A 57,193-nucleotide genomic window follows, 5' to 3' on the forward strand; every position below is an offset into this window, starting at 1 on the left:
TCCTAATCATCTACGCGGCAGGCAGTCTGGTTATGCCACTGGACCGTCTTCACCTCATCGAGCCGTTCGTCCACCACGAAAACGCGCTTTTGCCTACTTTTACCGCTCGGGTAAAAGTAGGTCGCCGGCTACGCCGGCGAAACAGCAGCGCCCGCCAAGCACGACAACCCAAATCCTCCCCACAAACCCCAGTAATTCGGCAAAGCACCTCATTTCATGCCGTCACGCACCAACTGCAGGACCTCATCGAATTCGTCGACGCGAATCAGACCCAGACGCGGAAACTCCAGGTCGACGATAACGTAAAGCGTCATCGCCAACGTTACCGAGAAAAAGAGTTCGTGCAGCCAGTTGCGCGGGCCACGCCCGGCCATGCCGTAGCCTGCAAAGAGCGCCCCGATCCAGCTCAGCGAAAGCAGCAGGGCGTAGATGACGCCAGGCGGGTGCTCCCTGGTCGAAGCGAGCCGCGTGGATGCCGTATCGAATGCGGCGTTGAGCGCTGGCAGCAGCAGCATCGTCGCAGCCGCGACCGGCGCACGCTGGGACTCCGCGACGGATCTCGCCCAAAGGCGATCACGAAGCTCGTCGGCTCGCGCCAGGGCTTGCGCCACACGCTCGCGGTCCGGAACCGCGCGATACGCCTCGAGCCGAGCATCCAGATACTGCCGGAATGTCTCGCGCAGCTCGTCGCGCGCGGGCGCCGCCAGCAAATCGAGGCGCAGGTAAGCCGTGCCGATATCGTTGGCTTCCTGGACGATCAGGGTGCGCCGTGCATCAAAGCGGCCGGCCGCTCCCGAAAAGGTGAAAGCGATCAGCAGGCCGAGCAGTGCGAAGATGGCGCTTGCCACCACGCCCACCCCTGTGGTTTCGGGATCGCGGCCAGCATTGACCTGCCATTGCCAGACCAGCCGCCCCAGCCCCATGGCAACCAGAATGCTGGCGAACAAGCCAAACGCCAGGGCAATGCCTCCGATCCAGCCGGTGCCATAGAGCAGTGATCCCATTGCTGCCTCCCAAGCAGAAAGGCACGGCGTTGTTCGTCCTGGCAAGCAGGCAGATCCGATCGCTGGAACCGCGGGGCCGCGCCTGAGGTAAAGATTAGGCGAAAAGCCAGGCACTTTGCTGGTGAACCGGACGTAGGGCGCGGCTCCCGCCGTTGCGATGGCAGCCGCGCAACGCTGGTAGACACTGACGTCCGGCCTGTGCGGCCTCTCGCGTGTTGCACGCAAGCGATACCACCATGTCTGCCACCACCGGAATCTTCCTATTCTGGCGGCGCCTTTGACCTGTCTTCAAGTTCTGCCGCAGCCCTCTCCCTACGATCGGTCGGCTTTAACCAGACCATCCATCAAGGAGATTTCGATGCGAGCCATCCCATCACAGATCGCAATCGCCGCGCTGGCGGCATGCACGTTGCTGAGCGCCTGCGGAGGCGGAGACGACAACGGCACGGGCAGCACACCCTCGCCATCCCCGGCACCGTCGCCCGCACCTGCCCCTGCACCTTCGCCCGCACCTTCGCCGGCTCCCTCGCCCGCCCCATCGCCTGCGCCCACGCCGGTGCCTACCGGCGAGCCACTGCCGAGCCTCTCCGCTCCCCAGCCTGGCTCCACCGCGGCAGTCGGCAACGGCAGCGAAGGCATCTGGTCCGAATCCATGGGTGTAACGTTCATCGACAGCGCAGGGCGCTTTATCCGCGCCGAGCTTGTTGGTGCGGTGAGCGGGGGCTTTCAGTTCTCAGGGTCGGCCTGGAACTTCACGCCGGATACGGTCTCCGAGTTCAGCTTCATCAATCCTGTCACCGGCTCGGGCACCATCACGCTGAACAGCAAGCTTGACGGCTCGTATCAGGTCACCGGGTCGGACACCCCCTGGACCGTCCATGCCGCATACGATCCGGCAAACGCGCTGGCGGTGGATCAGGCGAGCATCGAGGGAAGCTGGAAGCAGGACGGCTTCGAGATGTCGGTTGACGACCAGGGCAATGTCAACGGCACCTACACGAGCGGCACGCGAATCTGCGCACTGACGGGAACCGCCGTGCTTGCCGAGCCAGGCTCAAGGAAGAATCTCTATCGCGTCAACATGACCGCTTCCGTGGCGACACAGGCCGCAAGCACTGGCTGCGCCATGTCCGTGGGCGTCCCGCATCAGGGCTACGCCGCGATTCGCTTCGTACCGTCCGATGGACGCATCATCATCACCGGCAACACGCTGTACAGCCGCTCGCTGGCCATGGTCGCGAGCACCGGCACCGGCGGCTACTTCAAGACTCAAATGCTCAAGCAATAACGGGGCAGGCGCAGAGCGGGAGGGGGGGCGCTCCTCCTCATTCGTTGCCTCTGCGCCATCAACATCAGAACTGGCTGCCCGAAGCTTCCTGTCTCATGAGGTAGCGATGCGGTAGTGCATGCACCTGGCACGCCCTAACGCCTACTCGCCCGTCCACTCCGGCGGCCGCCGGCTGACGAAAGCCTCGACGCCTTCACGGAAGTCACGGCTCCCATAGCACAGCCGCACGAGATCATCCGTATCGGCCACCGCCTCCACCGTCTGCCGCCGCAACGCCTCCTTCACGACGGTCTGCGTGACAGGCGCCAGCGCGGCGAGGCGCTCGCACAGGGCATCGACCTCGCCCTCCAGGGCCTCCGGCGCATACACGCCTTCCAGGAAGCCGCAGGCCAGCGCAGCGTCGGCATCGAGTATCTGCGCGAGCAGCAGCATGCGGCGCACCGGCTGCAGCCCCCAGGCCGCACGCAGCTTGGCGAGATTCTGTGCCGACAGCGTATTGCCCAGCGTCCTGGCAATCGGCACGCCGAAGCGCGCTTTGGGCGTCGCCACCCGGAAATCGCACGCCGTGGCGATGGCCAGGCCACCGCCCACCGCCCAGCCTTCGACCACCGCCACCGTGGGCATCGGCAATTGCTCGACCAGCCGGACACCTTCGTCGATGCGCGCCTCGTAGGCAACCCCGTCGTCACCGCTCGTGAACTGCCGGAACTGCGCGATGTCGGTGCCCGCAACAAAGGCCTCGCCGCCCGCGCCGCGCAGCACCACCACACGCGCGCCTGCGTTGCCCTTGGCGGAGAGCTTGCGGCAGTGCATGGCGAGCTGCTCGTACATGGCCCACGTCATCGCATTGCGCGCGGCCGGGCGGTCAAAGGTCAGCGTGGCGACCTGCCCTTGCATCGTGAGCGTGACCTGCGCTTCGCCGGGCTGAGCCCCCGCCGGGGACTGCGGGGCACTCATGCGCCGAATGCGCCGGCCGCCGCCAGCGACTGCTGTTGATCCTCCGAGAGCCCCAGCTCGGCCAGCACTTCCTCCGTATGCTGGCCCAGCAGCGGCGGCGGGCGCCGCACCTGCTGGGGCGTGCCGCCCATCTTCACGGCGAAGCCGATGTTGGGCACCTTGCCCTCGATCGGATGGTCGATCTCGATGCGCATCTGGCGGTGCTTGCCGTGCTCGCTGTCGAAGGCCTGCGGATAGGTCAGGATCGGCCCCGCCGGGATGCCGACCTCGAGCAGATGCTCGATCCAGTAGTCGCAGCCGTGTTTCGCGAAGCTTTCCTCCAGGGCGGGAATCAGTGCCTTGCGGTTATTCAGCCGCAGTGCCACGGTGGCAAAGCGCTCATCGGCCAGCAGATCCGGCCGGTCGATGGTCTTGCACAGCAGCTGCCACAGCTTCTGGTTGGTCGCCCCCATGACGAAGTAGCCGTCTGCGGCCTTCATCGCCTGGTACGGCGCGCTCATGCGGTTGGCCGTGCCCAGCGGCTCGGGTTCACGGCCGGTGCCCCAGTATTCGCAGGTGTCCCATACCGAGAAGGCGAGCGCGGAGTCGAACAGCGACGCATCGACGTACTGGCCCTTGCCCGTCGCCGTGGCGCCGATATACGCGGACAGCATGCCGTAGGTCGCGAAGAGCGCGCAGCCGATATCGGCCACCGGCACACCCGCCTTCACCGGCGCACCGCCCGGATACCCGGTCACGCTCATCACGCCCGACATGGCCTGCGCCATCAGGTCGAAGCCGGGCCGCGTGGCCCACGGGCCGCTCTGGCCGAAGCCGGAGATGCTGCAGTAGACGAGCCTCGGGTTGATCTTGCTGAGCGTCTCGTAGTCGATGCCGAGGCGTTTCATTACGCCAGGGCGGTAGTTCTCAACGAGAATGTCGGCGGTTTCCGCCAGGCGGTAAAGCACCTCGCGGCCTGACTCGGTCTTCAGATCCAGCGTGACGCTGCGCTTGTTGCGGTTCATGTTGAGGAAGCCCATGCTATCTGGGCCCTTCATCTTGAACCCCATCGAGCCGCGCGTCTGGTCGCCGCCCTCGGGCGGCTCGATCTTGATCACGTCGGCGCCAAGGTCGGCCAGCAGCATGCAGGCGTAGGGGCCGGCCATGACCTGGCTGACATCGAGCACGCGCACGCCGGCCAGCGGCAAAGGGCGGTCGGACGTCTGGTCGCGGGTATCGCTGAAATCTGTCATCGGGTACTTCCTGGATATAGGGATGGGGTGGCGTGCGCGGGTGCGGCGGCGCCCAGCCATCAGGCTTCCGCCTTCACACCGGCGTCCTTCACGACCTTGGCCCACTTGCTGGACTCGGACACGATGAAGGCGCCGAACTGCTGGCTCGATCCGCCGGAGTCCTCGGCGCCGAAGCTCTTGAGCCGCTCCACGACGTCGGGCATGGCGAGCACGCGGTTGACGTCCTCGTTCATGCGCTGCACCAGCGCCGGCGGCATGCCCTTCGGGCCCACCAGGCCGTACCACGATGCCGCGTCCAGGCCGGGAAAGCCAGACTCCGCCAGCGTCGGCACATTCGGGTGGCTGGCCGCGCGCTTCAGGCGGGTCTGCGCGATGGCGATCACCTTGCCCTGCTGGATGAACGGCGTGGCAGCGGTCATGGTGTCGAAGGCATAGTCGATCTGGCCGCCGAGCAAGTCCGCCACCAGCGGGCCCGAGCCTTTGTACGGCACGTGCACCACGTCGATCCTGGCCTGCATCCGGAACATCTCCAGCGCCAGATGCTGCGCCGAGCCGATGCCCGACGAGCCGAAGGAAATTTTGCCCGGGTTCTTGCGGCACAGCGCCACGACGTCGGACACGGTCCGCACCTTCTGCTCCGGACGGCAGGTCAGCATATTGGGCGTGACGCCCACCATCGAGATCGGCGTGAAATCCGTGCGCGGGTCGTACTTGACGTCCAGCAGCGCCGGGGCGATGGCATGGCTGTTGACGTGCGCCATCAGCAGCGTGGTGCCATCGGGCGGCTGCTTGGCCACATAGGCTGCCGCAATCGCGCCGGTCGCGCCCGGCTTGTTCTCCACGACCACGCTGGTGTTCCACATGACGCCGAGCTTCTGCCCGATTACACGCGCCAGCACGTCCGTGCCGCCGCCCGGGGCAAAGCCGACCACGATGCGCACCGGCCCATGGATCTCTGTCGCGGCGCGCACGAGGCTGGGCACCGCCAATCCGGCCGCAGACGCGAGAATGAATTGTCTGCGCTGCATTGCGTGTCTCCGTCCTATGTCTGGTAGTTATGGAGCCATGATGCGCAATGCGCCCGGCGCGGGCTATCGCTATTTGGGGGATTCAGGTTTCGCGTTTTGCGCAAGCACCGCCAGCACGCCCTGTGCGGCCGACGACAGCGCGCCATGGGGCCGATGGCACAGCACGAACCGCCGCTCCGCCCAGGGCCCGGCGATGGGCAGCCGCACGAACCGGCTGCCGCCCGCCACCTCGCGCGCAATCGTCTCCGGCATCACGCCGCCGCCGAGGTTCTGCGCCACCAGCGCGGCGATGCTGTCGAAGCCGCCCACGCGCATGCGCATCCGAAGGACACGGCCCGCCTCCTCCGCCAGCCGCTCCAGCCCGATCGAGATCGCCGAACTCTCGCCCAGCACAATCAGGTCGCAGTCCAGCACGTCCTCCGTCGTGACCTGCTTGCGCCGCGCCAGCGCGTGGCCGCGCGCCACTACCAGCACCAGCCGGTCGCTCCGGTACGGCTCGGTCGGCATGTCGATCCCACCCAGGCTGCCCTCGTAGATGCCGATGTCCACGGTGCCGCGGCGCAGCGATTGCTGGACCTCCTGGCTGTTCATCTCCTGCAGGTCGATGCGGACGCCGGGGCAGGCGGCGGCGCAGCGCTGGATGTCGAACGGCAGGAACTGGATGACCGCGGACTTCGGCGCCGCCACCCGCACCACGCCCAGGTCGCCGCCGACGAAGGAACTGGCGTCGTCCTGCATGCGCTGGACCGTGTGGGTGATGCCTCGGGCGTGAGCCAGCAGCGCGCGGCCGGCTTCGGTCAGGGCCATGCCGTGTGGGAGGCGTTCGAACAAGGAAACGCCAAGTTGGGATTCCAGCTCGAGGATGCGGCGAGAGGCGGCGGCTGCGGCCAGGTGAAGGCGCTCCGCGCCGCGGGTGATGCTGCCCTGGTCGGCTACGGCGATGAAGAGCTGGATGGTGGTGAGGTCGAAATGCAGCCGGGGGTTGCGTGAGGGGGCGGAGGGCGTCACGGTGGTCTGCGCGCGGTGGGGCGCCGTTATGGGAGCGAGCTACGGGTGAATGTCGGTGAAACCCACGAGCACCCTTGGGAAGCGCTGCGTGTGCCCGCCGATTGTCCGCTCACGTACCATCATCGGCAATTGCGGGTTTCCCGCGCCCCGGACCTCTCCCTCCAGATCTTTCCGGCGTCTGTCACAGGCGCCTAAACGAGAGACAGGCGACCACCACACGGTGGGATTAGCAGAAGTCGCGCTTGGGAGGTCAGATCATCAGGCTGGCGCGGTTGATCAGCAGTGCGATCGGCGCCTGTGGATCCAGCGTGCCATAGGCAAGGCCAGACTCTCCCGCCAGGCGGGCACGGCAGAAGGCATTGGCAATCTCGTCATTCCCGGAAGTCAACAGCAGCGCCGCCTGAAGGGCCATTGCGGTCCGCTCTACCACCAACCGGCTGCGCGCCTCCAGCACGGCCGGGTCTTCGAAGGCTTTTTGCAGCCACGCCACATGCCGGTCGTAGGCTTCATGCAACCCTCGCGCCGTCTGGAGCTCCCTGAACAAGGCGTCGCGAGCCCCAGGCTCCTTCTGCAAAGCACGCAGGACGTCCAGACACTGCACGTTGCCGCTGCCCTCCCAGATCGAGTTCAGGGGCGCCTGCCGATAGAGCCGCGGCAGGATGTTTTCCTCGACGTATCCAATCCCGCCCAGGCATTCCTGCGCTTCGTTGATATGGGCAGGCGTGCGCTTGCACACCCAGTATTTCCCGATGGCGGTCCCGATGCGGGCGAGTGCGGCCTCATGGGGATCGCGCGGCGACGCATCCACAGCGGAAGCGATACGCATCGCGAGCGCGATGGCGGCCTCGCTCTCCAGTGCCAGGTCGGCCAGGACATTGCGCATCAGAGGCTGGTCAATCAGCAAACGTCCGAATGCCTTGCGCTGACTCGTGTGGTGAAGCGCCTGGACAATTGCCTGCCGCATCTGCGCGGCTGAACCGAGAATGCAATCCAACCGGGTCAGGGCGACCATCTCGATAATCGTCGCGACGCCACGGCCCTCCTCGCCAACCAGAGTCGCCATCGCGCCCTGAAATTCGACCTCGGAAGATGCATTGCTCCAGTCGCCCAACTTGTCCTTCAACCGCTGGATCCGGACCGCATTGAGTGATCCGTCGGGGAGAACACGTGGCATCAGAAAGCAACTCAGACCGCCCTCCGCCTGAGCCAGGACCAGATGCGCATCGCACATCGGCGCTGAAAAGAAAAACTTGTGGCCGACGATCTCGTACGTGCCATCACTTTGAAGATGTGCCCGCGTCGTGTTGCTTCGGACATCCGAACCGCCCTGCTTTTCCGTCATGCCCATGCCGATCGTGCACGCGGTCTTCTCATGAGCAGGTAGTGTGCGCGAGTCGTACGCGCTGGCTGTTACGCGAGGGATCCATGCGTCGGCCACCGCCGGAGACTTGCGGAGCGCCGGAATGGCGGCATGTGTCATCGTCAGCGGGCAGCTTGTGCCGGCGTCCGGTTGGCTGTTCAGATACACCAGGGCTGCGCGCGCAACATGCGCGCCAACCCGGCCCTCGTGCCGCCAGGAAAAACTGTGAACCTGGCCCTGCATCGCGTGGCCCATCAGTTGATGGTAGGCCGGGTGAAACTCGACCATGTCAATGCGGCGGCCATACCTGTCAAAGCTGTGCAGTACCGGCTTATGACGGTTGGCCAGCTCGCCGTACTCCATCATTACGCCGCCCGTGACTTCGCCATGGGCTGCAAGGTGGTCGCTCGCCCATGCTCCGCCATGCCGCGCTACGGCTTCCTGCAATACTCGATCCGTTGACCAGGCGTTATACGCCGGCAGGGGCAACGGCTGGTTCTGGACATCGTGAGTGCTGAACTGTGCCTTGGCTGACATGGGTAGACTCTCATCCGTGGAATCGATATGAATATTACACAGTATTGCATGTGTTGCAAAACAAGGTAATATCAGGAAGAACCCTACCCTATGGCTGAGACATCAAAGACTGCATTGGATGAAAGTGCTCCCGGGCCGGCAGCGCGCCGCCTGATTCTCAAGCTCCTGGTGGCATCAGAAACGGAAACGCTCGACGCCTCTGACGCGATACGCGCCTGCGCGCTTTTCGGGATCTCGGACAACAATGCGCGGGTTGCGCTCACCCGCCTGGCGAACGCCAATCTGATTGAGACCGCGGGAAGAGGCACGTATCGGCTTGGCTCCGAAGGCCGGGCGCTGGGGGAAGACATCTCCGCATGGCGAAGCGCAGAGCAGCGGGTGCGTCCTTGGGATGGCACATGGGTAGCCGTCTTGATTGCCGGCCTGGGACGCAGCGATCGTACGGCGCTGCGTGTACGTGAGCGCGCCCTTGCGCTCGTCGGAATGCGGCAGCTGGAGGAAGGCCTGTATGTTCGGCCGGATAACCTTGTCGGCGGCGTCGCCCATGCGCGCGAACGGCTCTACGGCCTGGGCGTCGAGACCAGTGCACCGGTCTTTACGGTACGAGACCTCGACACTGGGCTGGAATCGAAGGCTCGCGGCCTGTGGAACGGGAAGGAGCTTGTGAAAGGCTATCGCGACAGCAGGCGTCTGCTTGAGAAATCGAATGCCAGACTCGGCACGCTGCCAGTGGAGTTGGCCGCCAAGGAAGCTTATCTGCTCGGCGATGAGGCGATCCGGCAATTGGTGTTCGATCCGCTGTTGCCTGAGCCGCTTGTGACGGTGGCGGATCGTGTCGCGTTTGGCAGTGAAGTCAGACGCTATGACGAGGCCGGCCGGTCGATTTGGCAGCGGTTTTTGGCGGCGCGGGGTTGATGTGCAAGGAGCGTCTGAAGCAATCCGGAATTGATAAAGTCTGCCTGTCAGCCTTCACTCGCGGCTATCTGAGGGGACGGCTGGGAAGGGCAATTGGCGGGCCTGCCGTGCCAGCGTGATGCCCTGTCAGAAAACGGGCACGCGCTGATCTTCAGGATTATGAGAAAGCAGCATGTGGCGCGCTGGCGCGTGTTCAGTGCCACCCATCAGGTTGCCGGTGTTCAGGATCTGGCCACCGGAGCTCACCGACAGCGTATTACCCGCCTGGATGCCCGATTCGAGGTTGCCGCGCACCGCCACGCCAAACGTGTCAAGAGAGCATCGAAAACGAAGAGAAAATAGCGATTCATTCAGGTAGCCGTTCGATAGATCGCGAAGTACTTAGCTGTCCCCGTAGGAATCGCGCCGAGGCGCAGGCTCATGTGTACTTGCATTCTGCGTTCAACGATGAGATTTCCGCCGGAATCCAGGTACAAAGTGATGACAGAATCGGAATGATTTGGTCCAAACTCAGATTGGCCCTCCCCACGAAACGACTCCATTCGCACCAGTGCAAACAAATCTCGCCTTGTCCTCAAAGGAGGAAACATACTCAATCGATTTTCCGTTCTCATAACGCAGATCGAGTGTCGCAAGACGCTCTGTCATCCTCACTTTTACGCAAGTAGGGGGGAGGTACCTACCGTCGCTTGCCTGGGATGCATTTAGCACCTCTTGAGCTTGACGAGTGTCTTGAAAGGGAAAGACGTTTGATAGACGCCGCTTCCTCGCCGCTTGTCGTGCTGTTGCATCCCCTTCAATAAGCTCACCTATTCCTTCATATCGCCCACTGAAATTCGGGCAGAGTGCAGCCGTGTACTCTGCGGATTGAGATTGTCGCTCCCAGCACCTGGGTAGTTCGGCGGGGAATGGAGACAAGCCGTACAACCTAGAGCGAGTCCCACAGCATATAACTCAGCTCGCGTCATTTTTACCCCTTGCTTGCTGTGCCTGGGTACGGAAGATCGACCAATCGATGCCATATTGATTCAGCAATGTTACCGTAGCGAAAGGTGCTGCCAACGGGATGTCAATGTCCGTTTGGATTTCGAACGTCATGCGCTGAAATGAGATCATACCCTCCTTCAGGGAAATCTGAGGAGGTTAAGGGCTATTCAAGGCAGATCGACACCAAGCCATTTGCAGAATGTTGTATAGACAAATTCAAACGCGTCTTCGACAGCACTAAAAGCTCCCAGCTCACGTGGCTTGTCACGCTCGACATAATAAACAAACCACTTTCCATTTTCAGCTACCACACATACACAATCACTGTGCCGAATACCGTCAAGTGAATAGCTATTTTGATGGATACCGATTGTAGCTAGCTTCCTCTCTAATTCATCTCGCGTCATTTCAGCTTCTTCCCTAGATATCCGTTGTCAAGGTACCACTGCACAGGATTCGGCAATTGAAACTGCGTGCCCTTTCCGGGTTGGCCAAACCAAGGGAGGATTTTTGCCTCCGTAACACCCGTAATCGGCTGCAACACTTGATATTCGAAGTATGGCTTCGTCGTCAGATACGAAGACGGAAGTGCTCTCGAATCAAACGATGCTCCAAGGGGTGACACAAACGATCCTCCCGGATACCCATAGCGATCCACCCAAGTACCAACTCCAAGGGTCGTGTTATACACCGGCGCGTAACCTCCGCTGTTTGGCGGCCAGATACCTAGCGCTTCTTGACGCTTCCCCTCCGTTGCAATGTACTCACTAAAGTTCGAACTGGCACGAGCCGCTTGGCTAGCGGCGATGTTGTCCAGAACGTTGGTCTTGACTCCGGACAGCTCAAAATTCTCGGTTATCGACCTCGTTATGCTAGTAAGGCCAACGCCTTTCAAAGTGCCTGTCAAAAGGCCCTTGATCAGACCAGTACCAATCAGGTCATCCGGCGAAAAGGTTGGCAGCTCAAGTCCCTGTGCCTTCGCCTGCGCTATCTGCCAGCTCTTGTCCAATACCTGACAGTCAGTAGAGCCACTGCCGGCTCCACAACCCAGGGATGTCTTCTGATCCTGAATCCAGTTCGCAAGGGACTGACAGCTACTTCCCACACATCTGGTCAGGCCATCAGCCAAGATATCGTTGCTCTTTTGATCCCGTTCTGCATAGATGTTGGCAGCAGCACACGATGACCAAACGCCGTTCGCGCACTCCCGCTTGGCCTTCTCGAACGCCAGTCGATCCTTGGGGCTTAGGTAATTGTTCAGCGCCTCGTTCTGCGCCGCACCGGCTGCAGCTGTCGCGTTCTGACCCAGCGCCACCGCAAGTCCACCGCCCGCCAGCATAGCTATAGCGGTTACCAGCGCCTGGTTCATCGGGTCCGCACGGTCGGCATCCGTCTGAATACCCAGCGCACCAGCCACCAACGGCGCCACGATCGCGCTCGTCGCCCCCCCCAACGGCACCTCCCGCACATCCCGTTCCCAATGCCGCACTCGAAGCACAGCCGAGCGCCGCGTGCGCAAGCACATTGGCCAGCGAGCCTTCCGACGTCAGCCCACTACCGCCGATCCAATTGGCACCAACCGCCGCAAGATCAGTCGTCACGCTGGTGATCAGCGCCTGGCCGAAGCTGCCACCATTGAAGGCTATGTTGGTCCCCGCGCTGATCAGCCCGCGCTCTCCGATCTTCAGCGCCGTGCTTCCATAGTCGGCCAGCGTGGCGGAAGGTATCCCTTCTGTCACTGCCCCGTAGGTATTGAGTCCACTGCTACCAACGAGGCCATCAATCAGGCCTGCCGCTACCGTCGCCGTCGCAGCCGTTTTCAGGCCTGCCTTTACGTCGTACTGACCCGTGGCAATCAGCTGGCTCGCTGCATTGGCCGCAAAGCCGGTCGCTCCCGCTGTGAGGCCGTAGGACGCTGCACTGGCGAATTCCATCAGCCCCGGGCTGATGGCTGCGAATGCAATCGGATCAATAACAGCATCGAGTGCAGCCAGGATTTCCGGGCCAACAACGATCGACAAGGCGACCGCCGCGACCACGGCCACCACCGCCCCAATGGCACCCAGCCCCTTCTCTTCCTTGATGAAATGCGTGTGGATGTCGTCGCTGACCGTACCCTCGGTATAGGCCGCCCCGAGGTTGTCTTTCAGCTGCGCGATCAGCGCATTCGTCGCCGCCTCATCCACCATGCCATCGGCACGCAGCACCCGCAGCGCATCGTTGACCGCATGGATGCTGTCCGCCTTCACATTCATGTGCATCGCGCCCATGAACCCGCCAGGCTGCACCTGGGTGCCGGTGTACTCCATCCAGCCGCCGCTCACGCGGTACGCCGAGGTGCCGATGTCCACCACGTTCGGACTGAGATCCAGGCTTCCGGCCTTCACATCCAACGTGTCACTGGCCAACACCGTACCGCTGTTGCTCAGCAACCCGGCAATGTCCAGCTTGACGTTCTCGCCGGTGATCGTGCCGCCCGTGGGCTTGGCCAGTGCCTGCGCGTAGCCTTCCGGCAGGTACACCTGCGGCACCAGCGCAAGCACGCCCGGACACACCGCGCTGCTCACGGTGTTGCAGTTCGGGTCCGGCACCGCCTGCTCCACGTACCAGAGCATCGGCTTGTCCAGCGCCAGGACCTGCTCTGGTGTCAGCGCCGTGCCCAGGGCCAGGTTGTGCTCTTTGGCATAGTCCGCAGCGTTCTTGTACAGGACCAGCTTCTCCTGGTCGGTCACGGAGAGTTGGTGCTGGCTGTCATAGGTCAGGCCATTGATGAAGCTGGCCTGTCCCGTCTGCTGCAACGCTGCCTGCTGCAGCTTCTGACCTTCGGTGTATGGGTCGTAGTAGAAGCTCACGTTGCCCGGGCGCAACTCGCTCGGCAATTGGTCGAGCAGCCTGTCCGGCGTGATGCCGCCCAACACCGACGTGGCAGCCGATGGATTGACGTACCGTGCGCAATCGCCGTTGAGGGTCGGCACAGATAACGGGTTGCCGCCCAGATCGGCCGTGAAGTGCCAGTCGAGGGTCGAGGCGCCGCCAGTCGTGGGCGCCGTCGGCGTGACCACGATGGCCGGCTTGAACTGCCATGGTTGGGTCGGATCGGTCGCCGGCGTGCCCGGCGGCAAGGAGCCATCCGGCATGGGCGCCGGACCGAGCGAGATCACCTGCCGGGGCGCCGTTGACGGTGGCGTAGGCTGCTTCGGGCTGGTGTAGCCGTTCACCAGCGCGGCGCCCGTGACGTCTACCATGCCACCCATCAGGTTGCCGGTGTTCAGGATCTGGCCACCCGAACTCACCGACAGTGTGTTGCCGGCCTGGATGCCCGATTCAAGACTGCCGAGCACCGCCACGCCTGCGGTGTCGTGACGTTTGTCCGAGCTGAAAGGCCCGGTCTTCTCGACCCAGCGGCCGACCCAGCTTGCATTCAGTGCAATGCTGCTGTTGTCCACCGGGCCACTCATGGCGACGGTGACGTCGTGCCCGCCGGAGATCAACGCGCCGTGGTTGGTCAGCGTCGTGCCCGACAGGTTGACGTCGCGCGCGGCCTGGATCACGCCGGCCGGCCCGCCGGCCACCATCTCGTTCGCGGCGCAGTTGCTTTCCTTGTATGTGCCGCCAGCATTGCAGCCGCTGGCATAGCTCGGGTTCAGGTTGCCGTAGTTCTTGTGGAGGGCCACCGGATCAGCGGCCTGGTTGACCAGCGTCGGCGCATTAATCGATACATCGCCGCTCAACGACTGGATGGCACCGCCAACGTTCGTCACACTGCTGGTCGCCTTCAGGCTCACATCACCCAGAGCCGCCAGCGTGCCGCTGCGATTCTGGATATTGCCCGCTTCGATGCTCAGCTTTTGCCCTGCGGATACGGTGTTCGGGTTCTGCTGCCAGGCGAGCGTATCGACGTGCGGATTGTCATTGCCGTTACAGGTCGCAGAGCCCGCCGCACAGCCCGGCGTGCTGGTGACCTTGGCATCGTAGAAGCCCTGATTGGTAAAGGTGCCCGGCGTGGTAATCCGGATGTTGCCCAGCGCTGCCAGGTCACCCGCATTGGTCAGGTCGCCGGTGCCGTTCAGGGCCAGGTTGCGGCCAGCGATGATCTGGCCTGCCTTGCCCAGGCGCTCGGTCACGCTTGCCTGAACCGGCCCCGTGACTGCCGAGCCGTCCACCGCCTTGCCGATCACGAGAGGCGTGTCGACCGGCACGGGGATGGAGCAGCCATTGTCCCCGCCGTTGCACACGGGAATCGTCAGCGGCCCATACATCAACGTGTTGCCAGGTGCCGACAGCCCGTCCATGGTGGTGCCGCCAATGGCCTGCAGTTGCGCCAGGAACGCGGACAGACTGGCCTGGTTGACCGTGTCGGTCACACCGTCGAGCAGCGATGCCGAATGCCCGTTGTCGAGCGTGCCGACGTTGAGCGTGACATCATGCGCGGCCGAGATCACGCCGCCCCTGTTCGAGAGCGATGCTACGGTCATGTCCAGGCTGCCGCTACAGCGAACGCCAGACCTACGTGTGGACGATCACCGCACAGAACATCAGTTGGCGTATCGTCCCGGTATCCCTGGATGACTTGTCGCGCGACGTGGCACGGCTACGCAAGACACTGGATCTTGAAAGCGGCCGGGCAAAGCCGTTCGATGCAGCGGCAGCGCAAAGGCTTTACCAGCGCTTGCTCGCGCCGGATGCCAATCATTGGGCGGATGCCGCTGTGCTCAACGTCACCCCGTATCACGCGCTGGGTGAACTGCCATTCGGCGTGTTGCTGACGTCGCCCGAGGGGCCGGCGGCACCGGCAAACGGCAAGGACTATGTGAACATGCCTTGGCTGATCAACAAGGTCGCCATCGTGCAGCAGTCTTCGGCGACCGCGTTTTTTGGCACAGCGCAATGCCCGCACGGCCCAGGGACAGCGAAAAGCGTTCGTCGGCTCTGGAGATCCACAGTTCAGGAAGACCTCAGAAAAATCTGCTCCGTGGCAAAGCGACGCGCCGCAGCCGCCGACCGACGAGGCGAAGCAATCCCGCCTCTCGGATCTGCCAAGACTTCCAACCATACGGCAGGCCTTCGACGTCATGCCCCCCTTGTTGGATACCGCAGCGGAGCGGAAGGAAATCGCACGCATACTTGGCGCCAACCCTGAACGAGATCTCTTTTTCGGGGTACGCGCGAGCAAGGCCAACGTCAAGCGGACCGATCGATCCCTGGAGCGCCCGCAGCGCTCGCGGCCTTTCCACGTCAGTAATCGCGCAGCCCGGCCCAGCGCGCAGCGTGATGATGGGTGTCGCCCATCGACTCCTGCGCAGCGCGCGCGCGCTTCATGTAGAGGCCCATGTCGAATTCGTCGGTCATCCCGATGCCGCCATGCATCTGCACACCTTCCTGTACCGCGAGCGTGGCCGTGGCGCCGGCGCGGGCCTTGGCGGCCGACACGATTGCCGGAGCGTCCGTGGCGCCGGCGTCGAGTTGCTGTTGCGCGTGCAGCACGAGCGCCCGGGTCAGTTCGATCTCGGTGTAGAGATGCGCGGCTCGGTGCTGCAAGGCCTGGTATTCGCCGATGAGCTTGCCGAACTGGCGGCGCTCCTTCAGGTAGGTCAGGGTGCGGGAGAACGCCTCGTCGGCGATCCCGGTCAGCTCGGCGGCGAGCGTGGCGCGTGCTACGTCCAGCGTCTGTTCGAGCAGGCTCCAGCCCGAGCCGGCCTTGCCGATCACCGCATCGGCGCCGACGCAGACATTATCGAAGGTGGCGCGCGCGGCGTTGCGCGAGTCGACCATGACCGTGCGCTCCACGCGCATACCCCCGGCATCGCGCGGCACCAGGCACAGGACGATGCCGGCTTTGCCCTGCGTGCCAGGGAGTCGGCCCGCCACGATCAGCGTGTCGGCCACGTGGCCGTCTAGCACGAAGGTCTTGCTGCCCTCCAGAATAAAGCCGCCGTCCGCAGGTGTGGCGCGCAGCGCCAGCCGTTCGGGACGATGGCGCGATTGCTCGTCGACAGCCAGCGCGAGCAGACGCGTGCCCGCAGCGATCTCGGCAAGGATCGACCGCCGCTGCGCCTCGCTGCCATGCCGCGCGATCAGGGAAGCGGCCATTACCGACGTGGCGAGGAACGGCGCCGCCGCCAGCGTGCGGCCGATCGACTCCATGATGATGCCCGCCTCGACCACGCCCAGGCCGCTGCCTCCGTAGGACTCGGGCACCAGCACGCCCGCGAAGCCAAGCTCTGCGAATTTCCGCCACAGATCGCGCGAGAACCCCACCTCATCGTGCGTGTCGCGCAGCGCGCGCAGTTGCGTGGTCGGCGCCTGCGCGCGCATGAACTCAAGCGCGCTGCCGTGCAGCATCCGCTGTTCGTCGTTCAAGACAAGTGTCATGGGAATGCTCCTTTCCGCTCCCGCGCACTCAGGCGCCGGGCATGCCAAGCAGGCGCTTGGCGATGATATTGAGTTGCACCTCGCTGGTCCCGCCTTCGATCGAGTTGGCTTTCGTGCGCAGCCAGCCGCGCGCGAGCTTGCCGTCTTCGCTGCGCGCGCCTTCCCATTCGAGTGCTTCGCTGCCGCCTGCGCTCATCAGCAGTTCGTAGCGGCGCTTGTTGAGCTCGGCGCCGTAGTATTTGAGCACCGAGGAGAACGCGGGGTGTCCTTCGCCCTGCCCCGCCAGGTCCGAGGCGCGGCGGCGCAGGGCGGCGAACGCCAGGTCGTCGATCTCGAACGTGGCGATCTGGGCGCGCAGCATGGGCTCGTCCAGTTCACCCAGCGGGTTCAGCCCGATTGTCTCGGCCGCGGCAGCCCCGAGCGGGCGATCGACCCCGATCGCACCCGCCGCGCCGCCGCTGATCATCTCTCGCTCGTGGCTCAGGAGGTACTTCGCGATCTCCCAGCCCCCGTTCATCTCGCCCACAAGGTTCGACTTTTCCACGCGCACGTTGTCAAAGAACGTCTCGCAGAACGGCGACTTGCCCGAGATCAGCGTGATCGGGCGCGTCTGCACGCCGGGCGTAGTCATGTCGAAAAGCAGAAAGCTTATGCCGGATTGCTTGCGCGCCGCGAAGTCGGTACGTACCAGGCAGAAGATCCAGTCGGCCTTGTCGGCGTACGAGGTCCACACCTTCTGGCCGTTGACGAGAAAATGGTCGCCCATATCCTCGGCACGAGTCTGGAGCGAAGCGAGATCGGATCCGGCATTCGGCTCCGAATAGCCCTGGCACCAGCGGATCTCCCCCCGCGCGATGCGCGGCAGGTGTTCACGCTTCTGCGCTTCGGTCCCGTACCCGAGCAGCGCCGGGCCAAGCATCGAGACGCCGAAGCTCTTGATCGGCGGCCGGCAGCCAAGCGCCGCCATTTCCTCGGCCAGCACTTGCGCCTCGTCGCGGGTCAGGCCGCCGCCGCCATATTCGCGCGGCCACTCGGGCACGGTCCAGCCGCGCTCGCCCATGCGCTCGAGCCACTGGCGCTGCGCGCTGGATGTAAAATTGAACTTGCGGCCGCCCCAGCACAGGTCCGCGTCGCTGTACATCGGTTCGCGCATTTCCGGCGGGCAGTTCGCCTCGAGCCAGGCACGGGTCTGCCGGCGGAATTCGTTCCGTTCTTCCAAGATGCCTCCTTCTTGCTAATGCTAAGTTCGAGAGCTGGTTAGCGCGGATCAGGACAGGCCGGCCCCCCATATGTCCTTCCACGTCTTCGTGCGACTGCCGCGAGCACCAAAGCTCATGGGCGCCGCGCATGCCTGCGGCAGATCGACCGGACCGAGGACGACGTCCGGAGTCGAAGCCAGAAACTGCGGCGACCCAACGACTGGAACAGCAAGGCGGCCTTGAAGGAGCGCCGGAAGGACCATGATGTGTCTCGGGATTGGAGTATCGAATGGAAGGGACCGTTCAGGCAGCTTTGCTGCAAGCCTTTGCCAGCGATGCAATAACCGACGCCGTGTGCTCGCCCAGCGCCGGCAGTGCGCCGCCCTGCCTCGGCATCTGATCGATGCTGATCGGCAACGCGGGAAAGCACAGCTCGCGCTCGTCGGGCGTCGTCGCGGTGACGAGGCGTTCTGGCATGTTCGCGCGGGCGTGCTCCAGCGCGCCGTCGACGTCGCGCACCACGCCGCAAACCACGCCGGCCCTGGTGAGCTTCGCGCACGCGGCGTCGGCACTCATGCCGGCGAGCGCCTCGGTCAGCGCCGCACGCAGCGCCGACCGGTTGGCCACTCGCGCCGTGTTGTCGCAAAAGCGCGGATCGGCCGGCATGTCGGGGCGGTCCAGGCAATTGCAGAGCCGGGCGAAGTGATCCTGGACATAGGCCGACACCACGAGCTTGCCGTCCCCGGTGTCGAGCACGTCGGCGGCCGGCGCCATCGTGGCCTGCCCGTTGCCGCAGCGCGACGGCACCTCCCCCGTGAGCTGGTACTCGGCCCAGGGGTGGGCGAGCATATCCAGCGCAACGTCAATCAGCGAGATCCGGATGTGCGCACCGTTTCCGCCGATGCCGCGCTGCACGAGCGCCGCCAGCGCTGCGGTGGACAGCGTGCGCGCCGCCATCATGTCGACCACCGTGAAGCCAACGCGCGTCGGGTCCGCGTGCGCGTCGCCGTTCAGGGCCATGATGCCGCTCTCTGCCTGCGCCGCGACGTCCAGCCCCGGGCGCGTGGCATCCGCGCCGGCATCGCCGAAGCCGTTGACCGACGCGTAGATCAGTCGCGGCTGAACGGCGCGCAACTGTTCGGCGCCAAGGCCGAATTTCTCCATGACGCCGGGACGCGCGTTCTGCAGCACGATGTCGGCCGACAGCGCCAGTTCGCGCGCGGCTGCTACGTCGGCCGCATTGCGCAGGTCGAGTACAACCGATTGCTTGCCACGGTTGAACGCGCAGAACATCGGGCCGCAGTCGTCGGCCGACCAGCCGGCATGACGACTCGCGTCGCCGCCCGGCGGCTCGACCTTGATCACGTCGGCGCCGAGGTCGGCGAGCACCTGGGCAGCCGCAGGGACTGCGATGTACTGCCCGAATTCGACAACGCGCAATCCGTGCAGGGGACGGGAAGTGGACATGTTCATGGCGAAATCAGGATGCGCGGCGACGATGTGCTTACTCGAAGTCGGGCTCGCCACGCCAGTCGAAGAAGTCGGGCATTTCGTCCGACACGCGGTTCGGGAAGCGCGCCGGACGCTTGTCAAAGAAGCTTGCGATACCTTCCTTCGCGTCGGCGGACTTGCCGCGCGACTGAATAGCGCGGCTGTCGAGCTGATGCGCCTCCATGGGGTGCGGGGCGCCGGCCATGCGCCAGATCATCTGGCGCGTCAGGGCGATCGAGACCGGCGCGGCGCTATCGGCAATCTCGCGCGCAATGGCGTAAGCAGCGGGAAGCAGGTCTTCGGGCGCATGCAGGGATCGCACGAGGCCTCGATCCAGCGCCTCCTGCGCGCCGAACACGCGCCCGGAGTAGCACCATTCGAGCGCCGTCGAGATGCCCACCGCTCGCGGCAGAAACCACGACGAGGCGGCCTCGGGCGTGATGCCACGGCGCGTGAACACAAAGCCGAACCTGGCATCGGTGGAAGCCATGCGGATATCCATCGGCAACTGCATCGTGGCGCCGATGCCGACCGCCGCACCGTTCACGGCAGCAATCACCGGCTTCAGGCAGCGGAAAATACGCAGCGTGACTCGGCCGCCGTTGTCGCGCTTGACGGTATCGCGCGCGGTGCTGTAGCGCGTCTCGTAGTCGAACGTGGCACCGCCGGAAGAAAGGTCGGCGCCCGCGCAGAATGCCCGGCCATCGCCGGTCACGATCACGGCACGCACATTGTCGTCGGCGTCCACCGCGTCGAAGGCAGCAATCAGTTCGTCGGCCATTTGCGGATTGAACGCATTCATCTTCTCCGGCCGATACAGCGTGATGGTGGCAATGCCGTCGTCTACGGCGAATCGAAGCGTCTCGAAGAGAGGAAGGGTGTTGTGGGTCACGGTCATGTCTTTCATCGCTTTGAGAGGGATTGCCGGGCTTATCACGACCGGCGTGGCTGCGCGCCTTGTCGAGCCGCCGTCACTCGTTCACGGACAAACCGGCCGTCTGCACCAGTTGCTTTTCCACCGGCGTGCGCGCCTGCGCCCACTGGCGGTAGTCCGAACCCGACCGGTAGAGCACATACATCCCAAGGCGGCTAGTCAGCGCCTCGTATTCGGGGCTCTGCATCGCCTTGCGGAAGGCGCTGTGGATCCGCTCGACAACTGCGGGGTCCATGCCCTTTGGTCCGACAATGCCGATATAGGACGGCGCGGTGACCTGGTATCCGGCTTCGATGGCAGTCGGTACGCTCGGATCAAGCTTCATGCGCTGCGTGCCGAGTACGCTCAGGATACGGGCCTTGCCGCCGAGCTTGGCGGCTTCCGAATACGGCATACAGGCAGCGTCGATGCCGCCCGTATTGAGCAGGCTGACGGTGGCATCCGGCGCGCCCTTGAACGGCACGTGCACCATACGCACGCCGGCCTGGCGGGTGAGTTCGGTCATCGCCAGATGCGCGGTACCGCCCATGCCGGTCGACCCGTACGAAAACGCGCCCGGCTTCGCTCGCGCCGCGTCGATCATGTCCTTGAGCGAATGCCACGGCGAGGTGGCTGGCACGGCGATCACATGCTCTGCGTCCGCCAGTCCGACAACGTAAGTGAAATCGCCGACCGGATCGAGCTTGGCCTTCATCAGGTACGGCACGCGCAACAGATTCTGGCTCGCCTGCAGCAGCGTGTAGCCGTCCGGCGCCGCATTCGCCACCGCCCGCGCGCCGATCATCGACATGCCGCCGGGCCGGTTGTCGACGACGATCGATTGTCCCAGCTCCTTCTCCGCGAGCCGCGCCGTGCCGCGCATGTGCGCATCAAGCAAGCCGCCAGCCTGGAAGGTCACGACGATGGTGATGGGCCGCGACGGATACGTCTCCGCATGCGCACCCAGGACAGCAAGCGCCAGCGTCATGCCGGCCATGAACTTCTTTGCCACGCTTCCAGACATGCCTTGTCTCCTTCCTTGTGTTTTTCTTTCCCGCCCGGCAGACCTGCCCGGGTCAGACCACGCCGGCTTGCGAGAGCCGCGCCGGCTCCTCCTCGTCGATCGCGAGTTCCGCGTAGAAATCGGCGTTGTGCTCGCCGGCTGCCGGGCCCCTGCGCGGCGCGGGCGGTTCGTATCCGGAGAATTCGCCGGTCAGGCGCAGTACGGTCAGCCGCGCGAGGCTGCGCAGCGGATCGCTGCCGTCCGGCAGTTCGAGCTTGACGACTTCCGCACTCATGGCGCCACACCGCACAGCGTCGCGAAGAAAGGTCCGGCGACGACACTCGCCATGTCGAGGATGCGGACACCCGCGAGCGGGCCGCGGCATGCCGTCGTGCTCGGATAGGGATTCGGGGAATTGCCGGGCTGGTCGAGTGGGGGTGCCATGTCGGAAGTGCCGTTGCGTGTCGACTGGCTCTAACAGTGTCACCGTCTGACGAATCCGACAATTCCGGTTTCGCACAGCGGAACTGTCGTGAAACGACATTGACATCCCTGGTTGCGCCGACGAGCGTCGCTCGCAACGTCCGGCTGAGGCACCGCGTACCGACGTGAGCATGCCTTCGCCCGTTTGCGGGAACACTTGCTTCCCTTAATCGTGATCCCCGGAGGAAGCGCTGAGTGATTCGCCGTTCTTGGTCGCCCCTCGCCCACTTTGGCTATCGAACACTCGATTGCCTTCCAGCGTGTAGTTGCTATGCCACCAGTACCCGCAACTCACGCGCCATGGCAGGCACCACCTGACTGGCGCCACGGGCAAGATTGGCCCGAAAGTTGTATTAGATTTCGGAGCAAGACAAAAAAAGAGGCCTCATTCGGCCTCCCCTTCGTCAAAACTCGGAATTGACACAAAAACCACAACCACCACCCATCAATCCCAGCTCAACGCCCCACCCGTCTGATACTCAATAACCCGAGTCTCAAAGAAGTTCCGCTCCTTCTTCAGATCAATCATCTCGCTCATCCACGGGAACGGATTCTCCTCATTCGGGAACAGCTGATCCAACCCAATCTGCTGGCACCGACGATTGCAGATAAACCGCAAATACGACTTAAACATCGGCGCATTCAGTCCCAGCACGCCACGCGGCATCGTGTCCTCAGCGTAGCGATATTCAAGATCAACAGCCTTCTTGAACAACTCCGTAATCTCAGCCTTGAACTCCGCCGTCCAAAGATGCGGATTCTCCAGCTTGATCTGATTAATCAAATCAATCCCAAAATTGCAGTGCAGCGACTCATCCCGCAGGATGTACTGATACTGCTCCGCCGCCCCAGTCATCTTGTTCTGCCGCCCCATCGCCAGGATCTGCGTGAAGCCCACATAGAAGAACAGACCTTCCATGATGCAAGCAAACACGATCAGCGACTTCAGCAGCTTCTGGTCGTTTTCCGGCGTGCCGGTCTTGAACGACGGGTCGGTCAGCGTGTCGATGAACGGGATCAGGAACTCGTCCTTGTCGCGGATCGACTGCACCTCGTGGTACGCGTTGAAGATCTCGGCTTCGTTCAGGCCCAGCGATTCAACGATGTACTGGTAGGCGTGCGTGTGGATGGCCTCTTCAAAGGCCTGGCGCAGCAGGTACTGGCGGCATTCCGGCGCGGTGATCTGGCGGTAGGTGCCCAGCACGATGTTGTTGGCGGCCAGCGAGTCGGCGGTGACGAAGAAGCCCAGGTTGCGCTTGATGATGCGGCGCTCGTCCTCGGTCAGGCCGTTGGGGTCTTTCCACAGGGCGATGTCGCGGGACATGTTGATTTCCTGCGGCATCCAGTGGTTGGCGCAGCCGGCCAGGTACTTTTCCCACGCCCACTTGTACTTGAACGGGACGAGCTGGTTGACGTCGGTCGAGCCGTTGATGACGCGCTTGTCGGCGGCGTTGACGCGGCGGTTGCTTTGCGCGGCGGCGGCGTTGGGGTTGTTGCCCAGGATGCCGGCTTGCGTGGCGCTCGACGGCAGGACGCCTTGCTGGTCAGCGGTGGCAGCCGATGCAGCGGGTTGCAGAGCAGGCTGCGGTGCGGCCTGCGGGGTGGCTTGAACGTCGTCGTCCCAGCTCAGCATGATGTTGTTCTCCGTGGAATTCTCAATGTTGTCGCTCCCGCGCAGGCGGGAGCCCAGTGACTTTTTAAAGACGCTGGGTTCCCGCCTGCGCGGGAACGACGGAGTGGAAGGGTTACGGCCTTCGCACTCCTCAGTCGCGTGTTACTGGCAAGCCTCGCACTCTTCAAACCCAGGATCACCCGGGCGCATCGTGCAAACCGCGCCTTCCGCTTCCGGCATGGCCGGAGCCGAAGCCGCCGCGGCATCCAGTGCCGAACCACCATCACTGCCCGACGACACCGCGTTCAGCGAACCACGCGACACGGTGGACTTCTCCACGTGCGTGGCAGCCATCGTGCGCAGGTAATACGTGGTCTTCAGACCGCGCAGCCAGGCTTGCTTGTAGGTGTCGTCCAGCTTCTTGCCAGAGGCGCCGGCCATGTAGATGTTCAGGGACTGGGCCTGGTCGATCCACTTCTGGCGGCGGCTGGCGGCTTCCACCAGCCAGGTCGGCTCGACTTCGAACGCCGTGGCGTAGATGTCGCGCAAGTCTTGCGGAATGCGGTCGATGCGCGATAGCGAGCCATCGAAGTACTTCAGGTCGGCAACCATCACTTCGTCCCACAGGCCGCGTTCCTTCAGGTCGCGCACCAGGTAGTCATTGACCACGGTGAACTCGCCCGACAGGTTCGACTTGACGTACAGGTTCTGGAACGTCGGCTCGATGCACGCAGACACGCCGATGATGTTCGAGATCGTGGCGGTCGGCGCGATCGCGATGCAGTTCGAGTTGCGCATGCCGTGCTGCTTGATGCGGGCACGCAGGCCGCTCCAGTCCATGCTGCTGGACATGTCCACGTCCAGGTAGCCGCCGCGCTCTTCGGCCAGCAGCTTGAGCGAGTCCTGCGGCAGGATGCCGCGGTCCCACAGCGAGCCGGTGTAGGTCTCGTAGCGGCCACGCTCTTCGGCCAGCTCGGTGGAGGCCTGGTAGGCGTAGTAGCACACGGCTTCCATCGAGGTGTCGGCGAACTTCACCGCGGCGTCGCTGGCGTACGGCGTGCGCAGCACGTGCAGGCAGTCCTGGAAGCCCATGATGCCCATGCCGACCGGACGGTGGCGCAGGTTGGAGTTGCGGGCCTTCTCGACAGCGTAGTAGTTGATGTCGATGACGTTATCCAGCATCCGCATGGCGGTGCGGATGGTCTTCTGCAGCTTGGCGTGGTCGAGCACGTACGAGCCGTCAGCCTGCTTGGCCAGGTGGGCCACCAGGTTCACCGAACCCAGGTTGCACACGGCGATTTCGCTGTCGTTGGTGTTCAGCGTGATTTCCGTGCACAGATTGGAGCTGTGGACGACGCCGACGTGCTGCTGCGGGCTGCGGATGTTGCAAGGATCCTTGAAGGTGATCCACGGGTGGCCGGTTTCGAACAGCATGCCCAGCATCTTGCGCCAGAGCTGCATGGCCGGGACCTTCTTGAACAGCTTCAGTTCGCCGTTGGCGGCCTTGGCTTCGTAGCCCAGGTAGGCCTGCTCGAACGCCTTGCCGACCTTGTCGTGCAGGTCCGGGCAGGTGGACGGCGAGAACAGCGTCCATTCGCCGTTTTCCATCACGCGCTTCATGAACAGGTCCGGAATCCAGTTGGCCGTGTTCATGTCGTGGGTGCGGCGGCGGTCGTCGCCGGTGTTCTTGCGCAGTTCCAGGAATTCTTCGATGTCCAGGTGCCACGTTTCCAGGTAGGCGCAGACGGCGCCCTTGCGCTTGCCACCCTGGTTCACGGCCACGGCGGTGTCGTTCACCACCTTCAGGAACGGGACCACGCCCTGCGACTTGCCGTTGGTGCCCTTGATGTGCGAGCCGAGCGCGCGCACGTTGGTCCAGTCATTGCCCAGGCCGCCGGCGAACTTGGACAGCAGCGCGTTTTCCTTGAGCGCTTCGTAGATGCCTTCCAGGTCGTCCGAGACGGTGGTCAGGTAGCACGACGACAGCTGCGAGCGCTGGGTGCCCGAGTTGAACAGGGTCGGCGTGGACGACATGAAGTCGAACGACGACAGCAGCTGGTAAAACTCGATGGCGCGCGCTTCGCGGTCGGTTTCGTTGAGGGCCAGGCCCATGGCGACGCGCATGAAGAATGCCTGCGGCATCTCGATGCGAGTCTCGTCGATGTGCAGGAAGTAGCGGTCATACAGCGTCTGCAGGCCCAGGTAGTTGAACTGGAAGTCGCGGCCGGCGTCCAGCGCGGCGCCCAGGCGGGCCAGGTCGAAGGTGGCCAGCTTTTCGTCCAGCAGCTCGGCGGCGATACCGCGGGCGATGAACTTGGGGAAGTACTCGGCGTAACGCGTGGTCATCTCGGCCTGCGTCACTTCGGCACCCAGGATTTCCTTGCGGATGGTGTGCAGCAGGATACGGGCGGTGACCTGGCTGTAGTCCGGGTCCTTTTCGATCAGGGTACGCGCGGCCAGGATGGCGGAGTCGTACACCTGCGTCATCGGCACGCCTTCGTACAGGTTCTTGAGCGTTTCCTTCAGGATCGGCTCGGCGCTCACGGTCTTGCCCAGGCCGGCGCAGGCGGTGTCGAGCAGGTCGTGCAGCGCGACGATATCCAGCGGCTTGGTCACGCCGCCGTCGGTCACGTTGAACTGGATGCCGGCTTCCTGCACGCGGGCTACGGCCTGCGCGCTCGCGCTGGCGCGCTCCTGGGCGCGCTTCTCGCGGTACAGCACGTAGGAACGGGCCACTTCATGCTCGCCCGAGCGCATCAGGGCCAGCTCGACGTGGTCCTGCACGTCCTCGATATGGATGGCGCCACCGCTCGGGCGGCTGCGCACCAGCGCGCGCACGACGGCATGCGTCAGTTGCTCGACGATCTCGCGCACGCGTGCGGAAGCGGCGCCCTGCCCGCCGTTCACCGCGAGGAAGGCCTTGGTCATGGCGACGTTGATCTTGGTCGGCTCGAACGCCACCACGGCGCCGTTACGGCGGATGATCTTGTAATCCTGGTAGTTCGTCGTGCCGGCTTGGGCGGCGGGGGCCTGTTGCGCGGTACCTGCAATACCGGCGGCGCCCGCTGCGCCCGTGGTGATTTCGTTCTGGGCCGTCTGCATAAGAACTCCTGTCTTTTTAGCCTGTTTTAAGAGACAAAAGAGTCCCTGGCGAAATGGGCTGCGAAAGTGTCCTGCCACGCTTGGGAGGCGGCGGGACTGACTGCCTTTTGCTAAACATTTCGCCAGGGACTCTTGTGATGCGCCGGCCCCACATCAGGGTTTCAACCACTATCGCCACGTCTGCGACAGCACCCCTCACTGCTTGACCAGCTCCCCGGTTGAACTACTAGATATAGTGGTCACTGCGGAAAACTTGGCTAAGTATAGTGAAAGAATTCCGGATGACCAGTCTTGACAAGCGTGGTTGCGACACCCGGATGACATGTGCGGCAGCGCCACATTCCCGGGAACCGCGCTACGACAAGGGATCGCGCCAAGTCGTTCGCAAACGCACATTTTTTGGAAATTTTTTTTATCCGAGCGGCGCGTCCGATAGCCCCACACGAGCGTGGGGAATTGGCATGTGACATCGCGCCGACATGGTGCCGTGGCAGCCGCTTGGCAGCCCCGACAGGCACCTCAACTGTGCGAGGGGCGGTAGGGTAACAGGTTTTGCGGAACGTCGGCGAGACGCGCGAAACGGTCCCAGTCGAAGTGCGGTCCGGGGTCGGTCTTGCGGCCCGGCGCGATGTCGCTGTGGCCGGCAATCGCCTGCACCGGCAAAGTGGCGCGCAGTGCCTTTACCAGCGTGGCGGTGGTGGCGTACTGGGCGGCGGTGAACGGCTGGTCGTCGGCGCCTTCGATCTCGATGCCGACCGAGAAGTCGTTGCAGCGGCCGCGGCCGAAGAAGTCGGACAGGCCCGCGTGCCAGGCGCGCTTGCCGCACGGGACGAACTGCACGAGTTCGCCATCGCGCCGGACCAGGAAGTGGGCGGATACCTGCACCTGGTGGATCGTGGCGAAGAATGGGTGGCGGTCGGGATCGAGCCGGTTCTGGAAGAAGGCCTCAATGTCACCGCTGCCGAACTGGCCCGGCGGCAGGCTGATGTTGTGCAGCACCACCAGGTCGACCGGCATGCCTGCGGGCCGCTCGTCGAAGTTGGGTGATGGCACGCGGCGCGCGGCCGGCACCCAGCCTTCGGCGTCAGGCAGGAAGCTGGCAGGGACGGGGGCGGAAGCCCGGGCCGTCATGCCGCGCCCTCCCCTTCATCGCGTTCGTCACGCCCGTCACGGATACCGAGTTGCTGGATACGGTAGCGAAGCTGGCGCAGGTTCAGGCCCAGCAGCGGTGCCGCGGCGGTACGGTTGAAGCCGGTCTGGGCAAGCGCCTGCAGGATGATCTCGCGCTCCACGTCTTCGAGCCTGGCGGGCAGATCGACGGGGAACACCACGCCGCGGCACGCGCGCTCGGCGGGATCAGGCAGGTCGGCTGCCACGGCAACGGCTTCCGGTTCCGGTGCGGCCGCCGTCAGCGGCGCGGATACGGGAATCGGCGCGGGTTCGGCGGGCATCATGCCGGCCCACGGCGTGTATGGGGTCAGCGGCGACGGCGCCGGGCGGATCGCCGCCCGTTCCATATTGGTGTCGAGCGGGCCCAGGTCGGCCAGCTGGATGTCCTCCGCCTCGGCAAACGCATAGGCGCGTTCGAGCAGGTTTTCCAGCTCGCGCACATTGCCCGGGAACGGATAGGCCACCAGCCGCTCCAGCGCGGCCTGCGACAGGCGGCGCGGGCGCGGGTCGCCGTAGCGCACGGCCAGGTGTTCGAGGATGGCGCGGGCCAGTACGGGGATATCTTCGGCGCGCTCGCGCAGCGTCGGCATGCGCAGTTCCAGCACGTTGAGCCGATAGTACAAGTCCTGGCGGAACTGGCCCGCGGAGACCATGGCGGCCAGGTCCTTGTGGCTGGCACACATCACGCGTACATCGACGGCATCTTCGCGGCTGGCGCCGATCTTGCGCACGCGGCGTTCCTGCAGCGCGCGCAGCAGCTTGACCTGCATGGCCAGCGGCAGGTCAGCCACCTCGTCGAGCAGCAGCGTGCCGCCGTTGGCGGCCTGGAAGAAGCCACCGCGCTCGGCGTCGGCGCCGGTGAACGCGCCTTTGACGTGGCCGAAGAACTCGGACTCCATCAGGTTTTCGGGGATGGCACCGCAGTTCACCGCCACGAACGGATGCGCGGCACGCGTGCTGGTGGCGTGGATGGCGCGCGCGGCGCGCTCCTTGCCGCTGCCCGATTCGCCGCTGATCACCACCGGTGCCATGCTGCGCGCCAGCCGCGAGAGCGAGCGGCGCACTTCCTGCATGGCCGGCGAGTGCCCGGGCAGTAGCGCGGCGGCGCGGTCGGCGGCCTGCGCGGCTTCGGCACTGGCGGCGTTGTCCTGGTCTTCACGCTGCTGCCGGCCCAGCGCATTCAGCACCAGGCTGCGCAACTGGTCGAGCGACACCGGCTTGGCGATGTAGTCGAACGCGCCGGCCTTGAGCGCCTCCACGGCGTTGTCCGCGCTGCCGTAGGCGGTGATGACGGCCACGGGCACGCGTTCCGGCGCGGCGGAAAGCTGCCGCACGATCTCGATGCCCAGGCCATCGCCCAGGCGCATGTCGGTCAGCACCAGACTGTAGCGGCGCTGCGAAAGCTTCTCGCGCGCTTCGGCCAGCGAGCCGGCCAGCACCACGTCATGCCCCATGCGGCGGATGGAGATGTCGAGCAGCTCGCGCAGGTCTGCCTCGTCGTCGATGACGAGGATGGGATCTAGGCCGGGCGTTCTGGGTGGCATGGAGCAGCGTGTCGGGTGCGGAAGTTCAATGGATCTGCGCGTCGGCCAGGGCCGCGTCGCCGGTGTCGATGCGCAGCGTCAGCACGAAGGCCTTGGCGGGCAGTGTATCGCGCGGGGTAGCCAGCAGGCCGGTACGGGCGAGCAGGTCGTCGAGTGCGATAGTTCCGTAGCGGACCTGCGCATCATTGGCGCCGCACAGTTCGCGCGCCATGAACAGGCCCAGCCCGGTGCCCTGCGCATTGCTGGTGAAGAACGGCTCGAACAGGCTGCGCTGGTGTTCGCGCGGAATCTCGGTGCCGTCGTTCCAGACGATCAGCTCGGCGTGGTGCTGGTCCAGCGCGTGGGCGAGCAGGCGGATGGCGCCCGGCAGGCGGCTGCAGTAGCGCCAGGCGTTATCGAACAGGTTGCCCAGCACCTGCTGGAGCTGCGAGGCGTCGAAGATGACCGGCTGCGCCACGTCCACCGTGAGCCGGATCGCGTTGGGGTTGATCTCGCCGCGGCCCGGCTGGCGCGTGTCGCCGGCGCGCGGCAGCCGCGAGCGCATCTCCAGGCGCCAGCGGTCGACGATCTCGGGCAGCGCCTGCGCGAGCTGCACGGTGCTGCGGCCGGTGCGCGGGCGGCGCGAAAGCTGCAGCACGTCAGACACGACCTGGTCCAGCCGGCGCACGTTGTCATGGATGATGCGCAGCAGGCGTGCATCGACGTCCGATTCCACGCCGCCGCCGTCGCCCATGCGTACGCCGTCGCCAAGCAGCTCGCTGGCCTGGCTGATGGCCGCCAGCGGATTGCGGATCTGGTGGGCCACGCTGGCCACCAGCCGGCCCATGGCGGCGAGCTTTTCCTGCTGGACCTGCTCGGCAATGCGCTCCCAGCTTTCGATATGGACCAGCACGGTGTCGCGCATCTCGCTGCGCAGCAGCGCCTCGTCATCGGGCGACCAGGCCATGGCTTCCTGCTGGGCAATGGCCAGGCGCAGGCGCGCTGCGGCCTCGGGCGTCAGTTCATTCCACGCGGCGGTGTCGAGGCTGGACGGCATGGTGGTCGTGCTGGCAATGGTGTTGCGCAGCCCGGCCAGGCCCGGCAGCACGAAGCGCAGGCGCAGCCGCGTGTGCAGATTGCCGCCGCCGGGCGGCGCAGGGCGCGAGACGATGGGCAGCAGTTGCAGGATGCGCGGCACGTCGTCCTTGCTGCGCAGCCAGTCGCGCAGCATTTCCATGAGCGGCTGCAGGCGCGGAATGCGGCGCAGATCGAACACCGCGGCCTGGCCACCCTCGGCGCCCTCGCCTTCGCCTTCCCGGGTGCGGCGCGAATAGACGCGTTCATGCGGCTGCACGCCCAGCAGCACCACGGCGGCGGGGTTGGCCGCCACCACCATGCCGTTGGCACGCACCAGCATCACGCCGTCCTGCATGTCGTTGACCATCAGCCGGTTGACAAGCTGCTGCAGGCGCAACTCCTGCTCGCGCGCGAGCGCCAGCTTTTCCTGCGCCACCTGGCGGTACGCCAGCATATACATCAGCAGCGCCGCGATCATGAAGACCAGCCCGTACAGGCCCGAGCCGAGCAGGCCGGCGTCCGCCTGGCGCAGCAGGATGGTCTGCATGAACGGGTGCGCCATCACCACCAGCGCCGAGACCGAGGCCGCGAACAGCGCGAACAGCAGGCTGGCGAGCGCGCCGGCTTCCAGCGCCGGCAGCAGGAAGATCATGGCGAGGCCGTCGGCATGGCCGTTGCGGCCGAGCGTCTCGTAGATCAGGCCGAGCATGGCCAGGTCGGCCAGCACCTGCAGCCGCACGCGCAGGTGGAAGCGGCGGCGCCACAGCGTGCCGGCCAGCATGGCCAGCGCGATGCCCAGGTAGGGCATGGCCAGCTGCATGGCCGCCGTCTTGTGGTCAGGCAAGGCCAGCTGGAACGGCAGCGCGAGCGACACGCCGTGCGGCTCGGCGCTGCGTTGCATGATGGTGTAAGCCAGCAGCAGCAGCCCCACGGCCACCCGGGTCCAGCAGAAATAGCGCAGCAGGCGCCAGTGGAAATCAGGCGGCTCGGGCTGCCGCCACAGTTGCGCGAAGCCGTGCCACGCGGCGTGCCGGGCCAGGTTCGTCGGCCGCGCCGTGATCATGTGCGGTCGCCGCTGTCTTCGGGCAGGTGGCTGCGCCGGCAGTAGTGCAGGCCGCGCCAGGCAATGGCCTCGCTCCGCGGCAGGTGAACGCCGCAGTGGGCGCACTGGACCATGGCCTCGGCCTCGTTGTCACGGGAAGCGGGCGTAGGGCGGGTCGCGCGGGCAGCTTCTTCACGCTGCGCTTCGGCACGGGACCGCAGCCACCAGAAGACCCCCAGCACCACGGCCAGCAGGATAAGGATTCTTGCCATGGCGATCTCAGAGCCGGTGCAGGATCACTTCGATCACGAAGCGGCTGCCGACATAGGCCAGCAGCAGGATGCCGAATGAGGCAATCACCCAGCGCAGCGCCACGCGGCCGCGCCAGCCGCGGAAGTGCCGCCCGGCCAGGATGCCGCCGAACATCAGCCACGAGATCAGCGCAAACACGGTCTTGTGATCGAGCCGGAAGGCCCGGCCGAACAGTTCCTCGGAGAACAGCAGGCCGGAGGCGATGGTCAGCGTCAGCAGCACGAAGCCCGCGCCGATCAGGCGGAACAGCAGCTTTTCCAGCGTCAGCAGCGGCGGCAGCAGGTCCAGCCAGCGGCCTAGCCACTGCTCGGCCGGCGCCTTGGCCTTGCCGTTGCCATTGCCCGGGCGCGACGGCGCATGCTTGAAACCATGCAGGCGGCGTTCGGCCAGCAGCATGAGGAAGGCGTGGAAGGCCGCCAGCGTGAACAGGCCGTAGGCCACGTTGGCAATGATGAAGTGCAGCTTGAACAGCGGCTGCGCGGCATAGCCCAGGATCTGCGAGCCCGGGAAGGCCAGCGGCATCAGGCTGGCAACGAGCGCCACCGGGATCACGATCAGGCCCAGTCCGGCCAGCGAGAAGAAGAAGCTTTCGATCCAGTAGATGCCCACGCCCAGCCACAGCATGGCCGACAGCGCAAAGGCAAAGCCGAATACCATGCGATCGGCCGGGAAGATGGTCTCGTGCAGCAGCATGCCGTGGCTGGCCAGCACGCCTGCCATCAGCAGGTGCCACCAGGCCGGCTGCGTGTCGCCGCGCGCCGCTGCGGCGCCCGCGGGCCCGCCATTGGCCGTCAGCACAGCCGACGTCGCGCCACCGGCGTGACCACCGGCGGCGGCAAGCCGCGGATTGCGCGTCGCCCAGCCGTGCCAGGCCAGGCCGCAATAGAGAAGTGCCGTCAGGGCATACAGTACAATGACCATTTGCGCAGTTTACCTTAGTGCCCACTGCCGGTGGCGGACGCGTAACGCGGTAACACAGGCGGCAACAGAGCCCTTTTCTCCCCCATTTCTGCCATGCTGGACAATCTCACTCAACGCCTGGCGCGGGTCGTCAAGACCATGCGCGGCGAGGCCCGCCTGACCGAGGCCAATACCGCCGAAATGCTGCGCGAAGTGCGCCTGGCCATGCTCGAAGCCGACGTGGCCCTGCCGGTCGTGCGCGACTTCATCGCCCGCGTCAAGGAAAAGGCGATGGGCGAGGACGTGGTCAGCAGCCTGACCCCGGGCCAGGCCCTGGTCGGCGTGGTCCAGCGCGAGCTGACCGCCGTGATCGGCGGCGAGGAAGCAGTCACCGGTGCCAGGAGCGCCGAGCTGAACCTGGCCGTGCAGCCCCCCGCCATCATCCTGATGGCCGGCCTGCAGGGCGCCGGCAAGACGACCACTGTCGGCAAGCTGGCCAAGTGGCTCAAAGAGAACAAGAAGAAAAAAGTGCTGACGGTCTCGTGCGACGTGTACCGCCCGGCCGCTATCGCCCAGCTGAAGACAGTGTCCGAACAGGTCGGCGCCGAGTTCTTCCCGTCCCAGCCCGACCAGAAGCCGGTGGACATCGCCCGCGCGGCAGTGGACTGGGCGCGCAAGCATTACCACGACGTGCTGATCGTCGATACCGCGGGCCGCCTGGGTATCGACGAGGCGATGATGCAGGAAATCGCCGCGCTGCACGCCGAGCTGAAGCCGGCCGAGACGCTGTTCGTGGTTGACGCCATGCTCGGCCAGGATGCGGTCAATACCGCCAAGGCCTTCAATGACACCCTGCCGCTGACCGGCGTGGTGCTGACCAAGCTGGACGGCGATGCGCGTGGCGGTGCCGCGCTGTCGGTGCGCCATATCACCGGCCGTCCGATCAAGTTCGTCGGTGTCGGCGAAAAGCTCGACGGCCTGGAGCCGTTCTACCCCGACCGCATGGCCCAGCGTATCCTGGGCATGGGCGACATCCTCGCGCTGGTCGAGGAAGCCCAGCGCGGCGTGGACATGGACGCCGCCGAGAAGCTGGCCAAGAAGATCAAGAAGACCGGCGGCTTCGACCTGGAAGACTTCAAGGCCCAGATCGGCCAGATGAAGAAGATGGGCGGCCTGGGCAGCCTGGTGGACAAGCTGCCGGCGCAGTTCGCGCAGCAGGCGCAGGGCGCCAACATGGACCAGGCCGAAAAGCAGGTGGCCCGTATGGAAGGCATCATCAACAGCATGACGCCGGCCGAGCGCGCCAAGCCCGAGCTGATCAAGGCCAGCCGCAAGCGCCGCATTGCCGCGGGCGCGGGCGTGCCGGTGCAGGAAGTGAACCGCCTGCTGAACCAGTTCGACCAGATGCAAGGCATGATGAAGAAGCTCAAAGGCGGCGGCATGATGAAGATGATGCGCCAGATGGGTGCAATGAAGGGCGGCATGAAGGGCCTGTTCAACCGCTGATCCTGCCCTCCCCCTTCTTCCCCCGCAAAGAGACAAGAACAGGATAGACACCATGATGACCGCTGAACAGGCCCGCGAACTGTGGGCCAACTCCGAGGAAATCGTCAGCGCGGAAGAAGTCCAGGCTTCGCTGGACCGCATGGCGAAGGAAATCACCGACAAGATGGGCGATGCCTTCCCGCTGGTGCTGTCCGTGATGGGCGGCGCGGTGGTCTTCACCGGCATGCTGCTGCCCAAGCTGCAGTTCCCGCTGGAATTCGATTACATCCACCTGTCCCGCTACAACAACAAGACCGTGGGCGGCGAGATGCAGTGGCGCGTGGCGCCGCGTGAGTCGGTCAAGGACCGCGTGGTGCTGGTGCTCGACGACATCCTGGACGAAGGCGAGACCATGGCGGCGATCCGCGAGCGCATCCTGGCCATGGGCGCGAAGGAATGCCACGCCGCCGTGCTGTGCGAGAAGACGCTCACCAAGATCAAGCCGATGCACCCGGACTTCTGCGGGTTCCAGGTGCCGGATCGGTATGTGTTTGGCTGCGGGATGGATGCGAAGGGGTATTGGCGGAATCTGGGGACGATTCGGGCGCTGATGTAAGCGCCGTCAGCCGGCGTGGTGCGCCCCCAGGATCGGCCACAACGACGCCAGCAGCAGCAACGCCATTCCCACATTGAACACGCGCAGCACCCGCGGCTGCGCCAGCCAGCGGCGCAGGGCCGAACCGAACACGGCCCACATTGCCACGCTGGGCAGGTTGATGACGGCAAAGATGCCGGCCATCAGCACCACGTTCAGCCACACATTGCCGTGCAGCACATAGGTGCTGCACGCGCCCACCGCCATTACCCACGCCTTCGGGTTGACCCACTGGAACGCCGCCGCCTGCAGGAAGCCCATCGGCCACGCGACCTGTTTGTCCTGCACGCCGCCTGAGGTGGCAAGCTTCCACGCCAGCCAGACCAGGTAGACGCCGGCCACCACGCGCAGCACCTGCCAGGTCCACGGCCAGTGCGAGAACATGGAACCGAGGCCGAGACCGACAAGAGCCACCATCAGCGCAAACCCGCTGCTGATGCCGAGCAGATGCGGAATCGTCCGCGCGAAGCCGAAGTTCACGCCCGAAGCCAGCACCATGGTGTTGTTGGGGCCGGGCGTGATAGAAGACACCAGCGCGAACGCGGAAAACGCAAGAAAGACGCCGGAACCGGCGACAAGGTCAGGAAAGGCCATGGCAGGCACACCGCAGGATGCAAAGGGAATGCTGCCAGTCTAGTCACAGCAAACGGTACAGTACCGGTACAGTTTGCCGGAATTCTGCCGTGACGGGATGACGTGGGAAGGCGGGCCAGTCGCTACCCGACCGCGCGGTACGGGTGCTCGCGCAGCCACTTGGTGGCGATCCATTTCTCGCCGGCTTGCACGGGCAGGCCGGCGTGCAGGGTGCGCTCGTCCAGCGTGCCATCAGGCAGCAGGTAGCTGAAGTAGACGGCGTTGCCCTTGACCGGGGCCACCTCCAGGCCGATGCGCGGGAATGCAGTGGCGCCGCCCGCCTGCGGCGTGTTCAGGTAGATCACCAGCGTGGCGATGCGCTGGCCGCCCACGCGGAGCTGGCGCGCCTCGCCGGGGCGCTTCGGGTTGAAGAAATCGAAATGGGGCTGGTATTCGCCGCCGGGCTTGTAGTTGAGGATCTGCAGGCCCTCTCCGTGGTCGGCGGGCACGCCGGTCACCGTGGCGATGCGGGTCTCGATGCGTTCGAGCAGCGCATGTTCGCCGACCTGGAACATCGCGCCCATGCTGGTGCGCGCGTCGATCAGGTTCTCGTCGCCGGTATCGGGGTTGACCACCGGCGACCGCGCCAGCCGGCCGCGCGCGAGGTCGACCAGTGCATCGCACTCGGCATCGCTGAGCAACTGGTGGTACAGGCGGATGGCGGGTGCCTGCAGCGAGAACAGCACTGGCACCTCGCCCGGCGCCTGGCGCTTCGCCGGACTGGCAACGGGGGCCCGGGTCGCTGCAGGCGTGGCAGGCGCTGCAGCCGGCCGGTGCCCCATGGCCGTGGCCACGGCGGTGCGCGCGAACGCGGCGTCGTAGCCGGAACGCAGCATGGACAGCACCAGCGACTCGGCACCGAAGCCCTCGGCGATATGTCGCGCCAGCCAGCGTTCGAGCTCCGGCGACGAGGTGGCGTAGCCCGGCGAGCCCACGGCCGGGCGCGTGTCGGTGGTCATGACGGATTGGCCAGGCGCTGCGGCGAGAACGGGTTGCGTGCTGGTGCCTCGGGCAGCAGCTTGCGCGGACGGGTCGGGGCGTTCTCCGGATCTCCCGCCATGGTCACCGTGGCCTCCGAATACTGCCAGCGCTTCCACGCCGCCAGCACCGCGTTCGGGTATTCCGGGCGGCCGCGGCTGCCGTTGTAGCGCCCCAGCGCCAGGAACAGGTCACCCTGCTCGCGGTCCAGGTAGTGGCGCAAGATGGTGCAGCCGTAGCGCAGGTTGCTCTGCAGGTGGAACAGCTTGCGCGGGTCGTTGTCGCCGATGGTGCGAGTCCAGAACGGCATCACCTGCATCAGCCCGCGGGCACCGACCGAACTCATGGCGTACTTGCGGAAATTGCTTTCCACCTGCACCAGGCCCAGCACCAGCGCGGGCTCCAGCCCGGCGCGCTTGGCTTCGTAGTACGCGGTTTCGATCAGCTCCACGCGCATCTGCGGCTCGGGGATGCGGCCTTCGAGCCGGTGCGACATCTCGCCGAGCCACTTCAGGTAGGCCAGGCGCTCGCCGCCCGTGGCAAAGACGGGACGCACCGGGCGCGAGTCGGCAATGGCTGCCGCCAGCGCGCCGCGCACCGAATCGGCCAGGTCTTCTTCCTTCTGCGCGCCGGCCTGTGCGGCAGCGGCGGCCAGGGCCAGCAGCAGGCTGCCGGCCGTGCGAACCAGACGGGCCGCGCGCATGGGCTTACTTGCCGAGCTGGCTGCGTACATGGCCGACCGCGTCGGCCACCGCCACCTGGGTCGCCTGGGCGTCGCGGCGGCCCTGGTATTCGACCTTGCCTTCCTTCAGGCCGCGGTCGCCCACCACTACGCGGTGCGGTACGCCAATCAGTTCCCAGTCGGCGAACATCACGCCCGGGCGCTCGCCGCGGTCGTCCAGGATGACGTCAACGCCGGCAGCCAGCAGCTCGGCGTGGATGTGGTCGGCCTCGGCCTTGACGGCTTCGGAGCGGTCATAGCCGACCGGACACACCACCACCTCGAACGGGGCGATGGCAGCGGGCCAGATGATGCCGCGCTCGTCGAAGTTCTGCTCGATGGCGGCGCCCAGGATACGGGTGACGCCGATGCCGTAGCAGCCCATCTGCATCGGCTGGGTCTTGCCGTTCTCATCCAGGAAGGTGGCATTCATGGACTCGGAATAGCGCGTGCCCAGCATGAACACGTGGCCCACCTCGATGCCGCGGCAGATTTCCAGCGTGCCCTTGCCGTCCGGCGACGCATCGCCGGCAACCACGTTGCGCAGGTCGGCCACGACGGGCTCGGGCAGGTCGCGGCCCCAGTTGACGCCGGTGTAGTGGTAGTCGCGGTAGTTGGCGCCGCAGCAGAAGTCGCTCATGTTGGCGACGGTGCGGTCGGCCACGACCTTGACCGGCTTTTTCATGTCGATCGGGCCCAGGTAGCCCGGGGGCGAGCCGAAGGCGTCGACGATCTCGTTCTCGGTGGCGAAGCGGAAATCGGCCAGGCCGGGCACCTTCGAGGCCTTGACCTCGTTCAGCTCATGGTCGCCGCGGATCAGCAGCAGCCAGATTTCGGCGCCGGCGTCCGTATCCTTGGCCAGCACGATCGACTTGACGGTGCGTTCAAGGGGGATGCCCAGGAACTCGGCCACGTGCTCGCACTTGGCCTTTTCCGGGGTGAAGGTCTTTTCCAGCGCCTGGGCCGGTGCGGCGCGCCCGGCCAGCAGCGGCAGCGCCTCGGCGGCCTCCATGTTGGCGGCGTAGTCGGAGGTCGGGCAGTAGACGATGGCGTCTTCGCCGGTGTCGGCGATCACGTGGAATTCATGCGAACCCGAGCCGCCGATGGCGCCGTTGTCAGCCGCCACGGCACGGAATTCCAGGCCGAAGCGCTGGAAAATACGCACATAGGCGTCGTACATGTTCTGGTACGACTGCTTCAGGCCTTCGGTGTCGCGGTCGAAGGAATAGGCATCCTTCATCGTGAATTCACGGCCGCGCATGATGCCGAAGCGCGGACGGCGCTCGTCGCGGAACTTGGTCTGGATCTGGTAGAAATTGACCGGCAGCTGCTTGTAGCTGCGGATTTCGGAGCGGGCGATGTCCGTCACGACTTCCTCGGACGTCGGCTGCACGGCGAAGTCGCGCTCGTGGCGGTCCTTCAGGCGCAGCAGCTCGGGGCCCATCTTGTCCCAGCGGCCGGTTTCCTGCCACAGCTCGGCCGGCTGGATCACGGGCATGGACAGCTCAACGGCGCCGGCGCGGTTCATTTCCTCGCGGACGATGTTTTCCACCTTGCGGATCGTGCGCAGACCCACCGGCATGTAGCTGTAGATGCCGGCGCCGAGCTTCTTGATCATGCCCGCGCGCATCATCAGCTTGTGCGACACGATTTCCGCGTCGGCGGGGGCTTCCTTGAGGGTGGAAATGAAGAATTGCGAGGCTTTCATCCGAATGTTTTCTCTGGAAACCGGGAGATCCCGGTGAATATGCGGCAGCCATGCCGCGCAAGACCGTCTGGAACGCGCCGGAAACTGCCTGAAACTGCCCTTCCCGCTCGGGGAAAACCAGCAGCACCCCGCCTGAGCCGGGCCGCGCGCATCCTTTATAATCAACATAATTCTAAAGGATTCGAGGTGCAGTCATGCTCGATCGTGAAGGCTTTCGCCCGAACGTCGGCATCATCCTCATCAACGCACGAAACGAGGTTTTCTGGGGCAAGCGAATCGGCGAGCATTCCTGGCAGTTTCCGCAAGGCGGCATCAAGTACGGCGAAACGCCGGAACAGGCCATGTACCGCGAACTGCATGAGGAGATCGGCCTGCTACCGGAGCACGTCAGGATCGTCGGTCGCACGCGCGACTGGTTGCGCTATGAGGTGCCGGACAAGTTCATCCGCCGCGAGATCCGCGGCCATTACAGGGGCCAGAAACAGATCTGGTTCCTGCTGCGCATGGCAGGCAGGGACTGTGACGTCCACCTGCGCGCCACTGACCACCCCGAGTTCGACGCCTGGCGGTGGAGCGACTACTGGGTGCCGCTGGATGCGGTGATCGAGTTCAAGCGCGATGTCTACCAGCTGGCGCTGACCGAGCTGTCGCGCTTCCTGAACCGGAATCCCCGCGTGCCGCTCAGCCCATACGGCGTGCATCATGGCCGCCATGGCAGCGGGCAGCGGTACGCCCAGCAGCCGGGCCAGCCGCCGGCCCTGTCGCAGCGCCGACCGCCACAGGCAGTTACACCGGCGGCGCCGGTAGCGCCTGCGGCAGCAGATGGCGAAGCAGTTTTGCCGGCCGAGCCGGCTTCCAACCCCACGGAGTCCTGATGAATCGTGTTACCGGCCCGGGCCGCCGCGGCGGCCTGACGGCTGCCGGCCTGCTGCTTGCCGCTGCCTGCCTGGCGCTGGCGGGCTGCAAGACCACCGGCAAGGAAATGCCAGAGGAAGAATCCAAGTGGATCAACCCGTTCGAGCCGAAGACCTTCAAGGAGGAAGAGGCCATCCTGCCGGCGCTGCCGCAGGATGCCAACCTGATCCCGTTTTCGGTCAATGGCTCCGGCAACCTGACGTTCCAGGTGGACAGCAAGTCGGTGTCGGTCGGCAACGACAAGGTGGTGCGCTTCACGGTCGTGATCAGCAGCGCTACCGGCGCACGCAACGTGAACTTCGAAGGCCTGCGCTGCGATGCCTTCGAGCGCAGGATCTACGCGACGCTGCCGGTTGGCGCGAAGGAGTGGGAGCTTAACCGAGGCGATTCGCGTGACAGCTGGATCCGCATGCAGACTTCGGCCCGCAACGCCTACGCGGCCACGCTGGCGACCGATTTCTTCTGCGAGGGACGCACGGTGGCCGGCACGCCGGAAGCGATGGTTCGCGACCTGAAGGACCACGCTCCGAGTCGCTGAGCCGTGGCGCGCTGAAAGCAACAAGGGCGATGCCGAGGCATCGCCCTTCTCTTTTGCACCTTTGCCTTTACGTCAGGTTCAGACCAGCACGAGGTTGTCCCGGTGGATCAGTTCGGGCTCGTTCAGGTGACCCAGCACGGTCTCGATCTCCGACGACGGCTTGCGCGCAATCAGCCGCGCCTCGGCGCTCGAATAGTTGGTGATGCCGCGCGCCACTTCGCGCCCGTCTGCGCCGACACAGGCAATCACCTCGCCGCGCGCGAATTCACCCTGCACTTCGACCACGCCGATCGGCAGCAGCGACTTGCCGCCGCTGGTCAGCTTTTCCACGGCGCCGGCATCGATGACCACGCGGCCGCGCAGCTGCAAGTGATCCGCCATCCACTGCTTGCGCGCGGTCAGGCGGCCGGTCGGCGCCAGCAGCTGCGTGCCGATGGCCTCGCCCGCGGCCAGGCGTTCCAGCACGTTGGCCTCGCGGCCGGAGGCGATGGTGGTATGTGCGCCGGACTTGGCCGCGCGCTTGGCCGCCAGGATCTTGGTCAGCATGCCGCCGCGGCCGATGGACGTGCCGGCGCCGCCCGCCATGGCTTCCAGCTCGGGGGTGCCGGCCAGCGCCTCGTCCACGAACTCCGCGTTCGGGTCCTTGCGCGGATCGGCGGTGTAGAGCCCACGCTGGTCGGTCAGGATGACCAGCGCATCGCCTTCGATCAGGTTGGTCACCAGCGCGCCGAGCGTGTCGTTGTCGCCGAACTTGATTTCGTCGGTAACCACGGTGTCGTTCTCGTTGATGATGGGCACCACGCCCAGCGACAGCAGCGTCAGCAGCGTGGAACGTGCGTTCAGGTAGCGCTCGCGGTCGGCCAGGTCGGCGTGGGTGAGCAGCACCTGCGCGGTACGGATGCCGTAGCGGCCGAACTGGCTTTCATAAACCTGCGCCAGGCCCATCTGGCCGACGGCGGCGGCGGCCTGCAGTTCGTGGATTTCCTTCGGACGGCGTACCCAGCCCAGGCGCTGCATGCCCTCGGCAATGGCACCGGAGCTGACCAGCACCACCTCCTTGCCGACCGTGCGCAGCTTGGCGATCTGCGCGGCCCAGCGCGCGATGGCGTCGTAGTCCAATCCCTTGCCGTCGTTGGTGACCAGGCTGGACCCGACCTTCACGACGATACGTTTTGCCTGGGCAATGACCGATTGCATGGCGAGAAATCCTGTCTCCGGGGGCTTTCTTGGCATCCCCAATGGTGATCCCTCGCCCCGCATGGGCGAGGGAGAAAAGCTGGCTTACTGCTCGTGACCTTCCTGGTCGACGTTGTGCAGGCGCTCGTCGAGCCGGATGTCGGGCTCGGCCAGCGCGGCGGCCTCTTCGGCCTTGATCGCGGCCAGGTGGTCCTTGATCGCGTAGATCAGCTCGCGGCAGCCTTCGCCGGTGAGTGCCGAGATCTGGAAGACCGGGCCCTTCCACTTGTAGCGCTTGATGAAATCCTTCGCACGCGCGAGGCGCTCTTCCTCGGGCACCATGTCGAGCTTGTTCAGCACGAGCCAGCGCGGCTTCTCGTAGAGCGTTTCGTCGTACTTCTTCAGCTCGTTGACGATGGCCTTGGCTTCCGCCACCGGGTCCACCGCTTCATCGAACGGCGCCAGGTCGACGATATGCAGCAGCAGACCGGTGCGCTGCAGGTGGCGCAGGAACTGGTGGCCGAGTCCCGCACCCTCTGCCGCGCCTTCGATCAGGCCGGGGATGTCCGCCACCACGAACGACTGTTCGTGGTCGACGCGCACCACGCCCAGGTTCGGGTGCAGCGTGGTGAACGGGTAGTCCGCCACCTTCGGGCGCGCGTTCGAGATATGCGAGATGAACGTCGACTTGCCCGCGTTGGGCATGCCCAGCAGGCCGACGTCGGCCAGCACCTTGAGCTCCAGCTTGAGCATGCGGCGCTCGCCGGGCTTGCCGTCCACCTGCTGGCGCGGCGCACGGTTGGTACTGGACTTGAAATGCAGGTTGCCCCAGCCGCCCATGCCGCCCTCGGCCAGGCAGACCTTCTGGCCGTGCTCGGTCAGGTCGGCGACCAGCTCGCCGGTGTCCATGTCGGTAATCAGCGTGCCGACCGGCATGCGCAGCGTGATGTCGTCGCCAGCCGCGCCATAGCAGTCGGAGCCACGGCCATTCTCGCCGTTCTTTGCCACGTGCTTCTTGGCGTAGCGGAAGTCGATCAGCGTATTGATATTGCGGTCCGCGATGGCGAACACGCTGCCGCCCCGGCCACCGTCGCCGCCATCCGGACCACCGAAGGGCACAAACTTCTCGCGCCGGAACGAGGCGCTGCCATTGCCGCCGTTGCCGGCGATGGCTTCGATTCGGGCTTCGTCGATGAACTTCATGTTGGGTTTCCGTGGTGGACCGGGCTACCGACCGGCATTGGCAACTTGCATTGTCGCCAGAAATGAAAAAGCCCCGCAAGCATTGCGGGGCCTTCTTGCTGCAAAGGCTGTTATCAGGCCGCCGGAACGACGCTGACGTGCTGCTTCTTGGCAGGGCCCTTGACGGCGAATTGCACGTGGCCGTCGACCAGTGCAAACAGGGTGTGGTCCTTGCCCACGCCCACGTTGTCACCGGCGTGAACACGGGTGCCGCGTTGGCGGATGATGATGCCGCCGGCGTTGATGGCCTGGCCACCAAACACCTTCACGCCCAGACGCTTCGATTCGGAATCACGGCCGTTCCGCGTGGAACCGCCGCCTTTTTTCTGTGCCATGACTTACTCCTGTCGCTTTACCGGGTTACGTTCGAATGATCAGGCGTTGATCGCTTCGATGCGCAGCTCGGTGTAGTTCTGACGATGGCCCTGACGCTTCTGGTAGTGCTTGCGACGGCGCATCTTGAAGATCTTCACCTTGTCGTGACGACCTTGGGAGATAACGGTAGCTTTGACGGAAGCCCCGCTCACCAGCGGCGTACCAAACTTGATTTGGTCGCCGGCGCCCACTGCGAGCACCTGGTCGAGCGTGATTTCTGCGCCAATGTCTGCCGGTATCTGTTCTACTTTCAGTTTTTCGCCAGCAGCAACCTTGTATTGCTTGCCGCCGGTTTTTACGACCGCGTACATTGTCGAACCTCTCGGATGTGAATAAAACGCCGATGGCCTGCACTGGAGCGCTTGCGCGCACGTTGAGGCCCGGTTATCTCCCGCCGGTCAGCACCCGTAAAACGGGCAAAGCAACCGGAGGAAACCGCATATTGTAAACGAGACGGCGGAAAAACGCAAAGAAAACAGGCACATAGCCTGCCCGGCGACGCCTTGCGCACTTCTGCGCGGGCGAGGATCAGGTCAGATCGGCCAGCAGGAAGCCCGCCAGTGCGGCAAACGCCACCCACAATGCCGTGCGACGGATACTGCGGCGGGACATGGGCTTGTTCATGTCCGGATTATAGTCCGCCAGCCGCGCACATCCCCCGAACGGGACAGGCATTGGCATGAACCACGTTGGCATCGCATATAATCGTCCGGTTTTGCGTAACGGTGATCATCTTGACCCAGCCTTCCGCCACTGCCTTGCTTGCCCCCGTCGCTGCAGACATGCGCGCGGTCGATGCGGTCATCCGTCAACGGCTGTCTTCCGAAGTCCCGCTGATCGAGCAGATCGGTGAATACATCATCGGCGCCGGCGGCAAGCGCCTGCGCCCGGTGATCCTGCTGCTGTCGGCGCGCGCCTTCGGCTACGACGGCAACCGCCACCATGAGCTGGCCGCGGTGGTGGAGTTCATCCACACCGCCACGCTGCTGCATGACGACGTGGTCGACGAATCCGAGCTGCGCCGCGGCCGCCAGACGGCCAATGCGGTGTTCGGCAATGCCGCCAGCGTGCTGGTGGGCGACTTCCTCTATTCGCGTGCGTTCCAGATGATGGTCGATGCGGGCAGCATGCGCATCATGGAGATCCTTTCCAACGCGACCAACGTGATCGCCGAGGGTGAAGTGCTGCAGTTGCTGAACATGCACGACCCCGACGTCACCATCGAGCGCTACCTGCAGGTGATCCGCTACAAGACGGCCAAGCTGTTCGAGGCCTCGGCGCAGCTTGGCGCCGTACTGGCCGGCGCGGATGCCGCCATGGAAGAAGCGGCAGCCGAGTACGGCCGCCGCATCGGCACCGCGTTCCAGCTCATCGACGACATGCTGGACTACACCGCCAGCGCCGAGCAGATGGGCAAGAACGCCGGCGACGACCTGCGCGAAGGCAAGCCCACGCTGCCGCTGCTGCATCTGCTGGAGTACGGCACACCGGAGCAGCGCGCACTGGCACGCGAAGCCATCGTGCAGGGCGGCACCGAGCATTTCGACGCAGTGTTCTCGGCCATCCATGCCAGCGGCGCGCTGGAAGTCACGTTCGAAGCCGCACGCCGCGAGGCCGAGGCCGCAGAGAAAGCCGCGCAGCAGTTCCCGGCGTCGGAACTCAAGGACACGCTGATTGCGCTGTGCGCGTTCTCGCTGCAGCGGCAATCCTGAAATTGCCGGCACCCTCTTCCCATTCGGAAAAAACGCTGTTAGACTTACATTCTTTGCTGCTGACCGCCAACGTTGGCAACAAAATCAGAATTCGGGGTGTAGCTTAGCCTGGTAGAGCGCTACGTTCGGGACGTAGAGGCCGGAGGTTCGAATCCTCTCACCCCGACCAGAATTCATGGTCATGCCGTACCTGGCCAGCAAGAAGCCGCACAGCGATGTGCGGCTTTTTTGTTTTCCTGATCGCCTTCATCGCGGCGCCGGTCTCCGCCCTTCCCTCGCCCCCACATTCCCCGCGCTAGTAGGGTTGCGCCCGTGTCGCACAAATGCCGACACCGCCAGTTGTCGCCTTTACAAAAAGTGACCCCGGCGGCAAACTGCGCCGATCCGGGGCCCATGGCCCCGACCGGCGCCCCCGGGCGCATCGCACCACCTGGTTCCTGCCATGACACTTGGTCTCGCCCTTGCCCAGAGCCGTCGTATCGCGCCCGCGCTGCTCGCCCAACTGGAGCAGTCGGCGCGCGAAAAGAAGACGCAGCTGATCGACGAGATCGTTGGCAGCGGCACCATGAGCGCGCACGACGTCGCGCTGTTCGCGGCCGACAAGTACCAGCTGCCGCTGCTCGACCTGGCTCAGTACAACCTGAACAAGGTGCCGCCCGCGCTGGCCGGCAACCGCGAATTCCACGCCCATCGCCTGCTGCCGCTGGGCCGGCGCGAGAACCGCCTGGTGGTGGGGATGTCGGACCCGTCCAACCAGGCCGGGCTCGACGCCATCAAGCAGAAGTACAACCTGCCGATGGAAACCGTGGTGGTGGAGCACGACAAGCTGATGAAGCATGTGCGCTCCGCCGGCGAAGCGGCGGGCACGCTCAAGGACGTCGCCCCCGGCATGTCCGCCGAGCGCAAGCTGATCGAGTACGACCCGGTGGCCTCCACGGGCGCGCAGCGCAACCGCACTGGCACCGGCAGCGACATCGACGACGCGCCGGTGGTGCGCTTCCTGCAGAAACTGCTGACCGAGGCCTTCCACCGTGGCGCATCGGACCTGCATTTCGAGCCGTTCGAGACCTTCTACCGCGTCCGCTTCCGCGTGGACGGGGTGCTGCAGGAGGTAGCGCGCCCGCCACTGGATATCCGCGACAAGATCGCCACCCGCATCAAGGTGCTGTCGCGCCTGGACATCTCCGAAAAGCGCGTGCCGCAGGACGGCCGCATGAAGCTGCTGCTCGCGCTGCCGCAGGAAAAGGATGCCAAGGAAGTCGTCGAGAAAGCGGTGGACTTCCGCGTGTCGACGCTGCCCACGCTCTTCGGCGAGAAGATCGTGATGCGTATCCTGGAATCGTCGTCCGACAAGCTGGACATCGACCAGCTCGGCTACGAGCCCGAGCAGAAGGCACTGCTGATGGAGACGATCAAGCGTCCCTACGGCATGATCCTGGTCACCGGCCCGACCGGCAGCGGCAAGACCGTGTCGCTCTATACCTTCCTGAACCTGCTGAACCAGGGCGACATCAATATCTCGACGGCGGAAGACCCAGCCGAAATCCAGCTGCCCGGCATCAACCAGGTCAACGTCAACGACAAGGCCGGCCTGACCTTTGCCGCGGCGCTGCGCTCGTTCCTGCGGCAGGATCCGGACATCATCATGGTCGGCGAAATCCGCGACCTGGAGACCGCCGATATCTCGATCAAGGCCGCGCAGACCGGCCACCTGGTGCTGTCCACGCTGCATACGAACGACGCGCCCACTACGCTGACGCGCCTGATGAACATGGGCGTGGCGCCGTTCAACATTGCCTCGAGCGTGCTGCTGATCACGGCGCAGCGCCTGGCGCGGCGGCTGTGCACGTGCAAGCGGCCGGGCACGATCCCGCGCGAGGCGCTGCTCGACGCGGGGTTCAAAGAGCACCAGATCGACGGCAGCTGGCAGCCTTACCATCCGGTCGGCTGCGAGCGCTGCAATGGCAGCGGCTACAAGGGGCGCTGCGGCATCTACCAGGTCATGCCGATCACCGAGGCGATGCAGCAGATCATCCTGTCGCACGGCACGGCGCTGCAGATTGCCGAGCAGGCCCGGCGCGACGGCGTGCTATCGTTGCGGGAAGCCGGCTTGCTGAAGGTCAGGCAGGGGGTCACGTCACTCGAAGAAGTGCTGGCCACCACCAATACGTAAAACTACAGACAAATAATTAATGTCGGGGGTCGAACATGGCAACGCGCGCACCATCTGCGGGCGCACGGGCGGCAGTGCCGCCACGCGCGAAAGCAGGACGAGCAGGACGTAAAGCACCCACGCAGTACATCTTCGAGTGGGAAGGCAAGGACCGCAAGGGCAAGACGTTCACCGGGGAACAGCGGGCCGAGAACCAGGCCGAGGTCACGGCGGCATTGCGCAAGCAGGGCCTCACCGTGGTCAAGATGAAGAAGCGCAAGGCTGCGCGCGGCAAGAAGATCACCGAGAAGGACATCGCGTATTTCACGCGCCAGCTCTCGACCATGCTGAAGGCGGGCATCCCGCTGCTGCAGTCGATCGACATCATCGCGCGCGGCCACGCCAACCCGAACTTCACGCAGCTGCTGTCCGACATCCGCTTCGACATCGAGGCCGGCAGCAGCATGGCGGCGGCCTTCCGCCGCCACCCGCGCTACTTCGACACGCTGTATTGCAACCTGATCGACGCCGGCGAACAGGGCGGTATCCTCGATTCCCTGCTGGAGCGCCTGTCGCTCTACATGGAAAAGACCATCGCGCTGAAAGGCCAGATCAAGTCCGCGATGATCTACCCGATCGCGGTGCTGACCGTGGCCTTTGCCGTGACGGTGATCCTGATGCTGTTCGTGATCCCCGCCTTCAAGGGCGTGTTCTCGAGTTTCGGCGCCAACCTGCCTGCGCCGACGCTGGTCGTGATCGCGATCTCTGACTTCTTCGTTTCGTACTGGTACCTCGTCATTGGCTTGCCGGTGGGCGCCATTGCCTTCTACCTGCGTGCCTTGAAGAAATCGGAAAAGGTGCAGCGCAGCACCGACCGCATACTGCTGAAGATGCCCATCTTCGGCAGCCTGTTCCGCAAGGCCGTGATCGCACGCTGGACGCGCACGCTCGCCACCATGTTCGCCGCGGGTACGCCGCTGGTGGAATCGATGGAATCCGTGGCGGGCGCGGCTGGCAACTGGGTCTACTACGACGCCACGCGCGAGATCGAGCAGGCCGTGCGCATCGGTACCAGCCTGACCAACGCGATGCAGGCCACGCACGTGTTCGACAACATGGTGCTGCAGATGACCCAGATCGGCGAGGAATCGGGTGCGCTGGACAATATGCTGATCAAGGTGGCGGAGTTCTACGAGCGTGAGGTCGATGATGCCGTGGCGGCCATCTCGAGCCTGATCGAGCCGCTGATCATCGTGGTGCTGGGCGTGCTCATCGGCGGCATGGTGGTCGCGATGTACCTGCCGATCTTCAAGCTGGGACAGGTGGTGTAATTGATGAATCCGGCATTTCCCGCCGGCGGCGCCTCCGGGCTGGCTGCGCTGCCGGCACTCGCCGCGCTGCCGCCGTCGTTCCTGATAGTGGCAGCGGCCATCCTCGGCCTGCTGGTGGGCAGCTTCCTGAACGTGGTAATCCACCGGCTGCCGCGCATGATGGAGTACGACGAGGCCAACTACATCGCCGAACTGCGCGGCGACCCGCAGCCCTACCCTGAGCGCTACAACCTGATGGTGCCGCGCTCGGCCTGCCCGCACTGCGGCCATGCCATCGCGGCCTGGGAAAATATCCCGGTCATCAGCTACCTTTTCCTGCTCGGCCGCTGCTCGTCGTGCAAGGTGCCGATCGGCGTGCGCTACCCGCTGGTGGAACTGGCCTGCGGCGTGCTGAGCGCGCTGGCGGCGTGGCACTTCGGTCCGGCCTGGCAGGGCGTGGCTGCGCTGCTGCTGCTGTGGGCACTGCTGGCGCTAACGATGATCGATGCCGATACGCAACTGCTGCCCGACCAGATCACGCTGCCGCTGGTGTGGCTGGGCTTGCTGCTCAACCTGGGCGGGCTGTTCGTGCCGCTTGCCGACGCGGTGATCGGCGCCGTGGCGGGCTACCTGCTGCTGTGGTCCGCTTACTGGGCGTTCAAGCTGGTGCGCGGCAAGGAAGGCATGGGCTATGGCGACTTCAAGCTCATGGCCGCGCTGGGCGCGTGGTTCGGCTGGCAGGCGCTGCCGGCGCTGGTGCTGCTGTCATCGGTGGTCGGCGTGGTGTTCGGCGTGGCCAATATCGCGCTGCGCCGCCAGGGCCGCGACACGCCATTCCCGTTCGGCCCCTTCATTGCCGGCGCCGGCGTGCTGGTACTGTTCTTCGGGCCGGGCGTACTGCCGCTGCTGCCCGCGCCCTGAGCCGCCAGCGGCCAGCGGTCCGCCAAGCTGGTATCGTTGGGGACATTGCACCCACGGAACCTCACATGCTGGAGATCGGACTGACTGGCGGCATCGGCAGCGGCAAGACGCGCGTGGCCGACATGTTCGCCGCGCGCGGCGCCGCCATCATCGACACTGACCTGCTGGCCCACGAGATCACCGCCCCGGGCGGACAGGCCATTCCCGCACTGGTCGAGGCCTTCGGCCCGCAGTGCCTGCGCCCCGACGGCGCCATGGACCGCGACGCCATGCGCGCGCTGGTCTTTGCCGATCCCGCCGCCAAGGCAAGGCTGGAAGGCATCACCCATCCGCTGATCCGCTCGCTGACCACGGCACGCGCCAAGGCAATCGCTGACGCTGGCGAGCATCCATACCTGATCTACGTCGTGCCGCTGCTGGTCGAATCCGGCGCATGGGTCCAGCGCGTCGGCCGCGTGCTGGTGGTGGATTGCACCGAGGACACGCAGATCGCGCGCGTCATGGCGCGCAACGGCTTCAGCCGGGAGCAGGTGCAGGCCATCATGGCAAAGCAGGCCACGCGTGCCCAGCGACTTGCCGTGGCCAACGATGTGATCGACAACGACGGGCCGGTCGAAGCACTGGCGGCGCAGGTGGACCGGCTGGACCAGACCTATCGGGCACTGTCCGCCGCCGGCGTCACGCAGGCCTGACGCAGGGCACGAGCAGGCACCAGCGTGAGCGGGAACACGGCGCATCATGCACATTGCATTGTCCTCGCAGCCCGTCTCGCATAGAATGCGCTGGAACATGACGCGAAATGCGTGGAGAGACGTAGCTTCCACGCATTCCTGACGTTCCCCGGGCCACGCCCGCACCGGGACGCTCCAACAGGGGCGCCGCCTCAGCGCTGCACGGACATAGCACTTGATCCTGTACGAATATCCTTTCAACGAACGCATCAGGACGCTCCTGCGACTGGAAGACCTGTTCGATCGGCTGGATTACTTCCTGGGCCAGGAACATGCCCTGCAGCATCATGTCGCGCTGACCACGCTGTTCGAGATCATCGACGTGGCCGGCCGCGCCGACCTCAAGACCGACCTGATCAAGGAACTCGAGCGCCAGCGCCAGGCGCTGACCGCGCTGCGCGTCAATCCGCAGATCGACCAGGAAGCGCTGGACGCCGTCATCGGCGAGATCGAGCAAGGCATTGCCATGCTCAACCAGACCGTGGGCAAGGCGGGGCAACTGCTGGCCGACAATGAGTGGCTGACGAGCATCCGCAGCCGCGCCATCATTCCCGGCGGCACCTGCGAGTTCGACCTGCCGGCGTACTACGCCTGGCAGCACCGGCCGGCCGAGGAGCGCCGCGCCGACATCCTGAAATGGGCCCGCCCGCTGGTGGCGCTGCGCGCCGGTACGTCCACGGTGCTGCGCCTGCTGCGCGAATCGGGCCAGAGCGGCAAGGTGATCGCCACGGGCGGCAGCTACCAGCAGATGCTATCGGGCCGCAGCTATCAGCTGATGCAGGTGCACCTCGATGATTCATTGCTGGCCTTTATCCCGGAGATGAGCGCCAACAAGTACATGCTCTGGGTGCGCTTCACGCAACAGGATGGCGACCTGCGCCCGCGTTCGGTCGATGCCGACATTCCGTTCCTGCTCAAGCTCTGCAATTTCTGAAGTCATGCCTGCCGTCGTCAAATGCCCCACCTGCGGCACCAAGGTGGAATGGATTCCCGAGAACAAGTTCCGCCCGTTCTGCTCCGAGCGCTGCAAGCAGATCGACCTGGGCGCGTGGGCGTCCGAGAAGTACGTGATCGGCAGCAAACCCGGCGAAACGCCTTCGCCGGACCTGCCGGAAGATGAGGACGACTGAGTCGTCCCCCTCCAGCAGCTTAGTTCAGTGAGCTGCGGCCAGCACGCGACGGTAGAATCCCACGCAAACCAGCACGAACACCGCCAGCCCGAGCCATTCGGCCGTGCCGGCAAAGCCCTCGCCCACCACGGCCAGCGGCGCATCCTTGCCTGACAGGCCGATCACCGCCGCCAGCAGCACCCCTATCAGGCTTTCCCCGACGATCAGGCCCGAGGCCAGCAGCGTGCCGCGGCGTTCGGCATGCTCGAGCGCCAGCTTGACGTCATCGCCACGCGCGGTGGCGCGGCGGCGTTCTGCGCGCAGCAGGAACCACGCGAGCACCGCGCCGACCACCAGCGCCGAGCTGATCGTCGGCGGCAGGTAGATGCCGATGCCTACGGCCAGCACCGGCAGCCGCGCCGCGCCGCCACGGCGGCGCAGGATCTCGTCGATCGCGATCAACACCACGCCCAGCGCGATGCCGATCAGGATCATGGTCCAGTTGAGCTTGTGCGTGAAGATGCCGGTGGCAATGGCCGTCATCAGCGTGGCCTGCGGCGCGGCCAGCGCCTGGCCAGGGTCCATGCCCGCTCGCGGCAGCGCGCCGGCAAACCCGTAGGCGTTGTAGAGCAGTTCCAGCACCGGCGGGATCACCGCCGCACCGACCGCGCAGCCGATCAGCAGCGCGACCTGCTGGCGCCACGGCGTGGCGCCCACGAGCCAGCCGGTCTTCAGGTCCTGCAGGTTGTCGTTGGAAATGGTAGCCACGGCCAGCACGGCGGAGGTCGTGAAGATGGCCAGCGCGATGGCGAACTTGCCGCCCTCGGGCGTATCGAGCAGGCCGTCAGCGGTGCCGATGGCCAGGATCAGCAACGACACCAGGATCACCGCGATGATGCCGATGCCCGAGATCGGGCTGGCGGACGAACCCACCAGGCCCGCCATATAGCCGCATGCCGCCGCCACCAGGAAGCCGAACACGAACGCAAACAGCACCGCGCAGCCCACCAGGCGCCAGCGCGCGCCTGCGTCGAGCGGCGCTGGCATCATGAAATAGCCGAAGGTTGCCGCGAGAACGATCGCCAGTGCGACGGCCAGGATGCCGATCCAGCGCACCGGCATGTCCTTCTGCGTGCGCGGCATGCCCGCACCGCCGCCCGCGCCGGCGCCCTTGATTGCGCCAAGCGATGCGCGGATGCCGTCCAGCATCGGCCGGGCCAGCGTGATCAGCGTCCAGATCGCCGCGATGCCGATGGTGCCCGCGCCAATAAAGCGCACCTGCGTGCTCCACACCATGGTGCCGAAGGCCTGCAGCGTGGCGCCTTCCGGACGCGGCGTGATGGCCGTCAGCCAGGGCACGGCGATACCCCAGGTCAGCAGCAGGCCGAGCAGCATGGCCAGCCCGCCGACGATGCCGACCAGATAGCCAGCCCCGACCAGCGCCAGCGAAAAGCCCATCGAAAACCGCACCACCGAGGCTCCGGCAGCCAGCCACAGGTTGGCCCCTTCGGCCAGTACGCGCAGCCCGCCAGCGGCAAAGCTGAACACGCCCGCCACCAGGCCGCCGGCCAGCAGGTCAGCCAGCCCGGTGCCCTGCTTCTTCGCGCCTGGCGTCACCTCCTGGCCAGCGCTGCCCACGCGCAGGATTTCCGCGGCGGCCACGCCTTCCGGATACGGCAGCGCGCTCTGCACCACCATCGCGTGGCGCAGCGGGATGCTGAACAGCACGCCGAGCATGCCGCCGGCCGCGCAGATCGACAGCGTCTGCCAGAACGGGAAACCCTGCCAGTAGCCGAGCATCACCAGGCCCGGCAGCACGAAGATGATCGAGGACAGGGTGCCCGCGGCCGAGGCCTGCGTCTGCACCATGTTGTTTTCGAGGATGTTGGCGCCCGGGAACAGGCGCAACACCGCCATGGAGATGACGGCGGCTGGAATCGCCGAGGAGAAGGTCAGTCCGACCTTGAGGCCGAGATAGATGTTGGAGGCGGTGAACACCACCGTGATCAGCGCCCCCAGGATGATGCCGCGCAGTGTCAGCTCAGGCAGGGAAATATCGTCGGCAACGCGGTCTGCACGCAGCATACGGGTTCCTTTCTTGCTGTTGTTGTGTCGGCGCGATCACGGGCGCCGCGGCCGCAGGGGCGCGGTAAAGCTCAGTCTGGTCAGGTAGTGCGGGATTCGTCGCCGAGCCATTCGACCACCGGGATGGTGGCCGGCAGCAACGGGCCGACCGTCACCGGCACCGTCTGCCACGAGAAGGCCTGGCCCTCGCGGCCGACCGGATCGCCGCGCCAGGCCGTGACCTTGCAGAAATGCAGGCGCACGTAGGCGTGCGGGTAGTCGTGTTCGAGCACGTGCCAGCGCACGCATTCGGTGATGTCCAGGCCGAGCTCTTCATGCAGTTCGCGCGCGAGCGCGGCTTCCACGGTCTCGCCGGGTTCGAGCTTGCCGCCCGGGAATTCCCAGTAGCCCTCGTACGGCTTGCCGCCCGGACGCTGCGCCAGCAGGAAGCGGCCATCGGGCAGAACCAGCACGCCCACGGCCACCTCGGTGACCTTGCGCGGCGTGGCCGTGTCTTGCGCTGGCATCACGCGCCCTCCACGTCGGCGATGAACGGCTTGCCGTGCTTGCCGCCCCAGTCACGCGCAAACTGCCAGGCCACGCGGCCCGAGCGCGAGCCGCGCTCCAGCGCCCACACCAGCGCGTCGCCGCGCGCGGCGGCAATATCGTCGTCCGTGCAGCCGAAGTGCTTGAGCCAGTGGCCGACGATGGCCAGGTACTCATCCTGCTTGGGAGGATAGAACGACAGCCACAGGCCAAAACGCTCGGACAGCGAGATCTTTTCCTCGACCACTTCGCCGGGATGGATTTCGCCATCAGCGGTGTGCTGGTAGCTCTCGTTGTCCTTCATGTACTCCGGCAGCAGGTGGCGGCGGTTGGACGTCGCATACACCAGCACATTGTCCGACTGCGCGGCCACCGAGCCGTCCAGCGCCGACTTGAGCGCCTTGTACCCCGACTCGCCGTCTTCGAACGACAGGTCATCGCAGAAGATCACGAAGCGCTCGGGGCGCTGCGAGACCTGCTCGACGATATCGCCGAGATCGCCAAGGTCGCTCTTGTCCACTTCCACCAGCCGCAGCCCGTCCTTGACGAAAGCATTGAGGCAGGCCTTGATCAGCGACGACTTGCCGGTGCCGCGCGCGCCGGTCAGCAGCACGTTGTTGGCCGGCAGCCGGTTCACGAACTGGCGCGTGTTGCCGACGATGGCGTCCTTCTGGCGCTCGATGTTCTTGAGGTCATCCAGGTGGATCGGCGGCAACTGGCGCACCGGCTGCAGGTAGCCGATATTGCCGAACAGGCTCTGCCGCTTGCGCCAGCGGAACGCTACCGCCTCCTGCCAGTCCGCATCCGTCAGTTGCGGCGGCAGCCACTGTTCGAGTCGGGCGAGGAAGTTGTCGAGGCGGGAGGCGAGGTCAGACATGGCAGCAGCGGAGCGTTGTTGAACAGGAGGCGGTGCTCAGGAACGATAGTCGGCGTTGATCGACACGTAGTCGTGCGAGAGGTCGCAGGTCCACACGGTGGCCTCGGCATTGCCACGGCCCAGTGCGATGCGCACGGTGATTTCGGCCTGCTTCATCACGCGCTGGCCGTCCTCTTCGAGGTAATCGGGGTTGCGGCCGCCGTCGCGGGCCACCCAGACATCGTCGAGCCACAGGTTGACGCGGTCGACATCGAGATCGTCCACGCCGGCATAGCCCACCGCGGCCAGGATGCGGCCCAGGTTGGGGTCCGAGGCATAGAACGCGGTCTTGACCAGCGGCGAATGGGCCACCGCATAGGCGATCTGGCGGCACTCGGCCACGTCCTTGCCGCCTTCCACGCGGATGGTCATCAGCTTGGTGGCGCCCTCGCCGTCGCGCACGATCATCTGCGCGAGTTCCTGGGCCAAGCCGGTGACAGCCTCGCGCAGCGCCTCGAAGGCCGGGCCTTCGGCGCGGTCGACGACAGCCGCACCCGACTTGCCCGTGGCGATCAGCACGAATGAATCGTTGGTCGAGGTGTCACCGTCGATCGTGATGCTGTTGAACGAGTGGTCGGCTGCATGCGACACCAGCGCCTGCAGCACCGGCTGGGCCACGGCCGCGTCGGTGGCGATGAAGCCGAGCATGGTTGCCATGTTCGGCCGGATCATGCCCGCGCCCTTGCTGATGCCCGTCAGCGTGACGGTCTTGCCGTCGATCTGCACCGTGCGCGACGCCGCCTTGGGCTGCGTGTCGGTGGTCATGATCGATTCGGCGGCGGCCAGCCAGTTGTCCGGCTTCGCGCTGGCAATGGCGGCGGGCAGCGCGGCGACCAGGCGGTCCACCGGCAGCTGTTCCAGGATCACGCCAGTGGAAAACGGCAGTACCTGGTCGGTGGTGATATGCAGTTTTGCCGCCACCGCATCGCAGGTCGCGCGTGCATTTGCCAGGCCGAGGTGGCCGGTGCCGGCATTGGCGTTGCCGGTGTTGATCACCAGCGCGCGGATGCCTTTGGCCGCAGCCAGGTGCTCGCGGCACACCTGCACCGGCGCGGCGCAGAAGCGGTTGCGGGTGAAGACGCCGGCCACCGTGCTGCCTTCCGCCACGCGCACTACCAGCACGTCCTTGCGGTTGGCCTTGCGGATGCCGGCCTCGGCCCAGCCGAGCTCCACGCCGGCAACGGGCTTCAGGTTGTCTGCCTGCGGCAGCGGAAGATTGACGGGCATATCGGCTCCTGTCCTGTTGTCCTGCTTTGTCTGTTCAGTCGTCAGACGAACATGCCCGCTTGGCGCGGGCATGTCGTTACCTCTTCGCCCCGTCCGCCACAGCGGCACGGGCCGTCTTGCATGGTCCGGCTGGCGCCAGGCTCAGCTCAGCTTGCCGTGGCACTGCTTGAACTTCTTGCCCGAACCGCACGGGCAAGGATCGTTGCGGCCCACCTTGGGCATGCCGGCCAGGGCCATTTCCGCGGCCATGGCGGCGCCGGTGCGCGGGGACGGTGCATCTTCCACGGGCTCGCGGCCCTCGGCGAACTCGTCGTGCTTGTACTGGACGTTCTCCAGGTGCGACAGGCCTTCCTCGATCTCCTCGGACGCCTGCTCCAGCTCTTCCGGCGACTGGATCTGCACGTTGAAGGTCACGCGCGTGACTTCGTTCTTGATCAAGTCCAGCAGCCGCGCGAACAGTTCGAACGACTCGCGCTTGTACTCCTGCTTCGGGTCCTTCTGCGCGTAGCCGCGCAGGTGGATGCCCTGGCGCAGGTGGTCCAGCGCGGCCAGGTGCTCGCGCCAGTGCGTGTCGATGCTCTGCAGCATGACCGAGCGCTCGAAGCCGGCAAACGATTCGCGGCCCACCATGGCCACCTTGCCCTGGTAGCGCTCTTCGGCAGCTTTCAGGATCATGTCGAGCAGCTCTTCGTCCTCGATACTCTGGGCGCCTTCGATGGTCTTGGCCAGCGGCAGCTCCAGGCCCCAGTCCTCGCGCAGGCGCGTTTCCAGGCCGGCGATGTCCCACTGCTCTTCCATGGTGTCGGCCGGCACGTGCTCGCGGAACAGCTCGACCAGCACGCTTTCGCGCAGGTTCCCGACCATTTCGCCGACGTCGTTGGCTTCCAGCACGTCGTTGCGCAGCTTGTAGATTTCCTTGCGCTGGTCGTTGGCGACATCGTCGTACTGCAACAGCTGCTTGCGGATATCGAAGTTGCGGCCTTCCACCTTGCGCTGCGCCGATTCGATCGAGCGCGTGACGATGCCGGCTTCGATCGGTTCGCCCTCGGGCATCTTCAGGCGTTCCATGATCGCGCGCACGCGGTCGCCGGCAAAGATGCGCAGGAGCTGGTCGTCCAGCGACAGGTAGAAGCGCGACGAACCCGGGTCGCCCTGGCGGCCGGCACGGCCGCGCAGCTGGTTGTCGATGCGGCGCGATTCATGGCGCTCGGTGCCCACGATATGCAGGCCGCCAAAGGACTTGACCTGCTCGTGTAGCGATTGCCATTCGTCCTTGAGCTGCTGGACGCGAGCAGCCTTGTCGGCGTCGGACAGGTTCGGGTCGGCCTCGATGAAGCCAGCCTGCTTCTCCACGTTGCCGCCGAGCACGATGTCGGTACCGCGGCCCGCCATGTTGGTGGCGATGGTGATCATCTTCGGGCGGCCGGCCTGGGCCACGATCTCGGCCTCGCGCTCGTGCTGCTTGGCGTTGAGCACCTGGTGCGGCAGCTTTTCCTTATTGAGCAGGTCCGACAGGTATTCGGACGTCTCGATCGAGGTCGTGCCGACCAGCACCGGCTGCCCA

48 protein-coding genes, 1 tRNA gene and 3 pseudogenes (1 of these 52 cut by a window edge) are annotated in these 57,193 nt (G+C 65.3%); 15 read left to right on the forward strand and 37 right to left on the reverse strand.

Annotation, left to right across the window (positions count from 1 at the left end):
* Window positions 1-209: 209 nt before the first annotated feature.
* Window positions 210-1,004, reverse strand: a complete 795-nt coding sequence (locus tag LDO29_RS22705) for a bestrophin-like domain (protein ID WP_224081995.1) — start codon at window positions 1,002-1,004, stop codon at window positions 210-212.
* A 556-nt stretch (window positions 1,005-1,560) separates the two neighbouring features.
* Between LDO29_RS22705 and LDO29_RS22710 the strand changes: the two genes are divergently transcribed.
* Window positions 1,561-2,292, forward strand: a complete 732-nt coding sequence (locus tag LDO29_RS22710) for a hypothetical protein (RefSeq protein ID WP_224081996.1) — start codon at window positions 1,561-1,563, stop codon at window positions 2,290-2,292.
* Window positions 2,293-2,433: 141 nt separating this feature from the next.
* Here the strand turns inward: LDO29_RS22710 and LDO29_RS22715 are convergent, their stop codons facing one another.
* The 5 genes from LDO29_RS22715 to LDO29_RS22735 form a co-directional block, all read right to left on the reverse strand.
* Window positions 2,434-3,249 (reverse strand): enoyl-CoA hydratase/isomerase family protein, encoded by an 816-nt coding sequence (locus LDO29_RS22715; RefSeq protein WP_224081997.1) that lies wholly within the window; start codon window positions 3,247-3,249, stop codon window positions 2,434-2,436.
* A complete protein-coding gene (locus LDO29_RS22720; protein ID WP_224081998.1) occupies window positions 3,246-4,481 on the reverse strand; it encodes a CaiB/BaiF CoA transferase family protein in 1,236 nt (411 codons plus the stop codon). Before LDO29_RS22720 ends, LDO29_RS22715 begins: the two co-directional genes overlap by 4 nt.
* A 59-nt stretch (window positions 4,482-4,540) precedes the next feature.
* Window positions 4,541-5,509: a Bug family tripartite tricarboxylate transporter substrate binding protein gene (locus LDO29_RS22725; protein ID WP_224081999.1), complete on the reverse strand. Its 969-nt coding sequence runs from the start codon at window positions 5,507-5,509 to the stop codon at window positions 4,541-4,543.
* 69 nt (window positions 5,510-5,578) lie between these two features.
* Window positions 5,579-6,517, reverse strand: a complete 939-nt coding sequence (locus LDO29_RS22730) for a LysR family transcriptional regulator (protein WP_224082000.1) — start codon at window positions 6,515-6,517, stop codon at window positions 5,579-5,581.
* 250 nt (window positions 6,518-6,767) lie between these two features.
* Window positions 6,768-8,414 (reverse strand): isovaleryl-CoA dehydrogenase, encoded by a 1,647-nt coding sequence (locus LDO29_RS22735; RefSeq protein WP_224082001.1) that lies wholly within the window; start codon window positions 8,412-8,414, stop codon window positions 6,768-6,770.
* Window positions 8,415-8,504: 90 nt separating this feature from the next.
* Between LDO29_RS22735 and LDO29_RS22740 the strand changes: the two genes are divergently transcribed.
* Window positions 8,505-9,329, forward strand: coding sequence for a PaaX family transcriptional regulator C-terminal domain-containing protein (locus LDO29_RS22740; protein ID WP_224082002.1), 825 nt, complete (start codon window positions 8,505-8,507; stop codon window positions 9,327-9,329).
* A 126-nt stretch (window positions 9,330-9,455) separates the two neighbouring features.
* On the opposite strand, the gene LDO29_RS22745 is transcribed toward LDO29_RS22740, so the two are convergent.
* The 5 genes and pseudogenes from LDO29_RS22745 to LDO29_RS22760 all read right to left on the reverse strand — a co-directional run.
* Window positions 9,456-9,623: a hypothetical protein gene (locus LDO29_RS22745; RefSeq protein WP_224082003.1), complete on the reverse strand. Its 168-nt coding sequence runs from the start codon at window positions 9,621-9,623 to the stop codon at window positions 9,456-9,458.
* An 860-nt stretch (window positions 9,624-10,483) separates the two neighbouring features.
* Window positions 10,484-10,723, reverse strand: a complete 240-nt coding sequence (locus tag LDO29_RS22750; RefSeq protein WP_224082004.1) for a hypothetical protein — start codon at window positions 10,721-10,723, stop codon at window positions 10,484-10,486.
* Complete coding sequence (locus LDO29_RS22755) at window positions 10,720-11,445, reverse strand: TNT domain-containing protein (protein WP_224082005.1); 726 nt, start codon at window positions 11,443-11,445, stop codon at window positions 10,720-10,722. Before LDO29_RS22755 ends, LDO29_RS22750 begins: the two co-directional genes overlap by 4 nt.
* Before the next feature lie 168 nt (window positions 11,446-11,613).
* A pseudogene (locus LDO29_RS28390) lies at window positions 11,614-11,841 on the reverse strand (hypothetical protein); the annotation flags it as partial.
* A pseudogene (locus LDO29_RS22760) lies at window positions 11,822-14,791 on the reverse strand (hemagglutinin); the annotation flags it as partial. The pseudogenes LDO29_RS22760 and LDO29_RS28390, both read right to left, overlap by 20 nt.
* Before the next feature lie 35 nt (window positions 14,792-14,826).
* Here LDO29_RS22760 and LDO29_RS22765 point away from each other — a divergent pair.
* On the forward strand, window positions 14,827-15,456 hold the full coding sequence (locus tag LDO29_RS22765) for a hypothetical protein (protein ID WP_224082007.1): 630 nt from the start codon (window positions 14,827-14,829) through the stop codon (window positions 15,454-15,456).
* Window positions 15,457-15,551: 95 nt separating this feature from the next.
* On the opposite strand, the gene LDO29_RS22770 is transcribed toward LDO29_RS22765, so the two are convergent.
* The 13 genes and pseudogenes from LDO29_RS22770 to LDO29_RS22830 all read right to left on the reverse strand — a co-directional run bounded on the left by LDO29_RS22770 (window position 15,552) and on the right by LDO29_RS22830 (window position 32,536).
* Window positions 15,552-16,688, reverse strand: a complete 1,137-nt coding sequence (locus LDO29_RS22770; protein WP_224082008.1) for an acyl-CoA dehydrogenase family protein — start codon at window positions 16,686-16,688, stop codon at window positions 15,552-15,554.
* Between the two features lie 28 nt (window positions 16,689-16,716).
* Window positions 16,717-17,907 (reverse strand): acyl-CoA dehydrogenase family protein, encoded by a 1,191-nt coding sequence (locus tag LDO29_RS22775; protein ID WP_224082009.1) that lies wholly within the window; start codon window positions 17,905-17,907, stop codon window positions 16,717-16,719.
* Window positions 17,908-18,190: 283 nt separating this feature from the next.
* Window positions 18,191-19,360: a CaiB/BaiF CoA transferase family protein gene (locus tag LDO29_RS22780; RefSeq protein ID WP_318035527.1), complete on the reverse strand. Its 1,170-nt coding sequence runs from the start codon at window positions 19,358-19,360 to the stop codon at window positions 18,191-18,193.
* Between the two features lie 31 nt (window positions 19,361-19,391).
* The gene (locus tag LDO29_RS22785; protein WP_396022707.1) at window positions 19,392-20,276 is read right to left on the reverse strand and encodes a crotonase/enoyl-CoA hydratase family protein; all 885 of its coding nucleotides are present in this window, start codon (window positions 20,274-20,276) and stop codon (window positions 19,392-19,394) included.
* Between the two features lie 73 nt (window positions 20,277-20,349).
* A complete protein-coding gene (locus LDO29_RS22790; RefSeq protein ID WP_224082010.1) occupies window positions 20,350-21,315 on the reverse strand; it encodes a tripartite tricarboxylate transporter substrate binding protein in 966 nt (321 codons plus the stop codon).
* Window positions 21,316-21,526: 211 nt separating this feature from the next.
* Window positions 21,527-21,738: pseudogene (locus tag LDO29_RS28235) on the reverse strand (CoA transferase); the annotation flags it as partial.
* Window positions 21,739-22,222: 484 nt separating this feature from the next.
* Entirely contained in the window at window positions 22,223-23,410 is a 1,188-nt protein-coding gene (locus tag LDO29_RS22800; RefSeq protein ID WP_018006273.1) for a ribonucleotide-diphosphate reductase subunit beta, read from the reverse strand.
* A 141-nt stretch (window positions 23,411-23,551) separates the two neighbouring features.
* The gene (locus LDO29_RS22805) at window positions 23,552-26,491 is read right to left on the reverse strand and encodes a ribonucleoside-diphosphate reductase subunit alpha (protein WP_224082011.1); all 2,940 of its coding nucleotides are present in this window, start codon (window positions 26,489-26,491) and stop codon (window positions 23,552-23,554) included.
* Between the two features lie 519 nt (window positions 26,492-27,010).
* Window positions 27,011-27,622, reverse strand: a complete 612-nt coding sequence (gene ampD, locus LDO29_RS22810; protein WP_224082012.1) for a 1,6-anhydro-N-acetylmuramyl-L-alanine amidase AmpD — start codon at window positions 27,620-27,622, stop codon at window positions 27,011-27,013.
* Window positions 27,619-29,205 carry a sigma-54-dependent transcriptional regulator gene (locus tag LDO29_RS22815; RefSeq protein ID WP_224082013.1) on the reverse strand — a complete coding sequence of 529 codons (1,587 nt, stop codon included), beginning with the start codon at window positions 29,203-29,205 and terminating at the stop codon, window positions 27,619-27,621. The genes ampD and LDO29_RS22815 overlap by 4 nt, the downstream gene beginning before the upstream one ends.
* 25 nt (window positions 29,206-29,230) lie before the next feature.
* A complete protein-coding gene (locus LDO29_RS22820) occupies window positions 29,231-31,324 on the reverse strand; it encodes a sensor histidine kinase (protein WP_224082014.1) in 2,094 nt (697 codons plus the stop codon).
* Window positions 31,321-31,575 (reverse strand): PP0621 family protein, encoded by a 255-nt coding sequence (locus LDO29_RS22825; protein ID WP_224082015.1) that lies wholly within the window; start codon window positions 31,573-31,575, stop codon window positions 31,321-31,323. Before LDO29_RS22825 ends, LDO29_RS22820 begins: the two co-directional genes overlap by 4 nt.
* A 7-nt stretch (window positions 31,576-31,582) precedes the next feature.
* On the reverse strand, window positions 31,583-32,536 hold the full coding sequence (locus tag LDO29_RS22830) for a cytochrome C assembly family protein (protein ID WP_224082016.1): 954 nt from the start codon (window positions 32,534-32,536) through the stop codon (window positions 31,583-31,585).
* Between the two features lie 93 nt (window positions 32,537-32,629).
* On the opposite strand from LDO29_RS22830, the gene ffh reads away from it, so the two are divergent.
* Together ffh and LDO29_RS22840 are read left to right on the forward strand one after the other, a co-directional pair.
* Window positions 32,630-34,021, forward strand: coding sequence for a signal recognition particle protein (gene ffh, locus LDO29_RS22835; protein ID WP_224082017.1), 1,392 nt, complete (start codon window positions 32,630-32,632; stop codon window positions 34,019-34,021).
* Between the two features lie 52 nt (window positions 34,022-34,073).
* Complete coding sequence (locus LDO29_RS22840; RefSeq protein ID WP_224082018.1) at window positions 34,074-34,616, forward strand: hypoxanthine-guanine phosphoribosyltransferase; 543 nt, start codon at window positions 34,074-34,076, stop codon at window positions 34,614-34,616.
* A 6-nt stretch (window positions 34,617-34,622) separates the two neighbouring features.
* Here the strand turns inward: LDO29_RS22840 and LDO29_RS22845 are convergent, their stop codons facing one another.
* The 4 genes from LDO29_RS22845 to LDO29_RS22860 all read right to left on the reverse strand — a co-directional run bounded on the left by LDO29_RS22845 (window position 34,623) and on the right by LDO29_RS22860 (window position 38,695).
* Window positions 34,623-35,249: a LysE family translocator gene (locus LDO29_RS22845; protein ID WP_224082019.1), complete on the reverse strand. Its 627-nt coding sequence runs from the start codon at window positions 35,247-35,249 to the stop codon at window positions 34,623-34,625.
* Window positions 35,250-35,371: 122 nt separating this feature from the next.
* Entirely contained in the window at window positions 35,372-36,247 is an 876-nt protein-coding gene (locus tag LDO29_RS22850; protein ID WP_224082020.1) for a 2OG-Fe(II) oxygenase, read from the reverse strand.
* Window positions 36,244-36,969 (reverse strand): lytic transglycosylase domain-containing protein, encoded by a 726-nt coding sequence (locus LDO29_RS22855; RefSeq protein ID WP_224082021.1) that lies wholly within the window; start codon window positions 36,967-36,969, stop codon window positions 36,244-36,246. The genes LDO29_RS22850 and LDO29_RS22855 overlap by 4 nt, the downstream gene beginning before the upstream one ends.
* A gap of 4 nt (window positions 36,970-36,973) precedes the next feature.
* The gene (locus LDO29_RS22860) at window positions 36,974-38,695 is read right to left on the reverse strand and encodes a proline--tRNA ligase (protein WP_224082022.1); all 1,722 of its coding nucleotides are present in this window, start codon (window positions 38,693-38,695) and stop codon (window positions 36,974-36,976) included.
* 194 nt (window positions 38,696-38,889) lie between these two features.
* On the opposite strand from LDO29_RS22860, the gene LDO29_RS22865 reads away from it, so the two are divergent.
* Both LDO29_RS22865 and LDO29_RS22870 read left to right on the forward strand, forming a co-directional pair.
* The gene (locus LDO29_RS22865; protein WP_224082023.1) at window positions 38,890-39,570 is read left to right on the forward strand and encodes an RNA pyrophosphohydrolase; all 681 of its coding nucleotides are present in this window, start codon (window positions 38,890-38,892) and stop codon (window positions 39,568-39,570) included.
* Window positions 39,570-40,148, forward strand: coding sequence for a CNP1-like family protein (locus tag LDO29_RS22870; protein WP_224082024.1), 579 nt, complete (start codon window positions 39,570-39,572; stop codon window positions 40,146-40,148). The genes LDO29_RS22865 and LDO29_RS22870 overlap by 1 nt, the downstream gene beginning before the upstream one ends.
* A gap of 78 nt (window positions 40,149-40,226) precedes the next feature.
* On the opposite strand, the gene proB is transcribed toward LDO29_RS22870, so the two are convergent.
* From proB to rplU, 4 genes are all read right to left on the reverse strand, one after another.
* Complete coding sequence (gene proB, locus LDO29_RS22875) at window positions 40,227-41,345, reverse strand: glutamate 5-kinase (protein WP_224082025.1); 1,119 nt, start codon at window positions 41,343-41,345, stop codon at window positions 40,227-40,229.
* A gap of 84 nt (window positions 41,346-41,429) precedes the next feature.
* The gene (gene obgE, locus LDO29_RS22880) at window positions 41,430-42,527 is read right to left on the reverse strand and encodes a GTPase ObgE (RefSeq protein WP_224082026.1); all 1,098 of its coding nucleotides are present in this window, start codon (window positions 42,525-42,527) and stop codon (window positions 41,430-41,432) included.
* A 113-nt stretch (window positions 42,528-42,640) separates the two neighbouring features.
* The gene (gene rpmA, locus LDO29_RS22885; RefSeq protein ID WP_011299102.1) at window positions 42,641-42,901 is read right to left on the reverse strand and encodes a 50S ribosomal protein L27; all 261 of its coding nucleotides are present in this window, start codon (window positions 42,899-42,901) and stop codon (window positions 42,641-42,643) included.
* Window positions 42,902-42,940: 39 nt separating this feature from the next.
* Entirely contained in the window at window positions 42,941-43,252 is a 312-nt protein-coding gene (gene rplU, locus LDO29_RS22890; RefSeq protein WP_011299103.1) for a 50S ribosomal protein L21, read from the reverse strand.
* A gap of 471 nt (window positions 43,253-43,723) precedes the next feature.
* Between rplU and ispB the strand changes: the two genes are divergently transcribed.
* From ispB to LDO29_RS22930, 8 genes are all read left to right on the forward strand, one after another.
* Window positions 43,724-44,653, forward strand: coding sequence for an octaprenyl diphosphate synthase (ispB, locus tag LDO29_RS22895; RefSeq protein WP_224082077.1), 930 nt, complete (start codon window positions 43,724-43,726; stop codon window positions 44,651-44,653).
* Window positions 44,654-44,745: 92 nt separating this feature from the next.
* Window positions 44,746-44,822 (forward strand) — tRNA-Pro (locus LDO29_RS22900).
* A 273-nt stretch (window positions 44,823-45,095) separates the two neighbouring features.
* Window positions 45,096-46,826, forward strand: a complete 1,731-nt coding sequence (gene pilB, locus LDO29_RS22905) for a type IV-A pilus assembly ATPase PilB (protein WP_224082027.1) — start codon at window positions 45,096-45,098, stop codon at window positions 46,824-46,826.
* A gap of 35 nt (window positions 46,827-46,861) precedes the next feature.
* Window positions 46,862-48,136 carry a type II secretion system F family protein gene (locus LDO29_RS22910; protein WP_224082028.1) on the forward strand — a complete coding sequence of 425 codons (1,275 nt, stop codon included), beginning with the start codon at window positions 46,862-46,864 and terminating at the stop codon, window positions 48,134-48,136.
* A gap of 3 nt (window positions 48,137-48,139) precedes the next feature.
* Window positions 48,140-49,036 (forward strand): prepilin peptidase, encoded by an 897-nt coding sequence (locus tag LDO29_RS22915; RefSeq protein ID WP_224082029.1) that lies wholly within the window; start codon window positions 48,140-48,142, stop codon window positions 49,034-49,036.
* Window positions 49,037-49,101: 65 nt separating this feature from the next.
* Entirely contained in the window at window positions 49,102-49,728 is a 627-nt protein-coding gene (gene coaE / locus LDO29_RS22920) for a dephospho-CoA kinase (RefSeq protein WP_224082030.1), read from the forward strand.
* A gap of 214 nt (window positions 49,729-49,942) precedes the next feature.
* A complete protein-coding gene (gene zapD, locus LDO29_RS22925; protein WP_224082031.1) occupies window positions 49,943-50,701 on the forward strand; it encodes a cell division protein ZapD in 759 nt (252 codons plus the stop codon).
* A gap of 4 nt (window positions 50,702-50,705) precedes the next feature.
* Window positions 50,706-50,897, forward strand: a complete 192-nt coding sequence (locus tag LDO29_RS22930) for a DNA gyrase inhibitor YacG (RefSeq protein ID WP_011299110.1) — start codon at window positions 50,706-50,708, stop codon at window positions 50,895-50,897.
* A gap of 24 nt (window positions 50,898-50,921) precedes the next feature.
* Here LDO29_RS22930 and LDO29_RS22935 read toward each other — a convergent pair whose 3' ends face one another.
* From LDO29_RS22935 to secA, 5 genes are all read right to left on the reverse strand, one after another.
* A complete protein-coding gene (locus tag LDO29_RS22935) occupies window positions 50,922-52,961 on the reverse strand; it encodes an OPT family oligopeptide transporter (protein ID WP_224082032.1) in 2,040 nt (679 codons plus the stop codon).
* Between the two features lie 80 nt (window positions 52,962-53,041).
* Window positions 53,042-53,467: an NUDIX domain-containing protein gene (locus LDO29_RS22940; protein WP_224082033.1), complete on the reverse strand. Its 426-nt coding sequence runs from the start codon at window positions 53,465-53,467 to the stop codon at window positions 53,042-53,044.
* Window positions 53,467-54,363: an ATP-binding protein gene (locus LDO29_RS22945; RefSeq protein WP_224082034.1), complete on the reverse strand. Its 897-nt coding sequence runs from the start codon at window positions 54,361-54,363 to the stop codon at window positions 53,467-53,469. The genes LDO29_RS22940 and LDO29_RS22945 overlap by 1 nt, the downstream gene beginning before the upstream one ends.
* A 36-nt stretch (window positions 54,364-54,399) precedes the next feature.
* Window positions 54,400-55,629 carry a bifunctional glutamate N-acetyltransferase/amino-acid acetyltransferase ArgJ gene (gene argJ / locus LDO29_RS22950; protein ID WP_224082035.1) on the reverse strand — a complete coding sequence of 410 codons (1,230 nt, stop codon included), beginning with the start codon at window positions 55,627-55,629 and terminating at the stop codon, window positions 54,400-54,402.
* Between the two features lie 141 nt (window positions 55,630-55,770).
* On the reverse strand, window positions 55,771-57,193 hold the 3' portion of the coding sequence (gene secA / locus LDO29_RS22955; protein ID WP_224082036.1) for a preprotein translocase subunit SecA. 1,352 nt of this gene lie beyond the right edge of the window; only the last 1,423 of its 2,775 coding nucleotides appear in the window; the start codon falls outside the window, past its right edge; the stop codon is at window positions 55,771-55,773.

This window comes from Cupriavidus laharis (assembly GCF_914271435.1).
Taxonomy (GTDB): domain Bacteria; phylum Pseudomonadota; class Gammaproteobacteria; order Burkholderiales; family Burkholderiaceae; genus Cupriavidus; species Cupriavidus laharis.

What these genes read in the sequence shown, in the direction of transcription:
- LDO29_RS22705 (WP_224081995.1), bottom strand. Translation starts at nt 1,004, where the DNA reads ATGGGATCACTGCTCTATGGCACCGGCTGGATCGGAGGCATTGCCCTG.
- LDO29_RS22715 (WP_224081997.1), bottom strand. Translation starts at nt 3,249, where the DNA reads ATGAGTGCCCCGCAGTCCCCGGCGGGGGCTCAGCCCGGCGAAGCGCAG.
- LDO29_RS22720 (WP_224081998.1), bottom strand. Translation starts at nt 4,481, where the DNA reads ATGACAGATTTCAGCGATACCCGCGACCAGACGTCCGACCGCCCTTTG.
- LDO29_RS22725 (WP_224081999.1), bottom strand. Translation starts at nt 5,509, where the DNA reads ATGCAGCGCAGACAATTCATTCTCGCGTCTGCGGCCGGATTGGCGGTG.
- LDO29_RS22735 (WP_224082001.1), bottom strand. Translation starts at nt 8,414, where the DNA reads ATGTCAGCCAAGGCACAGTTCAGCACTCACGATGTCCAGAACCAGCCG.
- LDO29_RS22740 (WP_224082002.1), top strand. Translation starts at nt 8,505, where the DNA reads ATGGCTGAGACATCAAAGACTGCATTGGATGAAAGTGCTCCCGGGCCG.
- LDO29_RS22750 (WP_224082004.1), bottom strand. Translation starts at nt 10,723, where the DNA reads ATGACGCGAGATGAATTAGAGAGGAAGCTAGCTACAATCGGTATCCAT.
- LDO29_RS22770 (WP_224082008.1), bottom strand. Translation starts at nt 16,688, where the DNA reads ATGACACTTGTCTTGAACGACGAACAGCGGATGCTGCACGGCAGCGCG.
- LDO29_RS22780 (WP_318035527.1), bottom strand. Translation starts at nt 19,360, where the DNA reads ATGAACATGTCCACTTCCCGTCCCCTGCACGGATTGCGCGTTGTCGAA.
- LDO29_RS22785 (WP_396022707.1), bottom strand. Translation starts at nt 20,276, where the DNA reads ATGACCGTGACCCACAACACCCTTCCTCTCTTCGAGACGCTTCGATTC.
- LDO29_RS22790 (WP_224082010.1), bottom strand. Translation starts at nt 21,315, where the DNA reads ATGTCTGGAAGCGTGGCAAAGAAGTTCATGGCCGGCATGACGCTGGCG.
- LDO29_RS22800 (WP_018006273.1), bottom strand. Translation starts at nt 23,410, where the DNA reads ATGCTGAGCTGGGACGACGACGTTCAAGCCACCCCGCAGGCCGCACCG.
- LDO29_RS22805 (WP_224082011.1), bottom strand. Translation starts at nt 26,491, where the DNA reads ATGCAGACGGCCCAGAACGAAATCACCACGGGCGCAGCGGGCGCCGCC.
- ampD (WP_224082012.1), bottom strand. Translation starts at nt 27,622, where the DNA reads ATGACGGCCCGGGCTTCCGCCCCCGTCCCTGCCAGCTTCCTGCCTGAC.
- LDO29_RS22815 (WP_224082013.1), bottom strand. Translation starts at nt 29,205, where the DNA reads ATGCCACCCAGAACGCCCGGCCTAGATCCCATCCTCGTCATCGACGAC.
- LDO29_RS22820 (WP_224082014.1), bottom strand. Translation starts at nt 31,324, where the DNA reads ATGATCACGGCGCGGCCGACGAACCTGGCCCGGCACGCCGCGTGGCAC.
- LDO29_RS22825 (WP_224082015.1), bottom strand. Translation starts at nt 31,575, where the DNA reads ATGGCAAGAATCCTTATCCTGCTGGCCGTGGTGCTGGGGGTCTTCTGG.
- LDO29_RS22830 (WP_224082016.1), bottom strand. Translation starts at nt 32,536, where the DNA reads ATGGTCATTGTACTGTATGCCCTGACGGCACTTCTCTATTGCGGCCTG.
- ffh (WP_224082017.1), top strand. Translation starts at nt 32,630, where the DNA reads ATGCTGGACAATCTCACTCAACGCCTGGCGCGGGTCGTCAAGACCATG.
- LDO29_RS22840 (WP_224082018.1), top strand. Translation starts at nt 34,074, where the DNA reads ATGATGACCGCTGAACAGGCCCGCGAACTGTGGGCCAACTCCGAGGAA.
- LDO29_RS22845 (WP_224082019.1), bottom strand. Translation starts at nt 35,249, where the DNA reads ATGGCCTTTCCTGACCTTGTCGCCGGTTCCGGCGTCTTTCTTGCGTTT.
- LDO29_RS22850 (WP_224082020.1), bottom strand. Translation starts at nt 36,247, where the DNA reads ATGACCACCGACACGCGCCCGGCCGTGGGCTCGCCGGGCTACGCCACC.
- LDO29_RS22855 (WP_224082021.1), bottom strand. Translation starts at nt 36,969, where the DNA reads ATGCGCGCGGCCCGTCTGGTTCGCACGGCCGGCAGCCTGCTGCTGGCC.
- LDO29_RS22860 (WP_224082022.1), bottom strand. Translation starts at nt 38,695, where the DNA reads ATGAAAGCCTCGCAATTCTTCATTTCCACCCTCAAGGAAGCCCCCGCC.
- LDO29_RS22865 (WP_224082023.1), top strand. Translation starts at nt 38,890, where the DNA reads ATGCTCGATCGTGAAGGCTTTCGCCCGAACGTCGGCATCATCCTCATC.
- LDO29_RS22870 (WP_224082024.1), top strand. Translation starts at nt 39,570, where the DNA reads ATGAATCGTGTTACCGGCCCGGGCCGCCGCGGCGGCCTGACGGCTGCC.
- proB (WP_224082025.1), bottom strand. Translation starts at nt 41,345, where the DNA reads ATGCAATCGGTCATTGCCCAGGCAAAACGTATCGTCGTGAAGGTCGGG.
- obgE (WP_224082026.1), bottom strand. Translation starts at nt 42,527, where the DNA reads ATGAAGTTCATCGACGAAGCCCGAATCGAAGCCATCGCCGGCAACGGC.
- rpmA (WP_011299102.1), bottom strand. Translation starts at nt 42,901, where the DNA reads ATGGCACAGAAAAAAGGCGGCGGTTCCACGCGGAACGGCCGTGATTCC.
- rplU (WP_011299103.1), bottom strand. Translation starts at nt 43,252, where the DNA reads ATGTACGCGGTCGTAAAAACCGGCGGCAAGCAATACAAGGTTGCTGCT.
- ispB (WP_224082077.1), top strand. Translation starts at nt 43,724, where the DNA reads ATGCGCGCGGTCGATGCGGTCATCCGTCAACGGCTGTCTTCCGAAGTC.
- pilB (WP_224082027.1), top strand. Translation starts at nt 45,096, where the DNA reads ATGACACTTGGTCTCGCCCTTGCCCAGAGCCGTCGTATCGCGCCCGCG.
- LDO29_RS22910 (WP_224082028.1), top strand. Translation starts at nt 46,862, where the DNA reads ATGGCAACGCGCGCACCATCTGCGGGCGCACGGGCGGCAGTGCCGCCA.
- LDO29_RS22915 (WP_224082029.1), top strand. Translation starts at nt 48,140, where the DNA reads ATGAATCCGGCATTTCCCGCCGGCGGCGCCTCCGGGCTGGCTGCGCTG.
- coaE (WP_224082030.1), top strand. Translation starts at nt 49,102, where the DNA reads ATGCTGGAGATCGGACTGACTGGCGGCATCGGCAGCGGCAAGACGCGC.
- LDO29_RS22930 (WP_011299110.1), top strand. Translation starts at nt 50,706, where the DNA reads ATGCCTGCCGTCGTCAAATGCCCCACCTGCGGCACCAAGGTGGAATGG.
- LDO29_RS22935 (WP_224082032.1), bottom strand. Translation starts at nt 52,961, where the DNA reads ATGCTGCGTGCAGACCGCGTTGCCGACGATATTTCCCTGCCTGAGCTG.
- LDO29_RS22940 (WP_224082033.1), bottom strand. Translation starts at nt 53,467, where the DNA reads ATGCCAGCGCAAGACACGGCCACGCCGCGCAAGGTCACCGAGGTGGCC.
- LDO29_RS22945 (WP_224082034.1), bottom strand. Translation starts at nt 54,363, where the DNA reads ATGTCTGACCTCGCCTCCCGCCTCGACAACTTCCTCGCCCGACTCGAA.
- argJ (WP_224082035.1), bottom strand. Translation starts at nt 55,629, where the DNA reads ATGCCCGTCAATCTTCCGCTGCCGCAGGCAGACAACCTGAAGCCCGTT.